The organism is Streptomyces guryensis, from assembly GCF_021261325.1.
Taxonomy (GTDB): domain Bacteria; phylum Actinomycetota; class Actinomycetes; order Streptomycetales; family Streptomycetaceae; genus Streptomyces; species Streptomyces guryensis.
On record NZ_JAJSBI010000044.1, the window covers coordinates 1 to 50,257 of the forward strand.

A 50,257-nucleotide genomic window follows, 5' to 3' on the forward strand; every position below is an offset into this window, starting at 1 on the left:
CAACGGCGCCTCTCGGGCCCGGTGGCACCACCCCCCAGGTCATCCCTTCGACAGGGGGGAACAGCCATGCCGGGCCCGGAGGCCAGCGGTCCCATTGCAGGACCGCAGAAAACATAACGGGGGAGAGAGAACGCGCCCGTGCCACGCAGGAAACCACTCATAGCTTCCGCTGTCCTCGCAGTCCTGCTTGGCAGCCTCGGCACCAGCCCCGCCCACGCGGATACGAGCACCGCTCTGTACGTCGACGATGCGTCTGCCATGTGCAGCGACACCGGCCCTGGTTCCCAGGCGGAACCCTTCTGCCGGTCGGAGCCAGCGCGGTGCTGGTCAACCTCACCGGCACCGGGCCGACCACCGGCACCCACCTCACCGCCTACGGCGACGGCAGTCTGCCGAACGTCTCCGACCTCAACCTGACCACCGGCGAGACCCGTCCCGTCCTGGCCGTGGTCCCGCTCGATTCCAACGGCTACATCCACATCCACAATGCCAACGGCTCGGTCAGCGTCATCGCCGACCTCGAGGGCTACTTCGGCTGACCCCCCTCCGGCCCGCCGCCCTCCCGCCGAGGGCGGCGGCCCGCCCCATGGTGCTGAAGGAGCCTGCGATGTGCCTGTTGCGTGACATGCAAATGAGTGCACGAACACGGCATGGGCTGGATCACCGCGGCCCCGGGACTGGTCTCGGCGGTCCGCTCGGCGAAGCAGTTCCTGACCTACGTCTCCTCCGGCCCCTTCCAGTACGCGGTCGCCGAGGCGCTGGCGCTCCCCGACAGCTACTTCACCGCCTTCCGCGAGGACATGCCGGCCAAGCGGGACCTGCTGGCTGCGGGGCTCGCCGAGGCGGGCTTCGAAGTGTTCCGGTCCGCGGGCACCCACTTCATCACCACCGGCATCCGCCCCCTCGGCGAGAAGGACGGCTTCGCCTTCTGCCGCGCGCTGCCCGAGCGGGCGGGTGTCGTCGCCATCCCCAACGCCGTCTTCTACGACCACCGCGAGGCGGGCGCGCCCTTCGTCCGCTTCGCGCTCTGCAAGCGGGACGAGGTTCTCACCGAGGCCACCCGCCGCCTGCGACGCCTCGCGTCATCGGGCCTCAAGGAAACGAACCAGCCTTCGCCGTAACGGCACGGGCCGCCCGACCCACCGTCCCCGACCGAGACGATCTCTGCAGGCGCCGCCCGGCCCACAGCCAGGCAGCCCCCTCAGCGAGATCTTCGTGCGCCTGTTAGGCCAGGTGCACCTCCAGTGCCGCCCGCACGCCGGACTCGACGGCACCCTCGATCCACGACGGCTTGACCGAGGTGTGGTCCCCGGCGAAACGCAGCGGGCCTTCGGGGGCGCGGATGTGCCCGAGGAGTTCGGTGTGCTGGCCGGGGAGCAGAACGGACGCCTCACCGTACGCGTACGGATCGCGCAGCCAGCTCTGGGTGCGGCCTGCACCGGTGTAGAACACCTCCACCCGCTGTCCGTAGACCTGCTGCAGGCCGCGCAGGGCGTACGGGTAACGGGCCTCGTCGTCGAAGGAGTCCCAGCGGGAGGCGTCGTCGGCCCAACAGTAGGAGGCCAGCACGACGCCTCCCTTGCTGCCGGGAACAGGGTGCGACGGGTTGATCATGAAGCGGTTGGAGTTGTCGGAGACCGACCCGCCACCGATGATGTGAGCAGCCTCGGGCTGGTCGCGGCCCACCCAGCGGTTGGCGGCGTAGTGGGCACGTTGTGCCGAGCTGATGTGACCGCGCGGCACAGAGGGGTGCGCCCCGAGCAGGCTGCCGTCGGCGGGCGCCTTGCCGCGCAGATAGTCCTGGTGCAAACCAGGCCGTACGGTGTCGAGTTCGCGTTTCCAGTCGGCCTCGGTGAACTCCCACCAGCGGCGGCTGAACTCCAGCAGTACCTTGGTCGCGCTGTCGTAGTGCAGCTCGGCGACGGCACGGCGCTTGCCGTATGCCATCAGCGGGCTGATCTGCACCTGTCGCAGCCCGGAGAACGGCACGGTGACGATCGCCAGGTCACCGGTGAACTGCTCGCGCACCACCGTGCCGTCGCGGCCCTCCGACACGGTGTCGATCCACACGTGCGGGCCGTCCCGGCGCACATGCGAGGTGTCGTCGGCACCGGGCTCATGCTGTCGTTCGGCGTCCCAGTACTCGATGTGCGTGGCGCGCCGGTCGCGGCGCAGCACGTCGGACACCTGCCGCAGCAGCGCGTCCGGCAGTGTCGCCGTGCCGCCGACCAGCTCCCAGAAGGCGGTGCCCGGGCTGATCAGGGACTGGCTGATGAAGCTGTGGATGAAGGACAGCGGTAGCCGCGAGGTCAGGTTCTCCAGCGTGCCGACCAGGTCGATGGTGCGCTCGTCGAAACCGGCCTGCTCGGTCAGGAACCGGTACATGGACCAGTCGCCGTAGCGTTGGACGACCCGTGCCCAGCCCCGCACCCGCTCCGGCAGGGGTTTGTCGACGCGCTTGCCGTCGGGCCCGACCGTGCTGAACTCGTCGCGTACGGGATCGAGGGCATCGCCGAGGATCTTCGAGGAGGGGGTGTCCCAGTACTTGCGGGGTACTCCGAAGGACTGGTTGACGCGGCGGGGGGATCCGGCGTACTCGGAGCGGCGTACGCGGATGCCGTTGACGTGCAGCCATGCGTGGTTGACGGGTTTGCCGGATCCGTCGACGTCGACGAGGTGGAACGGGCGCTTCTCGAGACCGAGTTGCTCGATCAGGTGCATGACCAGCGGGTGGCTGCCGGGGATACGCATGGCGCCGGCCTCCGCGTACTGCCGCGGATCCGCGAACGGCTGCGCGGCGTGCTCGTGGCCACCGGTGCGGAAGGTCTTGATACGTCCGCCGACCCGGTTGCCGTTGGCCTCCAGCAGCGTCACCTGGTATCCGGCGCGCTTGAGCAGCCAGGCGGCGACGAGGCCGGCCGGACCGGCACCCACGACCAGGACCTTCTTGGCGGCTCTGGTCCGGGCGCGGGGCAGCCCGGAACCGAGGATCTTCTCGTACGTAGGCACGAGGGGCCTGTCGTGGGCGTCGACCACCAGCAGCGCGCGGGCGACGGCAAGACAGGTGTCCCAGTCGGCGGTGGAGCGGGAGGGGGCCCGCTCCGGGACAGCGGGGGCGGCAGGGGTGGCCGGTGCCGCGGCGGCCGGCTCGGCGGTGCCCAGTCCGAGGACGGTGACGCCGGCGGCTGTGCCGGTGGCGGTGGTGAAACGCCGCCGGGACAACGGCAGTTGGCTGGCTGCGGTGCGGAGTTCATGCATACGTCCTGGATAGGGCGCGCCAGAGTGCCGCGTACGGGAGATGATCAACGCTCACCCGAACGTGCGAGCGCGGGGAGGCTCGACACCCCGCCCGCAGCGCACGCGTGCGGAACGGATGCTTCCGCGCACGCCGCACACGTCCGGCGGCCGAAGGCCCGCGGTTGGCGCGCACTGTCCCTGCTGCCTGCTCAAGCCCGACCACGCCCTACAACGGGGGTGCCAACGGCACGGCCGTTGCCGGGAGCCCTTCGTCAGCGGGCGTCCGCCTCGGGCTCCGGGCGCGGGAGTTCGTCGAGGTCGAGGGTGAAGGTGCGGCCGTCGGCCAGGGGGATGGGGAGCTTGCCCGTGCCGTACTTGTGGGTGTGTGCCGCGATGTAACCGGTGGCGGTCGGCTGGGTATGGAGAACGACTTCCTCGGCGTAGGGGTCCACGACCAGGTAGATCGGAATTCCGTAGCGGCCGTACTTCGCGGTGCAGTCGTCGTAGTCCTTGCGTGCGGAAGAGGTCGAGACGACCTCGGAGATCAGCAGGACGTCCTCGAAGCTGTAGCGCTTGCCTTCCCGGCGGGCGTCCTCCCGAAGGATCGCCAGATCGGGGGCGGAGTTCTCGTCGGCGGGGAAGTCGAGGTAGACGTCCGAGGCAGTCTTCGCGTGGCGCCCGAGGGACACGACCGTGTCGTATTGCATCGACTTGATCGTGCTTGAGTGCTCGAAGCTCTGCGGAGTCATGATCACCTTTCCGTCAGCTCCGAACAGGACCGTGTACCCCCTGGGGAACTCGGTGTGCACGATCGCATCGACGCTCATCGACGGCTCCTTCCCGTGTGTGGTCAGGATACGGCGGACAGCGCCGTGTCACCGAGCCCGGCGGTACGGCCGCGAGATGCCTTCGGGCCGTGCATCACGGGACACGAACAGCAGACGGCTCACCGGCTGTGCTGGATATGCCCCTGGTGGGCTTGTGCGCGACACGCGAATGAGTGCACGAACGAGGCGTCGCCTGGATCACCGCGGCCCCGGGACTGGTCTCGGCGGTCCGCTCGGCGAAGCAGTTCCTGACCTACGCCTCCTCCGGCCCTTCCAGTACGCCGTCGCCGAGGCACTGCGCTTGCCCGACTCGTACTTCGACGAGTTCCGAGCCGACATGCGCGCCAAGCGGGACCTGCTGGCGGGCGGCCTGGACCAGGCGGGCTTCAAGGTATTCCGCCCGGCCGGCACCTACTTCATCACCACCGACATCCGCCCCCTCGGCGAGAACGACGGCTTCGCCTTCTGCCGCGCCCTCCCCGAGCGGGCCGGCGTCGTCGCCATCGCGAACGCCGTGTTCTACGACCACCGCGAGGCCGGCGCCCCGTTCGTCCGGTTCGCGTTCTGCAAGCGGACAGTGGTGCTGCAGGAGGCGGTGCAGCGGGTCAAGGCCGCAGCGGGCTGATCCGAGGCGCGTCACGCCGCCACGCCGAGCGCCGCGAAACCGTACCCGGCCGGACGCCCAGCGCTCGCGCATGGCCGGTTCGCCCTGCAATGTGCCGGTGTGACCCACGCCAGTACCCTCGCTCGTACCTCGGTCGCCGAGCCCGGCGCCCAGGGCCGTGTCCATGTGTCCCGGGTGGCCCCCATGGCCACCGCGCTCGGCCTGTTCCTGGCCGTCCGGCTGCTCGGCGTCGCCACGCTCGCCCTGGTGGCCCGGGCGACGACCGGGCGGGACGCGCTCGGGCTGCTCGGGCGGTCCTGGGACTCCGTGTGGTACCTGGAGATCGCCGCCCACGGGTACGGCCGCATCCAGCACCCCCGGACGGGCGCCGTCTTCAGCGACACGGCGTTCTTCCCGCTCTACCCGGCGCTGGTACGGGCCGTGAACGCCGTGAGCCCGCTGGGCGGGGGCGCGTCCGGGCTGCTGGTGTCCTGGACCGCGGCCGCCGTCGCCGCCTGCGGGATCTACGCGGTCGGTGCCCGGCTGCACGGGCGGGCCGTCGCGATCGCGCTGGTGGTGCTGTGGGCGCTGCTGCCGCACTCCGTGGTGCTGTCCATGGGGTACACCGAGCCCGTGCTGACCGCGTTCGCCGCCTGGTCGCTGTACGCGGTGCTCGCCGGGCGGTGGCTGTGGGCGGGCTCGCTGGCCGCGCTGGCGGGGCTGGCCCGGCCCAACGGGTGCGCGGTCGCGGCGGCCGTGCTCGCGGCGGCGGTCTGCGAGGTGTGGCGGCGGCGCGGAAGGGTTTCCCACAGGCTGTGGACGGGCGCTGCCCTCGCACCGGCCGGCTGGACCGCGTACGTCCTGTGGGTCGGGCACCGCGAGGGGAACCTGCTCGACGGGTACTTCGCCGTGCAGCGGCACTGGGGGTCCCGGTTCGACTTCGGGCACGGCTCGCTGCGGTTCGTACGGCACCTGCTGCTGCAGGGGGACCGGTTCGTCTTCCCGATGACGATGGTGATCGTGGCGGCGGGCGTCCTGCTGTTCGCCCTCCTCCTCGCCGACCGCGCCCCGCTCCCGCTCCTCGTCCACAGCGGCGTACTGCTGCTGATCGCCCTCGGCGGCTCCGGCTTCTTCGAGTCGAAGCCCCGCTTCCTGCTGCCCGCCTTCCCGCTCCTGCTGCCCCTCGCCCGGGCCCTCGTCCGCACGGCGAGAGCCCGGCCCTGGCACGCGACCGTGGTGGTCGGCGCCCTGGCCGGGCTCTCGTTCGTCTACGGGGCGTATCTGGTCGTGATCGCCCACATGCCCCTGTAGGGCGATGACGCTGTGGAAGCGGGCGGAGGACTACTCCTCGTCGTCCCCGGGCTTCTCGTCCGCCTCGTTGATCTCCTCTTCGAGGCCGAGCTGCTCGATGAGCCACTTGTCGAACTCGATGGCGGCCCGTACCCAGCTGACGGTGGAGGACACGAAGTGCTCCAGGCTGACGCCGGTGCCGATCAGCATCTGCGCCTCACCGATCAGACGGACCGTGCCGTCGTCGTGGGTGTGGCTGTAGACCTTGGGCCACAAGGTCCGCCGGTTCCAGTCGTCGATGGACTCCAGCAGCAGCTGCTTCTCGTCGATCTGGTGGGGCCGGTCGTAGAACGTCCGGACGGAGAAGACCTGCTGGTCCCCTTCACCGCGGAACATGAAGTACGTACGGAACTGCTCCCACGGCGCCGCGAGGTCACCCTCGTCGTCGACGACGTACTTGAGCTCCATCTGGTCGAGGAGCTGCTTCACGAGGTCCTGATCCGGGACGACGGGGCCCGCCGGTCCGCCGGGCTGCGGCTCGGGCTGGCCCCCGAAGTTCGGAATCGAGGACGGGTCGATGGACATACTTGGACACTCCTGCGGTCGTCTGGCTCGTCCGGCCATCGCTGAGACCAGACGTACATGCCCACCCTCTCTCTCTTGGACCGTGAGCGGCAAGCTGCCCTACCCGGGGCTGCCGCCGCGTGGCCGATCAGCGACGTGAGTACCGGAATCCCGGCCGCAGCCCCTTGTCCCGCCGAAGCTCCAGGAAGTGGCGCCGGGCTCCCTCCCGGCAGTCGATTCCGTCGGTGGCCTGCCGTTGCCGAGCCGCGGGGGACCACATGTGCGCTGTGCCCCACTGGTGCGTTCCCTCGCAGAAGCAGCGAACAGCAGCCTTACGGAGGAGGGCCGCCCTGGCCTCCCAGCGGCTGGTTGCTTGTGCGACAGCGGCGGTGAGGTTCACATGCACTCGGCAGCTTGAGCCGCTCCGGCGCCCACCGGTATCCGTCCGTCGCAGCGCGATGGTGAGTGCCTCGTCTGCCGCTGCCCGCGCTGCGCCTGGCCGGCGCCTTCACACTGTTCACGGTGTGGGTGCCGGCCGGCCCCGGGGAGCCCCCGCGGGGCTCCCCGGGCCACGCTCAGAGGGTCTTTCCGGTGGCCGGTCCCACGATCAGCCCCTCCCCGAACGCGTCCACCCGGACCGTGTCGCCGTCCTTGACCTCGCCGGAGAGGATCTCCTTGGCCAGGCGGTCGCCGATGGCGGTCTGGACGAGGCGGCGCAGGGGGCGGGCGCCGTAGGCCGGGTCGTTGCCCTCGTCGGCGAGCCAGGCCAGCGCCTCGTCGGTGATCTCCAGGGTGAGGCGGCGCTCCGCGAGGCGCTTCGCCAGCCGGTCGATCTGGAGCCGGGCGATGCGGCCGAGCTCGTCCTTGGACAGGGCCGAGAAGACCACGAGGTCGTCGAGGCGGTTGAGGAACTCCGGCTTGAAGGACGTCCGGACGACCTCCAGAACCTGCTCCTTCTTCTCCTCCTCGCCGGTCAGCGGATCGACCAGGAACTGGCTGCCCAGGTTCGAGGTCAGCACGAGGATCGTGTTGCGGAAGTCGACCGTGCGGCCCTGGCCGTCCGTCAGACGGCCGTCGTCCAGCACCTGGAGGAGGACGTCGAAGACCTCGGGGTGGGCCTTCTCGACCTCGTCCAGCAGGACGACGGAGTACGGACGCCTGCGCACCGCTTCGGTGAGCTGGCCGCCCTCCTCGTAGCCGATGTAGCCGGGCGGGGCGCCGACCAGGCGGGCCACGCTGTGCTTCTCGCCGTACTCCGACATGTCGATGCGGACCATGGCCCGCTCGTCGTCGAAGAGGAAGTCGGCGAGGGCTTTCGCCAGTTCGGTCTTGCCGACGCCCGTCGGGCCGAGGAAGAGGAAGGAGCCGGTCGGGCGGTCCGGGTCGGCGATGCCGGCGCGGGTGCGGCGGACGGCGTCCGAGACCGCCTGCACGGCCTCCTGCTGGCCGATCAGCCGGCGGCCCAGCTCCTCCTCCATGCGCAGGAGTTTCTGGGTCTCGCCCTCCAGGAGGCGGCCGGCGGGGATGCCGGTCCAGGCGGCGACGACGTCCGCGATGTCGTCGGAGCCCACCTCGTCCTTGACCATCGTGTCCCTGGAGACCTCCTCCTCGGCCTCCGAGGCGGCCTCCAAGTCCCTTTCCAGGGCGGGGATCTCGCCGTACAGCAGCTTGGAGGCGGTGTCGAAGTCGCCGTCGCGCTGGGCCCGTTCGGCCGTGCCCCGCAACTCGTCCAGCTTCTCCTTGAGTTCACCGACGCGGTTGAGGGACTGCTTCTCCTTCTCCCAGCGGGCGGTCAGGCCCCGCAGTTCCTCCTCCTTGTCGGCGAGGTCGCGGCGCAGCCGCTCCAGGCGCTCGCGGGAGGCCGGGTCGGTCTCCTTGACCAGGGCGAGCTCCTCCATCTTCAACCGGTCGACGGCGCGCTGGAGTTCGTCGATCTCGACGGGAGAGGAGTCGATCTCCATACGCAGGCGGGAGGCCGCCTCGTCGACCAGGTCGATGGCCTTGTCGGGGAGGAAGCGGGAGGTGATGTAGCGGTCGGAGAGGGTGGCGGAGGCGACCAGGGCGCTGTCGGCGATCTGGACCTTGTGGTGGGCCTCGTAGCGGCCCTTGAGTCCGCGCAGGATCGCGATGGTGTCCTCGACCGTGGGCTCGGAGACCAAGACCTGCTGGAAGCGGCGCTCCAGTGCCGGGTCCTTCTCGACGCGCTCGCGGTACTCGTCGAGGGTCGTGGCGCCGACCATGCGCAGCTCGCCGCGGGCCAGCATCGGCTTCAGCATGTTGCCGGCGTCCATGGCGGAGTCGCCGCCGGCGCCCGCGCCGACGACGGTGTGCAGCTCGTCGATGAACGTGATGATCTGGCCGTCCGAGTCCTTGATCTCGGCCAGGACGGTCTTCAGCCGCTCCTCGAACTCGCCGCGGTACTTCGCGCCCGCGACCATCGCGCCGAGGTCCAGCGCGACCAGCCGCTTGTTCTTGAGGGACTCCGGTACGTCGCCCTTGACGATCCGCTGGGCGAGTCCCTCGACGACGGCGGTCTTGCCGACGCCGGGCTCGCCGATGAGGACCGGGTTGTTCTTCGTACGGCGCGACAGCACCTGTACGACACGGCGGATCTCCTGGTCGCGGCCGATGACCGGGTCGAGCCGGCCCTCGCGTGCCGCGGCCGTGAAGTCCGTGCCGAACTTCTCCAGGGCCTTGTACTGGCCCTCCGGATCGGCTGTGGTCACCCGGCGTCCTCCCCTCGCCTGCTGGAAGGCCGCCTGCAGCTTCTTCGCACCGGCCCCCTGCCCGGACAGTACGTCACCCGCGGCGCCGCCCTTCGCGGCGATGCCGATGAGCAGGTGCTCGGTGGAGAGGTACTCGTCGCCGAGGTCCCTGGCGCGCTCGGTGGCGTCGGCGATCACGGAGAGCAGCTCGCGGCCCGGCTGCGGGGGCGCGACGGTCGAGCCGGTCACGCTGGGCAGGCCGGCGAGGATCTTCTCCGCGCCGGCGCGGACGGCCGCCTGGTCGGCGTCGACGGCGGCCAGCAGGTCGGTGATGTTCTCGTTGTCCTGGCCCTGCAGCAGGGCCAGGAGCAGGTGCGCCGGAGTGAGGTCGGCGTGCCCGTCGGTCAGGGCCCGCTGCTCGGCCGCCCTGAGGGCGTCCCGGCTCCGGTTGGTCAGCTCGGCGTCCACTGTCGCGTTCTCCTCCTGATGTCAGCCGTCCGCCACAAGTCCCAGTCAGCCCCAGTACTGACTCAGTCAGCGTACACAAAGTTGAGTCTATTCCACTCAAGGCGGCGGCCGGGAGAGTCCGGGGGCTAAGTTCCGGAGCCATGGCGACCTATTCGCAGGACCCCGGCGCACCCGACGCCGCGTACCTCGACTTCTGGCGGGAACGGCACCTGTGCACGCTGACGACCCCACGCCCGGACGGCAGCCCGCACGTGGTGCCCGTCGGGGTCACATACGATCCCGGCGCCGGTCTTGCTCGGGTGATCACGAACAGGACGAGCACCAAGGTGCTGAACGTGCTGGCCGCCGGCGACGAGGGCGCCCGGGTCGCGGTGTGCCAGGTGGACGGCCGCCGCTGGGCGACCCTGGAGGGCCGGGCCGTGGTACGGACCGAGCCGGAGCGGGTCGCTGAGGCCGTGCGGCGGTACGCGGAGCGCTACCGGCGCACGCCCGGGCCGAACCCGTCACGTGTGGTGATCGAGATCGAACTGACGAGGGCGATGGGCCTCGCATGACGGCCGTCACGGCCGTGACGGCCGTGACGGAGGGGGCTGTTTTCGGCCAGCGCACTGCGATGGCCGAATATGCCGATACCCGGAAATATCCCGTAAAACTGCAGCGGCGTCACCGTGTTCAGGTCACGGTGACGCCGCTGCGGGGGGAAGCACCTGAGCGAACTGTTACGACGGGGGATTCGCGTCAGGCACTGCGGGGGGTGGCTGCGATGGTCCGAACATCGGGGGTTTCCGGTTCCACCAGCCGGTGGTCTCGTTGGTCGAGGTTCACAAAGATCATTCCGTACCGAATGGCACATCGCACTGGCTGCGGCGCCCCCCGAGGCCGCCGCAGACACCGGTACGCCCGTACGTCCTCGTCCTCGTCGCGCGTGACCACGACCGGCTCGCCGAACACGGTCACCATCAGCGAGTCACCGGAGTGGGGGATCGCGGTGACAAGGTCGATGAAGTGCCAGCCGGAGCGGTAGGCCGTGGCCATTTCGCGTCGGAAGGAGCGGTCGTCCGGTGGGATGGTCACGTCGTCAGCTCCCAGCGCTGTCTTGGGTGCTGGACTCGACGACCGCCGGCCAATGGGAGTCCGCGAGCGTGACGGACTGGGCGGCCGCAGGCCAATGGGAGTCCGCTCGAGTGCTCTCCCCCACATGGGAGGTACCGCCCAGCACTCCGAGTCCCACGACGGCGGAGAGGGCGGCAACAAGCACCGAGCGAAGCATTCTGTTCCGCATAGTCGGCTTCGTCCTCACTTGAAAGTCTCCTCTTCCCCCGTCGGATAAGACGATGGCTCATTCGAACACGTCATGGCCACAGGATCGATGCATCATGTTCCTGCATGTTCAGGACCCTGGGGGGTGGAGATTTCATGGCAAATCGGGCTAAGGCGGCGCATCCCCATGCGGTGACCGAAATCTGCGAGGAGGGTGGCCGCCTTTATGCGAACGCCCTGCGCATGGGACGGATCGCCCGAGCGGAGGCGGAGTCCGCCCCCTGTCTGATGGAGTTCGCCCTTCTCCACCCCGACCCGGACGATGCGGACTGGCTGCGGCCCGTGCCGCCGTTCGCCGCGCTGGCCGAGCGGCTGCACCCCATCGAGCGCGAGATCACAGAGCGCCGCCGGTTGTCCATGGAGCTCGCGGACGCATTCGAGCCGTTCATGGCGCTCAGCGCCCAGGCCACGGTGACCGACGACTCGATCACCGTGCTGGAGGGGGGAAAGCGGATCAATGCGGCGCTCAACCTGGCCACCGCCCAGTGCCAGAGCGAGATGCTCACCATCCAGCCGAGCGACGACCGCTTCTCCGAGCGCAGCCTCATGCAGGGACTGGAACGAGACAAGCCGCTGATCGAACGCGGCGTGCGAATCCGGACGCTGTACCAGCACACGGCCCGCTACAGCCAGGAGAAGCTGGCCTACGTGGCCCAGCTCTCCAACGGCAAAGTGGAGTACCGCACCATCGACGAGGTGGTGGAACGCCTCATCATCTGCGACGAGACCGTCGCCTTCATCCCCGCCCGCGACGACCAGCAGGTCGCCCTGGAGCTCCGCCATCCCGGCCTGATCCGCTACCTGGTCAGAGTCTTCGAGTTCATGTGGGGCCGGTCCGTCCCGCTGAACGCGGGCGCCCCCTACGAGCCCGCGGCCGGCGGCATCACCGACATCCAGCACTCCATAGCCAAGCTGCTCGTGGAAGGCCACGTGGACGAGGCGATCGCGCGCCGCCTGGGTATGAACGTCCGCACCTGCCGCGCCCACATAGCCAAGCTGGCCACGGCCCTGGGCAGCGGCAGCCGGGCCCAACTCGGCTTCCTGATAGCGCAGTCGGGAATCCTGGACCCCGAGAAGTGACCCGAGCGAAGGGGAGTGCGGTGATGCCGGCGAGGCATCCGGAACACCCGCGTCCACATCGCCGAACTGGCGGCCGCACTGGGCAGCGAGAGCCGGGCGCAGCTCGGCCACCTCATCGGGCAGTCGGGGATTCTTGACCCGGAAGGGTGACCGAGGGAGTGACGTCCGCCGGCTGGCGGGGCCCGTCGAGGCCCACCTGGGCGATGCGGACGCCGAGTTGGGTGCGGCTTGCCGCGCCGAGGGTCTCGGACAGCCGCGCGATATGGGCACGGCAGGTGCGCACGCTTATGCCGAGCCGCTCCGCGATCACCGCGTCCTGGTGGCCCTCCGCGAGGAGCGCCGCGATGGACTGCTCACGGTGCGAGATGCCCTCGATGCCGGTGTCGGGCAGCGGCGCGGTCAGCGGGATCGCCAGGCGCCACAGCCGTTCGAAGACCGTGACCAGGTACTCGACCAGCGCCGGGTGGCGCAGCTCCAGCGCCAGGGTGCGGTCCGCGTTCGCGGGGATGAACGCCACCGTACGGTCGAAGAGGATCAGCCGGTCGATCACCTCGTCGAGGGTCCGGGCCTCGACCGAACCTCCCATCAGCTCAAGGTAGTTGAGCAGCCCCTGCCCGTGCCGGGCCACATGGGTGTACAGGTCGCGCATCCGCACGCCCCGCCCGCGCAGCGCCAGCGCCCGGTGCAGACCCTCGGTCAGCTCGTGCTCGGGGCGGATGCCGCCGGGCTGGACCGTGAGGACCTCCGTGGTGCAGGCCTCCGTCGCCTGGTCCATGGCGGCCTGGATGCGGGAGAGCCCGTCGAGGACGCGGATCGCGGCGCCCTCCGCGCCGGGGCCCGCCTGCGTGGCGGGGCCGAGTCCGGCGTACCGCTCGACGGCGGAGACCGCAGCGCCGACCCGCCGCTGGCTCGCGCTGACCTCGTCGTAGACCCCGCGCAGCAGTCTGGTCATGACCTCCTGCGGGGACGTCGGGACCAGCCAGTCCATGTCGTCCGGGTCAGGGTGCAGCAGGGCCAGCTCCAGCAGGCACGGCACCGGTTCGGCGTCCCGGCGCGCCACCCGGCCCCGCCGTACGGCCCGGGAGTACACGCGGTCCCCGGCGTCGCACAGCCGGTCGGCACCGTGCGGATGCTCATCCGTCCCGTGCCCGGCCATCGCCCATCCCACCCCCGGTTCCAGCGTCTGTCGCAGCGCAACTATGCGCGGCCCGGACCAGCTCCGCAACACGGCTCGGCGCGAACTGAGCGCCCGAAAACACCTGTACGTCCGGCTATTTCCCGCGCCCCGCAAGAGGCGCGGGGCCGTCTCCATTTGCGGCTCCGCGGCGTGGGCGCGAGCAACCACGACCGAGCCGCAGAAACCGGCGACACATCCCGGCACAGCTGGCGAAGCGCCACGCAAGCTACCGGAAACGAGCCAGTGATCACCCCGTTACACACCGCCTCTAACGTCCCCTCATGGCGGACATATTTGACGCGTACGCGTTGGCCGACGCGTGGGACGAGATGTTTGAGCGGCCGGGTGAGGTCAGAACCGCCTACGAGCCGGTACTGGCAGCACTACAGCCCATCGAGCCGAGCGAACTCCGGTTCCGGGCCGACCAGATGGCGCGCGCCTTCACCGACCGCGGCGTGACCTACGCCTTCGCGGGCGAGGAGCGCCCCTGGCCGCTGGACCTGGTGCCCCGCATCCTCGACGCCCTCGAATGGGATCTCATACAACGCGGGGTGAGCCAGCGGGTCAGGGCCCTGGAGGCCTACCTCGCCGACGCCTACGGACCCTGCCGCGCCTTCGAGGACGGCGTGGTGCCCTGGCGGCTGCTGCTCAACTCCCCGCACTTCCACCGGGCGGCGCAGGGGGTCGAGCCGCCGGGCGGCGTCCGTATCCACGTCGCGGGCATCGACCTCGTACGCGACGAGGCCGGGGACTTCCGGGTGCTGGAGGACAACGTGCGGGTGCCCAGCGGGGTCTCGTACGTCATCGAGAACCGCCGGGCCATGACCCGGATCTTCCCGTCCCTGTTCGCGGAACAGCACGTCGTGCCCGTCGACGGCTACGCGCAGAGACTGCTCGCCGCCCTCCGCGCAGCCGCACCCGACGGCGCTCAGGACCCGCGGGTCGTCGTCCTCACCCCGGGCCCCAGCAACGCCGCCTACTTCGAACACGCCCTGCTCGCCCGGCTGATGGGCGTGCAGCTGGTCGAGGGGCACGACCTGGTCTGCCGGGGCAACCGCGTCTGGATGCGCACCACGCGCGGCGAGGTGCCCGTCCATGTCGTATACCGGCGCCTGGACGACGACTTCCTGGACCCGCTCCACTTCCGGCCCGACTCGGTGATCGGCTGCCCCGGCGTCATGGGCGCCGCCATGGCGGGCAACGTCACACTCGCGAACGCCGTGGGCAACGGGATCGCCGACGACAAGCTGCTCTACACCTACGTCCCGGACCTGATCCGCTACTACCTCTCCGAAGAACCGATTCTCCCGAACGTCGAGTCCTACCGGCCCGACGAACCGGGACAGTTGGAGGCGGTCCTCGACCAGATCGACCAACTGGTCATCAAGCCCGTCGACGGCGCCGGAGGCCAGGGGATCGTGATCGGCCCCAAGGCCGACCAGGACACCCTGGAACGCACTCGCAAAGCCGTCACCGCCGACCCGCGCGGCTTCATCGCCCAGCGGCCCGTCGCCCTGTCCACCTCCCCCACCCTCGCCGGCGAGCGCCTGGCACCCCGTCACATCGACCTCAGGCCGTTCGCCGTGAACGACGGCAACGATGTCTGGGTGCTGCCCGGCGGGCTGACCCGTGTCGCCCTCCAGGAGGGCAACCTGATCGTCAACTCCAGCCAGGGCGGCGGCTCCAAGGACACCTGGGTGCTCGCGGAGGGCCCCGCCGAGCAGCCGGCGCCCGAACCGGCCGGCGCGCTGCCCTCCGTCGCCCCGCGCCGGCTCGGACCCGACGGCGCCCGCGCCGTCGTGCAGGAAGGGGCGCAGCAGCAGTGAACGACGTGATCCTCTCCCGTATCGCCGAATCCCTGACCTGGACCGGGCGTTACGTCGAGCGCGCCGACGCCACGGGCCGCATCCTCGACGCGTATCTGCACCGACTGCTGGAGGACCCCTGGCGCGACGAGGACACCGCCTGCCGGTCGTTGTACGCGATCCTCGGCATGGACGCGGGCGACGACGGCCCCTGCGACATGCAGCAGGTCCTGGACCAGCTGGCGTTCGACGCCCGCTCGACGGGCTCCATCGAGGGGGCGCTCGGCGCCGCCCGGCTGAACGCGCGCAGCGCCCGTGAGGCCATCTCCTCCGAGATGTGGGAGTGCCTCAACTCCACCTGGCACGCGCTGGCCGACCAGCGGATGGCGGCCCGCCGTACCGGCCCGTACGCCTATCTGGAGCTGGTGCGCCGCCGGGCCGCGCTCTTCTTCGGGCTCGCCGACTCGACCATGAGCCGGGACGACAGCTGGCGTTTCGTGGTGCTGGGACGCAGCCTGGAGCGGGTGGACATGACGGTACGGCTGCTGTCGGTGCGCGTGCTGGACGCCGTGCACGCACCCGACTGGCCGACACTGCTGAGCGCTTCGGGCGCGGATGAGGCGTATGCCCGGGTGTACGGCGGTTTCGGCGACACCCCGCGCGTGGCTGAATTCCTGCTCCTGGACCGGGACTTCCCGCGCTCGGCCCTGCATGCGCTGACCACGGCGGAAGAGTGCCTCACCGCTCTCGGCCGCCCCCGCCAGGACCCCGCGCGCCGCCCTATCGGCAGGCTCCGCACCCGTCTCGAATACCTGGACACGCACGCCCTGGAGAACCAGCTGCCCGCCCTGCTGGGCGACCTGCAGCACGCCTGCATGGCGTCCGCGGACGCGGTGGCCGAGCGGTTCTTCCCGTACCAGGGGCCCATCGAGTGGGCCCAGGAAGGAGCGTGAGATGACCGCCGAACGCGTACGCCGCCTCCGTATCAAGCACACCACCCGGGTCTCCTACGCCCAGCCCGCGGCCTCCTCGCACAACGAGGTCCGCATGACCCCGCTGACGCTGCCGGGCCAGACGACCCTGGACGCCCGGGTCACCGTCAACCCCACCACCCCCACCTGGTCGTACTGGGACTACTGGGGCACCCAGGTCACCGGCTTCGACCTGATGGACCCGCACGGCGACCTCACCATCACGGCCTCCAGCCTGGTCGAGACGTCCCCGCCGGAGGCGCTGCCGCCCGCGCCCGCCTGGGCGGAGCTGGCCGAACGCACCACGAACTCCCGCCTGTTGGAGTTCGCGAGCCCGACCGGCCGTACGGCGGTCCCGGCGAGGCTGGTCAAGAAGGCGCGGAAGGCGGCGGCCGGCCTCGACCCGCACGAGACGGCGGTCGCGGTCTCCGCCCTGGTCGCCGACCGGGTCTCCTACCTCCCCGGCGCCACCAGCGTGAACACCTCGCCCGCGGAGGCCTGGGAGCAGGGCGCGGGTGTCTGTCAGGACATCACCCACCTCACCATCGCCCTGCTGCGGGGCGTGGGGCTGCCGGCCCGCTACGTCTCCGGCTACCTCCACCCGGAGCGGGAGGCGGAACTCCACCGGCCCGTCGCCGGGCAGAGCCACGCCTGGATCGAGTACTGGGCGGGCGACTGGTGCGGGTACGACCCCACCAACCGCACCCGCGCCGACGAGTCCCATGTCGTGGTGGCCCGTGGCCGCGACTACGACGACGTCACCCCGCACAAGGGCATCTACCGGGGTGTGGCGGGCGGTCCGCCGGAGGTGGCGGTGGTGTTCACGCGGGTGGGGTGAACTCTCCGCGGAGGTCCATGTGTCCGGAGGGCCGGAGGGCGGCTGCCGCCCTCCGGCCCTCCCGCCGTCACTTGAGACCGATCGCCGAGCACTCCGACGCGAACTTCGACGTGCAGATCTGGGAGACCTTGTAGATGCCGTCCGCGACGACCGTCGACTTGATGTTCTTCCTCGTCAGGGCGGTCACGGTGACGAGCTGCGCGGGGATGCCCTTGTTGGTGGGGCTGTCGACGGTGTCCTGGGTGAGGGCGTCGAACTCGATCTCCTTGCCCTGCACCTTGGCCACCGCCATCTGCGCGGCCGCCGCGGCCTCCTGCGGGTACGACTTGTACACGCTCATGTACTGCTCGCCCGAGACGATCCGCTGCACGGCCTCCAGCTGCGCGTCCTGGCCGGTGAGCGGCGGCAGCTTGGTGACGCCGGCGTTCTCCAGGGCCGTGACGATACCGCCGGCCATGCCGTCGTTGGCGGAGTAGACGCCGGCGATGTTGTTCTTGCCGATCGCCTCGATGGCCGCCTTCATGTTGGCCTGGGCGTTCTTCGGGTCCCAGTCCTTGGTGTCGTACGACTTGGCGATGGTCACCTTGCCGTTGAGCTCGGACAGGGCGCCCGCCTTGAACTGCTTGGCGTTCGGGTCGGTGGGCGAGCCGTTCATCATGACGATCTTGTCGGAGGTGTCGGCGTTGCTGCCCAGCGCCTCCAGCAGGGTGCGGCCCTGGACCTCGCCGACGAGCTCGTTGTCGAAGGAGATGTACGCGTCGATCGGGCCCTCGGCCAGCCGGTCGTAGGCGATGACCGGGATACCGGCGTCCTTCGCCTTCTGCACCTCACCGGCGATCGCGTGCGAGTCCACGGCGTCCAGCAGGATGATGTCGGCCTTGTCGTCGATCATCTTCTGCATCTGGGCCGCCTGCTTGGCCGCGTTCTGGCCGGCGTTCTGGTAGTCCACCCTGCCCTGCTGCTTGGTGAGCGAGGCGACCTGCTTCTTGATGATGGGGTAGTCGAAGTCCTCGTACCGCGTGTTGGCCGTCTCCGGCAGCAGCAGGCCGACGGTGACGTCGTTGCCCTTCGTGGGGCTCGCCGAGCTGCTGTCCCCCGACACGTTCAGCACGCCGCAGGAGGAGAGCGACAGAGTCATCGTGGACGCTGCGACGGCGATGGCGGTACGACGCGTGGGACGCATGGAGGAGCTCACTTCTGGTGTCTTCCGGTGTCTTCCGGACGCGGGCGCAACATGCGACCCAGGTGACTGAAAAGCCAACGCGGAGCGGCCCCCAGGCGTCAAGCGCAACTACTTAACGAGTGCGCAACGCAACACTCCGCCGACCATGTAAAGGCACGGCGGAAACGCCTCCAAAGGTTCTTTACGGACTCTCCATGCAACCGCAGGCAATCGGCAGGCAAAGATCCGTACAACCAACCCGATTCCTCGCTTGTCGTGATCACGGCGGGTTCAACCACGGCGGCTGGTGGGAGGACCGCCTCGCTCCGGCGGGCAAGGCGTCCTACTGCGTCGTCGCCGTGGACGCCGGCACGGGTGCCGAGTCGGCGCCCTCCACGGAGATCACCGTCGACCGGCTCCCTCTCCTGGGCACCGCCGTACAACGGGCCGTGCACGGCCACCGTGTACGCCGTGGATCCCTACGGGCGAGGAAGCGAGCGGAGCTCCTCGCTGGGGTTCTTCGTCGGCCGGTGACATCGGCCACGGACATCGGCCGCCGACACGGAAGGGGCCCGGAGGTTCAGCCTCCGGGCCCCTGTCACATCCGCACGTCAGTCCTGCTGCCGCTTCGGCCGCCACACCACCAGCGCGCTGGTCTGCTGCACCTCCTGGTACGGGACCAGATCGCGGCGGTACGACGCATGCACCGCCGCCTCGCGCTGCTGCATCGCCGCCGCGGCGCCCTCGACCGCCGCCTGGAGTTCGGCGCAGCGCTGCTGGAGCGCGGCGACCTGGTTCTCCAGTTCGATGATCCGCTTGATGCCGGCCAGGTTGATGCCCTCGTCCTGCGACAACTGCTGGACGGTGCGCAGCAGTTCGATGTCGCGGGCCGAGTAGCGGCGGCCGCGGCCGGGGGTGCGGTCGGGCGAGACCAGGCCGAGGCGGTCGTACTGGCGCAGGGTCTGCGGGTGCAGGCCGGAGAGCTGGGCCGCCACCGAAATGACGTAGACCGGGGTTTCCTCGGTCAGTTCGTACGGGTTGCGTCGACGGCCGTCCATCTCTGTCATGCTCCCTTCGCGGCCTGGAACAGCTCCGCCCGCGGGTCCTCGCCCGCGGTCGCCTCGCGGTACGCCTCCAGTGCGTCACGAGCCTTCCCCGTCAGGTCCGCCGGGACACTCACCTCGACGGTGACCAGGAGGTCGCCGCGGGTTCCGTCCTTGCGGACCGCGCCCTTGCCGCGGGCCCGCATGGTGCGGCCGTTGGGCGTGCCCGGGGGCAGTTTCAGGGTGACGGGAGGGCCGCCCAGGGTGGGGACCTTGACCTCGCCGCCGAGCGCCGCCTCGGTGAAGGTCACGGGGACGGTGACGGTGAGATTGTCGCCCTTGCGGCCGAACACGGGGTGCGCGTCGACGTGCACCGTGACGTACAGGTCGCCCGCCGGGCCGCCCCGCTCGCCCGGTGCGCCCTTGCCGCGCAGCCGGATGCGCTGGCCGTCCGACACCCCGGCCGGGATGCGGACCTGCATCGTGCGCGAGGACTTGGCGCGGCCGCTGCCCTTGCAGACCTCGCAGGGGTTCTCCGCGATCAGACCGCGGCCCTTGCAGTCCGGGCAGGGGTCGGTGAGCGAGAAGCCGCCGCCGGAGCCCCGCGCGACCTGGCCGGTGCCGACGCACGTCGGGCACACCCGCGGGTTGCCGTTGGCGTCGCCGGTTCCCGAGCAGGCCTTGCAGGGTGACTGCGAGGACATGCGCAGCGGGACCGTCGCCCCCTCGATCGCCTCGGTGAAGCTGAGGCTGACCTCGGTGTCGATGTCCTGGCCGCGCCTGGGCTGCACCCGGGTCGTACCGGAGCTGCCGCGGTTGAACAGGCCCCCGAAGACGTCACCGATTCCGCCGCCGAAGCCTCCGGAACCCCCGCCGCCCTGGGCGCCGCCTCCGAAGAGGTCGCCCAGGTCGAAGTTGAAGGAGCCGCCTGCGCCGCCCGGCCCGGGGCGGAAGCCGCCGTTGCCGAAGAGGGCGCGGGCCTCGTCGTACTCCTTGCGCTTCTTGGGGTCGCCGAGTATGTCGTTCGCCTCGGAGATCTCCTTGAAGCGCTCCTCGGCCTTGGCGTTGCCCTTGTTGGCGTCCGGGTGGTTCTCGCGGGCGAGCTTCCGGTACGCCTTCTTGATCTCGGCCTCGGTGGCGTCCTTGGGGACGCCGAGGACCTTGTAGTAGTCCTTCTCGATGAAGTCCTTGGTGCTCATCCCCGACGCCCCTCCTCTCTCATCGGTACGGCGGTCGGTACTGCGATCGGTTCAAGCTCAGCCCTCGTCCGGGCCACCGCTCTCCTTGTCGTCGGCCGTCTCCGCCTCGTCGGACTTGACGGTCTGCGCCCCCGGCTGGGGTTCGGCGACGGCCACCCGCGCGGGGCGGATGGTGCGCTCGCCGAAGCGATACCCGGGCTGCAGAATCGCCACGCACGTCGTCTCGGTGACGTCCGGCGCGTACGAGTGCATCAGGGCCTCGTGGATCGTCGGGTCGAAGGGCTCGCCCTCCTTGCCGAACTGCTGCAGTCCCATCTTCGCCGCGACGGTCTCCAGCGACTCCGCGACGGACTTGAATCCGCCGACGAGTTCGCCGTGGTCGCGCGCGCGGCCGATGTCGTCGAGGACGGGCAGGAGCTCGGTCAGGAGGTTCGCGATGGCGATCTCCTTGACCGTGATCCGGTCCCGCTCGACCCGGCGGCGGTAGTTCTGGAACTCGGCCTGGAGCCGCTGGAGGTCCGCGGTGCGCTCCTCGAGCGCCTTGCGCACCTGGTCCAGCTGGGCCGTCAGGCCTGCGATCTGTGCTGCGTCCCCGGCCGGGGCCGCCCCCTCCCCCGAGGAGGGGGAGGCGGCCTGCGGCTCGGCGTCTTCGGGGGTGGCGCCGGAGGGGACGTCGGGCTTCTCGTCGAAGCCCGGGGTCTCCTCCGTCACGCGGCACCGTCCTTGCGCTCGTCGTCCACGATCTCGGCGTCCACGACGTCGTCGTCGGCCTTCGGGGCCTCGGCGCCGGCGCCGCCGGCGGCCTGCGAGGCCTGGGCGTCGGCGTACATGGCCTGGCCCAGCTTCTGCGAGACGGCCGCGACCTTCTCGGTGGCGGTGCGGATCTCGGCGGTGTCCTCGCCCTTGAGCGCGGTCTTCAGCTCCTCGACGGACGCCTCGACCTCGGTCTTGATCTCGCCGGGGACCTTGTCCTCGTTGTCCTTGAGGAACTTCTCCGTCTGGTAGACGAGCTGCTCGCCCTGGTTGCGGGTCTCGGCGGCCTCGCGGCGGGCGTGGTCCTCCTCCGCGTACTTCTCGGCCTCCTGGCGCATCCGGTCGACCTCGTCCTTCGGCAGCGAGGAGCCGCCGGTGACGGTCATCTTCTGCTCCTTGCCCGTGCCCAGGTCCTTCGCGGTCACGTGCATGATGCCGTTGGCGTCGATGTCGAAGGCGACCTCGATCTGCGGGACACCGCGCGGGGCCGGCGGCAGACCGGTCAGCTCGAACATACCGAGCTTCTTGTTGTACGCCGCGATCTCGCGCTCGCCCTGGTAGACCTGGATCTGCACGGACGGCTGGTTGTCCTCGGCGGTGGTGAAGATCTCGGACCGCTTGGTCGGGATCGTCGTGTTCCGCTCGATGAGCTTCGTCATGATGCCGCCCTTGGTCTCGATACCGAGGGACAGCGGGGTCACGTCGAGGAGCAGGACGTCCTTGACCTCACCCTTGAGGACACCGGCCTGCAGGGCGGCGCCGATGGCGACGACCTCGTCCGGGTTGACGCCCTTGTTGGCGTCCTTGCCGCCGGTCAGCTCGCGGACGAGCTCGGCGACGGCGGGCATACGGGTGGAACCGCCGACGAGGACGACGTGGTCGATCTCGTTGATGGAGATGCCGGCGTCCTTGATGACGTTGTGGAACGGCGTCTTGCAGCGCTCCAGCAGGTCGGCCGTCAGCTGCTGGAACTGGGCCCGGGTGAGCTTCTCGTCCAGGTGCAGCGGGCCCTCGGCGGACGCGGTGATGTAGGGCAGGTTGATCGAGGTCTCGGTTGACGACGACAGCTCGATCTTGGCCTTCTCGGCAGCCTCACGCAGACGCTGCAGGGCCATCTTGTCCTTGCCGAGGTCCACGCCGTGACCGGACGCGAACTGCTTGACCAGGTAGTCGACGACGCGCTGGTCCCAGTCGTCACCGCCGAGGTGGTTGTCGCCGTTCGTGGCCTTCACCTCGACGACGCCGTCACCGATCTCCAGGAGGGACACGTCGAAGGTGCCGCCGCCGAGGTCGAAGACGAGGATCGTCTGGTCGTCCTTGTCGAGGCCGTACGCGAGCGCGGCCGCGGTGGGCTCGTTGACGATACGAAGGACGTTCAGACCGGCGATCTCGCCGGCCTCCTTCGTCGCCTGGCGCTCGGAGTCGTTGAAGTAGGCCGGGACGGTGATGACCGCGTCCGTGACCTTCTCGCCCAGGTAGGACTCGGCGTCGCGCTTCAGCTTCTGCAGGATGAAGGCGCTCATCTGCTGCGGGTTGAACTGCTTCCCGTCGAGCTCGATCTTCCAGTCCGTGCCCATGTGGCGCTTCACGGAGCGGATGGTCCGGTCAACGTTCGTGACCGCCTGGCGCTTGGCGACCTCGCCGACCAGCACCTCACCGTTCTTCGCGAAGGCGACGACGGACGGCGTGGTCCTGGCACCCTCGGCGTTGGTGATGACGGTGGGCTCGCCGCCCTCCAGAACGCTGACGACGGAGTTAGTCGTGCCCAGGTCGATGCCGACCGCACGTGCCATGGTGAATTCCTCCAGCTGACTTGAGTGGAACGGACTCAAGTGTGCACGACGCCCGCCGATGGGTCAACAGACCTGAGTCGGACCGACTCAACTCTTATCCGTTCCTTACACGCAACTGGCCGCTGACCTGCGTCGACTGCGTGGGCACGGCCCGCCGGAGACCGTACACAGGCACCCGAAGGAGTAGGAGTACGACGACCAGCGCCACCGCCCCCACCCAGTACACCCCGGAGTGGGCGGTCCAACCGATGTGCATGAGCACCCCGACGAGCACCCCGGCGAAGGCCCCGATACCGGGCAGCACGGTCGCGCCCTGCGGCGTGAGCCCCAACCGCCGCAGCCGGTGGGCGACATGGTCGGGCCCGCCGCGCAGCAACGGCCGCCCGGCCAGCCGCCGCGACAGGACCACCAGGAGTACGTCGGCACTCGCCAGGGCGGTGAGCGAGAACAGCACTCCGGCACTGGGGGCGAGCCCGTACCCGGCCCGGGTGAACACGGCCGAAGCCGCGAGCAGGAACCCCGAGAACAGCGACCCGCACGCGCCGAGCCCCACGCGCGCGGGAGGCCAGTTGTGCATGAGGAACCCGGTCAGCGCGGCGGCCAGCACGCTCAGCAGCACCGCCAGCCCGTCCATCAGCTCGGCCGCCGCGCAGGCGCCCACCCCGAAGGCGGTGAGGACGCCCACGGTCCCCGCGAGCGCGTCCGCGTGGTCGAGCGCCTTGAACCCGATGGCGACGAAGACGATCCACCCGACGGCGAGCAGCCCGGCCGGCACCCCGGTCTCCTGGTACGGCACGACGCTGGCCGCCGCGACGGCCGTACCGGCGACGAGGACCCGCGCCTTGACCCGCCCCACGTCCGCGACGAGCCCGAGCGCCGCGACGGCACCGCCCGCGACGAGCAGCCTCCCCACCCCGGCGCCGAGGGGCGCGACGCCGGTCCGGTCCATGGCCACCGCCACCGCGCAGGTGGCGAGCACCACGGCCGTACCGCCGAGCAGCGGCACGGGCCGCTGCCGCTGCCGTCTCCGCTCGACGATCCCGAGGCGCAGCGCGGGCACCCGGAGCAGCGCCGTGAGCACGGCGGCGAGCAGCAGGGCGGTGGTGGCGGCGGCGATCCCGTATAGCACGGGTCTAAGTTAGGCGCAAATGTACCAATTTGGCATGAATAACACGATCGCATCGTCACAGACCCTTGAGGCAACCCTCAGCGACGCAGATCACCGCACGCCCGGCTACAGTGCGACGGATGATGGGGGTAGTCTCAGTCGGACCACATAAGTTACCGCTTAGTAATGACCCTCGCAGGCCCGAGGAGCCCCCAAATGCAACTCGCCGCGATCATCGTGTCGCTGGTCCTGACCGTGGTCGGCGTCGCTCTGCTCGCACGCGCCATCGGTCAGTTCGTCCGGTACTTCAAACTGGGCCAGCCGTTGCCCGCCGGCAGCCGGACCGACAACCCGTACGCGCGCAGCGTGACCCTTGTCAGGGAGTTCCTGGGCCACACGCGGATGAACCGCTGGGGCGTCGTGGGCTTCGCCCACTGGTTCGTGGCCGTCGGCTTCCTGACGCTGCCGCCGACCCTGGCGCAGGCCTTCGGCCAGCTCTTCCAGGCCGACTGGACACTGCCGGTCGTCGGCAACTGGCTGCCCCTGGAGATGTACACCGAGTTCATCGGTGTGATGACGGTGCTCGGCATCGTCGTACTCATCGCGATCCGGCTGTCGAACCTGCCCTCCCGCCCCGGCCGCAAGTCCCGCTTCGCGGGCTCCAAGTCGGGTCAGGCGTACTTCGTCGAGTACGTCATCCTCACCATCGGCCTCGCGATCTACGTGCTGCGCGGCCTGGAGGGTGCGATCCACCACGTCGAGGGCTACGAGGCGTCGTACTTCGCGTCGTACCCGCTGGTCCTGGCCTTCAAGGGGCTCGGCGTCAGCACGCTGCAGAACCTGGTGTACCTGGTCGCGATGATCAAGATCAGCACCTCGTTCATCTGGATGATCGTGGTCTCGCTGAACACCAACATGGGTGTGGCCTGGCACCGCTTCCTGGCCTTCCCGAACATCTGGTTCAAGCGCAACGCGACCGGTGAGACCGCGCTCGGCGCCCTGCAGCCGATGACGTCGGGCGGAAAGCCCATCGACTTCACCGACCCCGGTGACGACGACGTCTTCGGCGTCTCCCAGGTCGAGCAGTTCTCCTGGAAGGGCCTGCTCGACTTCTCCACCTGCACCGAGTGCGGCCGCTGCCAGTCGCAGTGCCCGGCCTGGAACACGGGCAAGCCCCTGTCCCCCAAGCTCCTGATCATGTCCCTGCGGGACCACGCCCACGCGAAGGCCCCGTACCTGCTCGCGGGTGGCGGCAAGAGCATGGAGGGCGAGGAGAAGGCCTCCGAGGAGCAGCTCGCCGAGGTGCCCGCGGCAGCGTTGGCGGAGGCCGAGCGTCCGCTGATCGGCACCGCCGAGGAGAACGGCGTCATCGACCCGGACGTCCTGTGGTCCTGCACCACCTGCGGCGCCTGCGTCGAGCAGTGCCCGGTCGACATCGAGCACATCGACCACATCGTCGACATGCGCCGCTACCAGGTGATGATCGAGTCCGCGTTCCCGTCCGAGGCGGGCACGATGCTCAAGAACCTGGAGAAGAAGGGCAACCCCTGGGGCCTGGCGAAGAAGCAGCGCCTGGAGTGGCTCAAGGAGGTCGAGTTCGAGGTCCCGGTCGTCGGCCAGGACATCGAGGACCTCACCGAGGTGGAATACCTCTACTGGGTCGGCTGCGCGGGCTCCCTGGAGGACCGCGCCAAGAAGACCACGAAGGCCTTCGCCGAACTCCTCCACATCGCGGGCGTCAAGTTCGCGATCATGGGCGGCGACGAGAAGTGCACCGGTGACTCCGCCCGCCGTCTCGGCAACGAGCCCCTGTTCCAGGAGCTCGGCATGGAGAACGTCATGGCGCTGAACATGGCGTTCGGCGAGGAGCTCGACGACGACGGCAAGGTGGTCCCGGAGTCCGCCAAGCCGAAGTCCGCGAAGAAGATCGTCGCCACCTGCCCGCACTGCCTGAACACCATCGGCAACGAGTACCCGCAGCTCGGCGGCGACTACGAGGTCATCCACCACACCCAGCTGCTCCAGCACCTCGTCGACGAGGGCAAGCTGGTCCCGGTCACCCCGGTCGAGGGCATCATCACGTACCACGACCCCTGCTACCTGGGCCGCCACAACAAGATCTACACGCCCCCACGCGAGATCATCGCCAACGTCCCGGGCCTGCGGAACGAGGAGATGCACCGCCACAAGGAGCGCGGCTTCTGCTGCGGCGCCGGTGGTGCGCGGATGTGGATGGAGGAGCGGATCGGCAAGCGCATCAACAACGAGCGCGTCGACGAAGCCCTCTCCCTCAACCCCGACATCGTGTCGACGGCCTGCCCGTTCTGCCTCGTCATGCTCACGGACTCCGTGAACGGCAAGAAGAACGACGGCAAGGCCAAGGAGTCCATCCAGGTGGTGGACGTGGCCCAGCTGCTCCTCGAATCCGTCAGGACTCCGGTCGACCCGGCCGGCGAGGAGGAGACGGAGACGGCGCCTGAGCCGGAGCCCGTGAAGTAGCCCGTACGCGCAGCGCGGGCCCCCTGTCCGGAGAAGGACAGGGGGCGCCGTGGTATCTGCCGCGCTCCAAAGGGGCGCGGGGAACCGCGCGACCAGCCACGACGGCGCCGCAGACGATCGACGGCCTGTCACGGCCCTTTCAGCGGAGCGTTACGCGCCCTTGGGCCCCGCCGACTGCACCACGTCGAAGGACCACAGGGGGCGGGCACTGGGGGGCGGTTGAATGTCGTGGTGAGCCACTACTGGACACCCGCGCATCAAGCGGTCGAGCAGGAGGATGCTGAGGCCCTGGCCCGGTTGCTGGCCGCCGGCTCCGATCCCGACGAGGTCTTCGGCAACATGACGCTGCTGACGCACGCAATCGACATCGAGGGTGATGGCTCCCTGCAGAGCGGGCAGCCGTTGACTGTGCACACCACGGCCGTGCTGCTGGCCTTCGGGGCTGATCCTGAGCTCGCAGACCCGGACGGCCGCACCCCCATGGACATGGCCAGTCGCTACGGCCACGACCTGGCGGTGAAACTGCTGCACGCTCACATCAGCAGACGAGCCGCCGAAAACAGCTGAGGGTGCAGGCGATGCCGGTGAAGGCGAGGAAGTGATCGGCCTTGCGCTCATAGCGGCGATGGAGGCCGGGCACTGGGAGAGGATCACTCCGGTGACACCGCTCTTCCGGACGGAGGACGACATCTGCACCTCTGACAAAGACTGAGCTTCTTCGGAGTTGCCGCTCCAGGGTGAGTACGGCTCTGGCGATTGAGGTCATGCGGTTTGGACGGCGTCGGGACCTGCGAAAGATCCGCCAGGACTTCAGGCGCGCGACACCGCGCTCGACCGGCGCCCCTGCCGCGGACAGAGCCCGGTTGACGGTCTTCTCGGTGAGGGCTGAGTTCATGCAGGGGTCTGCGTTCGATGCCAGTACTCACCCAGGGGTCGCCCGCCCTGGTAGGCGAGATCGGCCAGGATGGGGACGCCCTGGCGCTCGCAGATGCGGATGATCCGGTGGGTGCGGGCAGGGTCAGGTCGTGAGCTCGGCCTCCTCCGGCAGCGCGCGCCTGAGGGCGACGTGAGCGGCGCATGAGGGTGCGGGCGCGTTCGCTGACGGGTGCTGACTCGATGTCATCCCAGGTGGTGAGCGGGTGGTCGAGGCCGGCGCCTGTCTCGCTCGCTCCCTTGGTGACGTATTTGGCCACATACGCGGCGTGCGATTTTTCGATGGCCGGACCGATGTGGCAGGCCGCGTCCATCTCCTGGACTAGGCGCCCTTGGGTTCAGCCTGCTGCACGACCTCGAACGACCACAAGGTCGAACCCGACGCAGCGGGCTTCCGCTTCTCGCCGCTCTCCTCACCACCGCCCTGATGCGCTGCTTTCATGGGGCCCTCGAGCCAAGCCTGAAAAGACGCCTCGTCACGCCACCGCGTGTACACGAGGTAGTTGTCGGTGCCTTCGACCGGGCGGAGAAGTTCGAACCACTCGAACCCGTCGGAACTCTCCACGGCGTGAGCTCGGGAGGCGAACCGCTTCTCAAGCGTCTCCCGCTGCTCGGCGGGGACAGTCAGTACGTTGATCTTCACTACGCTCATGCCCCCATCCTGCCGCAGAGGTGATCAGGAGCACGTGAGCGGCTCAGGGGTACATCAGCGCACCTGTTGCGGCCGCAGCAGCTCGAACCACTCGAAGCCGTCCGAGTTCTCCACGGCGTGGCCCCGCGAGGCGAACCGCTTCTCCAGGACCTCACGCTGCTCGGCCGGCGCGGTCAGTGCATTGATCTTGACTACGCTCATGGCCCCATCCCGGCCGATCTCGCCCACCACGGCGACGACCCGGGTCGGTACCTGGCATCACACGCAGGTTCCTGTCGTGGCTCAGTCCCTGGGCCGGTGATGTGTGACCTGTTCTCGCGCGGTGCGCCAGCGCAGACGCGCTTGCTCAAGAATGCTGTCCCACTGGCGGCGGATCTCGTGATCCGACGGTCGGCTCCCCGCGCGGATCCGGGTGAGCTCGTCGTGCACCTCCCGTCCCAGCGCTGCGGAGGCCACGATCACCAGCATGGCCGCGAACAGTGCTGAGATCATCGCGAAGACGGCGCCGACTGCTCCGTACCGGGCGGAGTAGGAGTTGAACAGTCTCGGCAGGTATACGTTCGCGCCCACCGTGTAGGCAGCCGTCAGTACCGCCGCGATGATCCCGAAGGGGAGCAGCCTCGACGGGCCGATCCGTTTGGCGGACAGGATGCGGCCACTACAGGTGAGGAAGACCGCCGTCACCGGCGCCTCGGACAACGCCGCCGCCAGGCCGAGCCGGCCCTCGCCCAGCACCGCCTGGATCCAGCCCACGACCGCGGCATAGGCGCCGAGGCTCACGATCCACAGCAGGTCGTTGCGGGTGTTGCGCACGCTGAGGGGTTTGAGTTCCCAGGTTTGTTCGAACAGGCGCTGAACTGCTCGGGCGAAGCTCAGCGCCGAGATCGTCAGGAAGACGATGCCGAGCAGGCCCACGCTCGCGCTTGCGCCCTCCGGCGGATCGAGGAGCACCTGCACGGCTTCGGCGCCGGTGCCGGTGAGGTGGTAGCGGTCGATGATGCGCTCTGCCGCGTCGTAGTGCACGAAGCCGCTCAGGACGGCGCCGGTGAGGATCGCGAGGGGAACGAGCGCGGTCAGGGCGCTGGAGGCGAGCGCGATCGAGCGGTCGAAGCCCACGATCTTCTGGAAGCGGTTGATGACCCGCAGGGCGAAAGCCGGACGCAGCCAGAACGTCAGCGTTCTGACAAGGCGCTCGCGCGTGATGGCGCGTCCGGCGACACACGGCATGCCGTGCCTAGTAACGCAGAGCCCTGGCGACTTCGGCGCGGACGGGGCCGGACAGCTTGCGGTTGCTGCGAGCGGTGGCCTTGCCGTCCTTCCCCGCCGCGACCTCGTTGAGCGTCACCACGGTGGTGTCCAGGAGGTTCCCTGCCTGGTCACGGTAGTCGACCTGGACCAAGAACGACTTCGCGGAGCCCGCGCTGTTGTGCACACTCACGGCTACGGTGCTTCGTCCGTCGGCATCCGCGACCGGGGCGCCCAGGCGGACGTCGCCCTTGGCGTCGATCGCGTTCTTCACCTCGTCCAGGCGCCGTTTGACCTCAGCCGAGGCCGAAGCCAGCGCGGAAGCACCCTGCGAGGCCAGGGACGGCAGGGCAGAGGAGACCGCTGAGGCCGCCGAGGAGGCGACTGAGGCCGCCTTGCTGCGGCTGGTCGACGGCGTCCCCGAATTGTCGGAACAACCGGTCATTCCGGCCCCGGCGCAGGCCATCAGCAGCACGACCGCACAGCACCGGGTGGCCCCCTTCGTCAGACGTGCTGCCATGTCTTCTCCCCAGTCGGACCGACGGTTACCGACTCCCAGTCAAGGACGCCCGGCCGGTGACCGCACGCCGCACAGGGGTGCGCCAGCACACTTCACCCGTATGGCGCGACACCGCCCGCCAGGTCGGGTCGGGTCGGGCCAGGTCAGGTCAGGTCAGGTCAGGTCACAGCAGCCCAAGTCCGTCGCCCGTCCGTCGCCCCCCAAGGGCGGCACGTATCACCCCGGGTGAGCACCTCCGGTCTGCCGCAGCTCGCGCCGACGAGCACACCCAGTCGTACATCAGCGCACCTGTTGCGGCCGCAGCAGCTCGAACCACTCGAAGCCGTCCGAGTTGTCCACGGCGTGGCCCCGCGAGGCGAACCACTTCTCCAGCACCTCGCGCTGCTCAGCAGGAGCGGCCAGTACATTGATCTTGACTACGCTCATGGGTCCAGCCGTGCGTGGCGAGGTCTGCGGCGGTCGCCCTCTCGCCGGACGCGGCATCCGGCCGGTCGCCCACGCCGTCGCGTTGGCCATCGGTGTGCCGCCGGTTCCGTGCCGCCTCGCACGCCGGTGCCGAGCAGGTTTGCCCGGCACCGGCGTGCCCGCCGCGGACAGCGGCAAAGTGGTCGCTGGGCTGTGACCAGGGGGAGAAGGGTCCGGTGGCTTCCCGTGGGCTGTGGCTCAGTTCATGGTGAGGGCGGCGGAGTCGTTGCGGCCGTCCGGATCGAAGTCGGGCCGGTGGGAGTCGGCCGGATCCGGGCCCCAGACCAGCTGGACGCTGCCCGCGGCATGGGTGACCGCGTCGTCGACCCGCAGGGTCAGGGCGAAGTCGGTGACCTGTCCCTTGGGCACGATGAAGCCCGGCAGTGTGCAGACGTAGGGCCCCTTGGCCTCGGCGGTCGGATTGTTTTCCTGCCACGGAGCGCAGTTGGCCGAATGGCCGACCGCGGTGGTGCCGGGCGGGAGCGTCACCCAGGCGGTGGGTACTCCCTCACCGCCGCTGCGGTCGTACAGGGTCGCCGGACCGTTGGCGGCCAGGTGGAAGCCGAGGGTCGCGCTCGTGCCGGCACCCGCTTGAGCACTCGCGCCGGAGACTGCGAAGTCGGCCGTGTTGCGGGCCTTGAGGGAAGCGATCCCGTAGTCGGTGGCGTTGCCGGTCTGCGGCAGCGAGACGGATCCCGCCGGGGCCGACGAGTGCCGGCCTGCCTTGATCACCCTCAGTTTGAGCGCGGGCGCGGACTTTTTGCCCCACGTCCACCTGATGCCCTGGCCGTCCGGCCAGCCGGGCTGGCCGAGCGGCGCGGTGAGGACGTCGAGGTAGGTGAACAGGGCGGTGGAGTTCACCCGCAGACGCACCGGGGCGGACAGGGCGGCGGTCTCTGCGATGTTGATGGCGCCCTTGGGGTAGCACTTGGCGAAGTGGACGGCGCCGTTGGACCCGTACTGGCAGTTGGAGTAGTGGTCGGCGAAGTCCAGGCCCGGTGAGGCTGCCAGGACGGTCTGCACGCCGCGGGCGGGACGGTCGCCGACGTTGGTGAACTGGACCGGTTCCGTGAGGGTGCTGCCGACCTTCAGACCGGTGTGATCGGCGAGGCGGTTCAGGCCGAAGGACGGCCCTCCCACGGTGACCGATCCCGTGCCACCCACGATCTGCGCGTGCGCGGACCGGCCGGTGATCTTGTACGTTCCCGTGGCGCCCAGCCGGCTGCCTCTGAGTGCGGTGAGGGTCAGCTGGGTCATGGACCCGAGTCCGGTCTTCGGATCGGAGCCGGACTCGAACATCTCCGAGCACGTGGCGACCAGGCCGTGGGCGGTGCAGTTGCTCGAGAACGCCACCTTGGCGATCTTCGACAGACCTCGGGCATCCACGGTCAGCGTGGCATCGTCGGCCATGAGGTTCTTGGTCTTGGTGTGGAAGTCGAAGTACACGCCTGCCGTGGCGGGAGCGGCCGGCAGGGCAGCCGGAGTCGGCGCGTCCATAGTGATCACCGGCTGGCTGGAAACAGCAGCGGCCGGGCCCGCGACAAGCAACGATGCGGCCAGACCCGCAGCCGAAGCAAACACGGCGGTTAAACCGGTGAGGGAGTTACGTCTCATCAACGTCCTTATGTTTGAAGAGGTTTGCGTGGATTCACTGAACGGACCCGGTGAGACAAGCCAGTCATGTCCCCGGCGGTGACGAACGGCACGACCTTAGATCGCCGGTATGACAACCGCCCGTCCTTTCGGGGCATCGGCGCTGCGGTCCGTGCAGCGGAGGAAGGCAGCATCGCTCAGGAGCATCGTGACCGCGTGGCTGTCCCCCTGCGTGGGCCTTGGTGGTACTTCGGGGCACCCGTCGCGGCGCGAGGGCGGTTCGTCACAACAGGCGCTCGGCCGTGCCCAGGACGACGAGTTCGGTACCGTCCAGCACCTCCGAGAACGCCTGCGGCGCGCCGCGCATGTGGTGGTAGTCCCACTGCGCGCGGCGGATTGCCTGATCCGGGTGGCCGAGCCCGCGCAGCACGTCCCAGTGCAGGGCCTGGGCCCAGACGTACCCCGGGTCGCCGTCGACGTCCTTGTCCTCCTCGTCGATCGGGGTGTCCGCGAGCGCGGAGGTCAGGCGGTGGCTGTCCACGGGCCCCGCAGCGAAGTCCAGAAACGCAGCGGGGTCCGCGCCCACGGGGGCGTCGTCGGCGAGTTCATCGTCCCGGTCCGGCCAGGAGTCGTAGCGGTGGGCGCGAACTCCGTCAATATCGTGCCGTACGTGCTCGCGGCCTCACCTCCTGGGACGCGGTGACCCTACGCAGCGGTGATGTCGTGAGGCCAATGAAATAAGCCCACTTCAGTCCTGCCGCTGCAGGCCATGAGCACTCTCCGGCCTTCTCGGCCGGCCCGCGGACGGGCTCCCCCACGAGCACTCATGGAGCCGTCCCGAGGCCGCATGCCCCGGGCACCACCCGGGTGCCGGCCGTAGGCGACTTCGACGGGGACGGACGGGCGGACCTCGCCCTGCCCTCGTACCGGGGCGAGACGAGGGACAGCGCCGCCGTCCGTCCCGGCGTGCGGGAGGGGCTGGTGGGCGCGGAGCCGACGGTCACCTTCTCCAGATCGGTTTTCCTGGCCGACTGACGCGAAAACAACCTCAGGAGTTTACTGAAATCACGTACAACCCTTACGCCCCATCGCGGGTCTCCTGATCGCCGCCCGACCGTGAACGCGAGGACAGCTCCCGGCGAAAACGGTTCGGCGCGCACCCCATCTGACTGTGGATGCCCGCCAGGCATCCCCGCATGCCGCAGGAGAAAACCCGCATGCACAAGCCTCTGCGAATCGCCCTCGCGTCGGCCACCGCCGTCGCTCTGACGGGCGGTCTGCTCACGTTCTCGGCCGTGAACGCCACGGCCGCGGACTCCACCCATGTCCCGCAGGCCGACTTCAACGGCGACGGGATCGGCGACGTGGCCTTCTCGGCCGCCGGCGCCTACGTCAGCGGTCACAAGGACGCCGGCCAGGTGGTCGTCCTCTACGGCACCGCCACCGGCGTCTCCTCCGCCAAGCGCTCCACGATCAGCCAGAACACCACCGGCAACCCCGGCACCGCCGAGACCGGTGACGCCTTCGGCTCGGAGACCGCGTACGCCGACTTCAACGGCGACGGCTACGACGACCTCGCGGTCGGCTCGCCCGGCGAGGACATCGGCAGCGACGTCGACGGCGGCGGCCTCGTGATCCTGTGGGGCTCGGCCTCGGGCCTCACCGGCAAGGGCACCGGCATCGCCGACCCGGCCCCCTCCAGCCACGACTACTGGGGCAAGAACCTCGCCGCCGGCGACTTCGACGGCGACGGCAAGGCCGATCTGGCCGTCGGCAGCTCCGCCTCCACCATCCACGTCTTCAAGGGCGGCTTCAACTCCGCCGGCACCGCGGGCGGCCGCTACACCATCAAGCCCCCCATCCAGTCGGGCGGCAGCGCGAACGGCCCGCTCAACCTGACCGCCGGCGACATCAACGGCGACAAGCGCACCGACCTGGTCGTCGACGGCTACGAGACCCAGACCGACTACGGCTGGAACCGCAACTACTACATCCCCGGCACCGCGAGCGGCCTGAGCGTCGCCTCCGCCAAGGCCCTCAAGCCCGGCGTGATCACCGCGATCGGTGACATCAACGCCGACGGCTACGGCGACATCGTCAGCGGCGCCTACTGGGACACCACCACCGGCGACGGCACGACGATCCCGGACTCCGGCAAGGGCGGCAAGGTCTGGGTCACCTACGGCTCCGGCGGCGGCCCCGGCAACTCCACCGGCATCACCCAGGACACGGGCAACGTCCCGGGAGGCGCCGAGAACAAGGACTGGTTCGGCTCCGAGCTCGACCTCGGCGACATCAACGGCGACGGCTTCCTCGACCTCGCGATCGGCGTGCCCGGCGAGGATCTCGGCAGCGCCGCCAACACCGGCGCCGTCACCGTCCTCTACGGCACCTCGACCGGCCTGAACACCACTTCCGGCGCCCAGGGCTTCGCCCAGAGCACCCCGGGAGTGCCCGGCAGCGACGAGGCCGACGACGAGTTCGGCCTCGACGTCAAGCTCGACGACGTCACCGGCGACGGCAAGGCCGACCTGGTCGTGGGCTCGTACGAGAACGACGGCAACGGCGCGGTCACCTACCTGCCCTCCAACGGCACCGTGATCACCGCGACCGGCTCCCGCACCATCTCGCCGAGCACCTCGGGCGTCTCGACGACGGGAACGCCGTCCTTCGGCGCCAACTTCGCCGACTGACCCACCCGGTACCGGAGCCGGGCCCTCACCCTCGGGCCCGGCTCCTCCCACCCGGCGAGGCCCGGTCCCGGAGCGCTTCCCCAGGGCCCTAGGGGTCCCCTTACCGTCCCCTTAAGGGATGTCACAGCTCGGCAGCAAAGCCGGGCCCGAACCGCCGGGCCGGACACGTCACTCTCCGGGACCAGGTACGTTCGAAGACGTGGCTGGATTCAGGATCGGACGCGGCGCCCGGAACAACGGCGCTCCGCAAACGCGACCGCAACAACCCCCGTACGGACAGCAGGCGCCGCAGGGCCGCCCGTCGTACGGCCATCCCCCGGCGCCGCAGCCCCACCCCGGGCAGCAGCAGTACGGGAACGGCGGCGGCCAGTGGCCGCAGGGCAACGGCGGCGGGTACGGCGAGCCGGAGTACTTCGGCGACGGCGGCGGCTACGCGCCGCAGGGCGACCCGGACCCGTACGCGGCCAACACCCCCGGCCACACCCAGGCGTTCACGGTCGGCGAGGACCCTTACAACCAGGGGGGCACCTACCGCGCGGGCTCGGCCCCGGCGGCCCCCGCGGGCCCCCGCCTGCACTGGAAGGACCTCCTGAGGGGCATCGTCCTCTCCCCCACCCAGACCTTCCTCCGGATGCGCGACTACACGATGTGGGGCCCGGCCCTCATCGTGACGTTCCTCTACGGCCTCCTCGCGGTCTTCGGCTTCGACGGCGCACGCTCGGACGCGATCAACGCCACCCTGGCGAACGCGGTGCCCATCGTCCTGACGACGGCCGTCGCGCTGGTCCTGTCGTCGTTCATCCTGGGCGTGGTCACCCACACCCTGGCCCGCCAGCTCGGCGGCGACGGCGCCTGGCAGCCCACGGTCGGCCTCTCCATGCTGATCATGTCCCTGACGGACGCGCCCCGCCTGGTCTTCGCGATGTTCTTCGGCGGCAACGCGACCTTCGTCCAGGCCCTGGGCTGGGCGACCTGGGTCGCGGCGGGCGCGCTGCTGACGATGATGGTCGGCCGCTCCCACGACCTGCCCTGGCCGAAGGCCCTGGGCGCCTCGGCGATCCAGCTGATCGCCCTGCTGTCGATCGTGAAGCTGGGCACGTTCTGACGGGACCCGCACTCCCCCTGGTACGACACAAAGGGCTCCCGGCGCACTGCCGGGAGCCCTTTCGGTACGTGGCTGTCAGGTGGCTACCGGACGTCCACGAAGTCGCCGGCCGCGTTGACCGCCGGGGTCGTCGCCGTGCCCGCGAAGCTGTAGCGGAAGTAGCCGTCGGTGGAGGCGGTGACGGTCGTCCTGAGGTCGCCCGTCGAGTTGGACTTGATCGTCTTCACCGTGGTGTAGGTGGTGCTGCCCTTCTTGCGGAACTGCAGCTTCACCGGCTGGTTCGCGTAGCCGTGGTAGAGGTTGTCCTCCCAGTTGGCCCGGGAGAGCTTGCCGGTGACCGTGATGGTCTTGCCCTTCTTCACCGGCTCCGGCGACGCGTTGACCGTCAGCTTCGAGGCGCGCTGCACCTTGAACGTGGTGGCGGCGTCCCGGTGGATGTAGTCGAAGTCGTTGGCGGAGACCAGCGTGCGGAGATTCCAGGTGGCCGCCGCGTTGTTGTCGACGAAACCGGTCGCCGCCTGTGGGTCGAAGGTCAGCGTGCCCGAGCAGGTCGACGTGGTGTCGCTCACCTTGACGCAGGTGATGTCGCCGTCGTCGTACCAGATCTGCGCGAAGTTCGGGTTGGGACCGAAGGCGCTGATGTACGTGGTCTCCTTGATGCCCGAATCGTCCGACGCGGTCACGGAGACCTTGGCGGACACCGCCTTGGTCGTACCGACCACGACCGGTCTGCCGCCGTTTACGACGACCTTGTCGATCGTGATGTTGCCCGAGCCGCCGTCCTCCGCCTGGGCGGCGGTGGCACCGACGACGCCGGTCACCAGCGCGAGGCTGGTGCCGAGCAGGGCAAGGCGCGCTGTTGTGCGCATGAAGTGTTCCCCCACTGAATCCTTGATTGGTCAGAGGGATCGTAATGCGTTGGCCAAGGGTTCACCACGAAGTTGTTTCAACGAGCGGGGGCCGATCAGTCGCGCTCGGGCCAGGTCGGGCCCTGGTCGGTCCAGATGACGCCCTTGTTGCGGCACAGGCAGAAGGGGTGGCCGAACGGGTCGGTGTAGACCTGCCAGCCGTAGCCGTTGGGGCCGATGAAGTCCTGCCTCAGCGTCGCGCCGAGGCCGAGGACGCGGCGCTGCTCGGACTCGATCTCGTCCACTTCGAAGTCGAGGTGGAACTGCTTGGGGTGCTCGCTGTCGGGCCACTGCGGAGCGCGGTAGTCGTCCACCCGGATGAATGCCAGCTCGATCTCGCCGAACCGGATGCCGGCCCAGTGCTCGGAGCTGCCTTCCTTGATCGGACGGCCCGTCACCTCGGAGTAGAAAGCCGCCAGCTTCATCGTGTCCGGGCAGTCGATGATGAAATCGGTGAGTCGCAGCATCCCGAGATCTTGGCACAAGCTCGCACCCGACTTCGAGAAAGGCCCGGAGCAGCTCCGCTGAGGCCTTTGCTGAGGCCTTCGCTGAGCAGCAGGTCAGAGCGCTTCCTTCGACGGCGTGACCGGCTCCCCCGACTTGCGTACTACGGGCAAAACGCTCCACGGGAAGTTGATCCAGTCATCGGTCCGCTTCCACACGTACTCGCACTTCACCAGCGACTGCGACTTCTCGTAGACGACGGCGGACCGGACCTCGGCGACGGTGTCGAGACAGAAGTCGCGTACGAGCTTGAGCGTCTTCCCCGTGTCGGCGACGTCATCGGTGATGAGCACCTTCTTGTCGGAGAAGTCGATGACGTTGGGAACGGGAGCGAGCATGACGGGCATCTCGAGGGTGGTCCCCACCCCGGTATAGAACTCGACGTTCACCAGGTGGATGTTCTTGCAGTCGAGGGCGTAGGCGAGCCCGCCCGCGACGAACACACCCCCGCGCGCGATGCTGAGCACGACGTCCGGCTCGAACCCGTCGTCGGCGATGGTCTGCGCGAGCTCGCGCACGGCGTGCCCGAACGCCTCGTAGGTCAGGTTCTCCCGCGCACCTTCCACTTCACTCACACCTGGGTCCGGTGGAAGTTGAGGTAGGACCGCGAGGCGGTGGGACCGCGCTGCCCCTGGTAGCGGGAGCCGTACCGCTCGCTCCCGTACGGGAACTCGGCCGGCGAGCTCAGCCGGAACAGGCACAGCTGGCCGATCTTCATCCCGGGCCACAGCTTGATGGGCAGGGTGGCGAGGTTGGAGAGTTCGAGCGTCACATGCCCGGAGAAGCCGGGGTCGATGAACCCGGCGGTGGAGTGGGTGACCAGCCCGAGCCGCCCGAGCGAGCTCTTCCCCTCGAGCCGCGAGGCAAGATCGTCGGGAAGCGTGATGACCTCGTACGTACTGGCGAGGACGAACTCCCCGGGATGCAGGATGAACGGCTCGTCACCCTCGGGCTCCACGAGCCTCGTCAGATCCACCTGCTCGACGGCGGGATCGATGTGCGGGTACCGGTGATTCTCGAACACCCGGAAGAACCGGTCCAGCCTCACGTCGACACTCGAAGGCTGCACCATGGATTTGTCGTAGGGGTCGATCACCACCCGCCCGGCGTCGATCTCGGCCCGGATGTCCTTGTCTGAGAGAAGCACGCCCTGAGGATACGCAAGGCGCGCGGACCGGCCACAATCGCGCCGCCCCACGCGCCCGCTACTGCTCGGCCCTCGCCCTGTCCCTAATGCCTCTGCTCCTGCTTCTGCCTCTCAAGGCCGACCGGCACCACACTGCGGAGCCGGGTACACCGCGGACACCGGACGAGCCGACCGGGGCCGAGCCGCTCGGCCTGCTGCATCGGGAACGAAGCGGTGCTGAACACGTGCCCATCGGCACAACGGACGACGGTGCGCTCGATCAAGTCCAAGAGTCCCTTCCCCAAGAGCCGCGTCCGGCTACTGCTCGCCTGACGACAAATGCCACATTACGGGATCAAAGGAACGCCTCTCCAGGGGGCTCTCCGACCTCCCCCGGACCCTCACCCACTCCTCCACCGTACGCCCCAACTCCGGCCCCCCGCAGCCTCATCGCCCGCCGCAACGCAGGCAGGCCCCACGGCTTCAGCGCCGGGGGCCGGGGATGAGGTAAGGTGACGATGCGTTCGGACACCGGCTCCAACCGGCGTCTTACGCGGGTGTAGTTTAATGGTAGAACATCAGCTTCCCAAGCTGAGAGCGCGAGTTCGATTCTCGTCACCCGCTCTATGATTAAGGCCCAGGTCAGAGACCCGGGCCTTTTTGCTGTCCGCTGTGATCAGTCGCCGCGTGCCAGATTCGTGCCAGAACGCTGATCGTCCGGCTTGTCCGGCGGATCATCTGGCACGGCAGCAGCTTCCTGGCGTGCCTTGCGTACGGTCGCGTCGAGACCGGCTGCAACTTCCTGCTGTCGGTCGTCGTCGGAGTGCTGATAGATCAGCGCCGCCTTCTCCGAGGACTGGCCGGCACGGACCATCGTGTCCTTGAGGGTGGCACCCGAGCGCGTCGAGAGCGTGTGCCCGGTGTGGCGAAGGTCGTAGAAGCGGAAGCCCTCGGGCATGCCGACGACGGTTCGGGCCTTACGCCACTTCCGGCCGAAGGTGCTGCGGCGGAAGGGGGCGCCCTTCTCGCCGAGGAAGACGAGGCCGTCAGGTCCCTTGCCCGCGTACAGCTCCATGTGGATGCGGAGCTCCGGACGCAGGAACTCCGGCAGGTGCACAGTGCGGGTACCAGCCTCGGACTTGGTGTCGCCAGGGGCACGGCGACCGTTCGTCCGCTCCGGCTCGGCGCGCCTCACCGTGATCTTCAGCGCCTGGACGTCGATGTCCCGGCGACGCAGGCCCGCGAGCTCTTCGGGGCGGAGAGGGCCGTAGGCGCCCAGATAGATCATGAGGCGCCAGCGGGGGCCGATGTTGTCGGCGAGACCGTCGACCTGAGCCACTGTGGCGATGCGCCGCTCGGCTGCCTTCTCCTTTCCGGCGCCCTTGATCCGGCACGGGTTGCGCTTGATCAGGTCGTCGTCGACGGCGGTTTCCATGATGCTTTTCAGCAGGCGGTAAGCCTTGGCGGTGGCGGTCTTGGCTCCGGTCGTGCGAAGCCGCTCGGCACGCCATTCGCGGACGCTGGGCGCGGTGATCTCGTCAAGATCGGACTCACCGAAGGTCGGCAGGATGTGGTTGTCGAGGAGGTAGTGGTACAGGTCCGCGCTCAGGACCTCCAGGTCCCGCTCCTCGACCCACTTCTCCGCGTAGACACGGAAGTTGACCGAGCCTGCGTCGGGGTCGCGCCACTCACCGCGCCTGATCTCGGTCTGCTTCTCGGCGAGCCAGTCGTCGGCGTCCGCTGTTGTGGCGAAGGTTTCCGGTGCAGGGCGCATCACGCCATCCGGGCCCGGATAGCGCGCCTGATAGCGGCCGGACGGGAGCCGTCTGATCGCGCCGAAGCGGCGACGCCTGCCCTTGCTGTTGGCCATCAGGCGGCCCTCCTGTAGCTCGGGCGAGGCCGCCTCAGCGGCTCGACAGTGCGGGAGCTGATGAAGTCCTCGACCGCGCTCTCGGGGATACGGACATGCCGGCCGACCTTCACGTACCGGATGCGCCGTTCCTCGATCAGCCGCCGGGGGAATCGGGTGGTCGTACCGAGCAGCTCGGCGACCTGGTCGACGGACAGGTACCGGTCCTTCATGCGGTGGGCTCTCCTTCCGTTCCGGGGGCGGGTTCGAGGGATGCGGCAAGCCAGGCTTCGGCGGAGGACAGACCCGTTCCGGCGAACACCCAATGCGCGAGGACGTACGTCGTGTCACTGCCGCGCTCGGGATGTGCGGCGGCTGCTTGCGCTCGGCGCCATTCGGCGCGGGCGTCGCGGAGGGCGCCGAGGGTGGTGGAGTAGCGGCGGGATTTGGTGGAGAAGTGACCGCGGAAGCCGAGCATGTGGGCCCAGGCGCGCAGGCGGAGATGTTCGAGGCTCTTGCGTGCGCCGAGGGTCCAGGCGGTTCGGACCAGGCGGCGGGCGTGGTCGCTGATGTCGAGTTGGGCGAGTTCGGCGGCGAACTTCAGGGGGCGGTCGAGAGCTCCCGTGGCCGTTTCGGCGCCCTTGGTGGCGTACTTGGCGATGTACGCGGCGACCGCGCGCTCGGTCAGCTCCTGGCCGTCGTTGAAGTCGGCGGATCGGATGGTGCGGATGTCGAGTTGGCGGCCGAAGACGAAGGAGTGCGTACGGCCGTCGATGACCGGGCCGTCCACGCGGACCTTGCGTGCAGCGGCTCGAATGGCCTCAGTGAGCAGTGCGGCGGTCGCCCAGGGCGGAGGCGGGGTGTCTCCGCCAGTGGGACCGTCGATGCGGATGACCGCGTGGAAGTGGACGGCGCCGCGCTTCTGGTACTCGGCGACCTTGGCGAACGACACGCGTGCGTGGTCACGGAAACGGCGCTGCGAGAGCCCCGCGCGCTTGGCGACCTCCCGGCGCAGGTAGGTCGAGAAGCGTCGCCAGAGCGCACCCGCATGGGCGTTCCAGAGCACGGCCGCTTCGTAGTCGTAGGTGTCGGGGTCGAGCGGGGTGCCGAGTGCTTCATCGTCCTGGGCGTGGTGGACACCGCAGCGGCAAGTGCGGCCGCTGGAAGGACGGTTGTGGACCGGTCCGAAGCTCGGGGCGGTGAACGTGGCGAAGACACGGGGGTGGGCGGCGACGTGTTCCGGGAGGCCCTTGCCTCCACGCAGGCCCGAGGTGATCAGGTGGAAGGTGTCGCGGCGGTAGACCTCCGCGCAGGCCGGACAGCGGGTGGTGCGGCGGTTGTTGCAGCGGACGAGGAGTTGGCCGGCCGGGAGGCTGGCCGAGTCGAGGTGTTGGAGGACGGCGCCGATCTCGCCGGTGGTGGTGTCGACGTCGTACTCGGTGCGGTGGCCGTCGAGGCGGATCGGGTGGGTGCAGCCGCCGAGGGTGGAGAGCTGGCGGAGGATACCCGGGAGCGTGCCCTGTGCGGCCAGGTTCGCGACTTCCGGAAGTGGGGCCGGAGTGGTGCGGGTGAAGATGGCGGTTCTCCTTCTGGCTGGCTCGGTCGGGAGGAATGGCCTCGGGGCGGCGTCTGCTTGGTCGTGTGCCGCCGCCCCGGTGGCCGGGGGCAGGGTTAGTGCCGGTTGTGGTCGCGGAGCATGGAGCGCAGGACGACGGCCGTCACGGCTACGGAGATGGCCGTGACGGCGACGGCGACCAGGAGCGCGGTCAGGACGACTCCGCCGACGAGCACGACCGCGACCGTGTTCTTGTCGATCGAGACCGACGGGAGCGAGCGCGCTATGGGCGCCGGGTCGGTCGGGGCGTGGGTGTGCGCGGGCGGCGGGGTCGGGTTGTCGGGGTACTTGGGCAGGAACACGGCGAACCCTTTCTCATCTACTCGTCTAGTCATGTGAGCCATTTATGACGCTCACGCCGGAGCGCGTGCCGGACTCGATGGCGGGCGCCATGAAGGTGTGGGAGAGCCAGAAGCCGAAGAGGGCGATCAGGACGACGACCCAGGTACGGACGCCGAGGAACTTGACCGCTCCCCAGGCGAAGAAGCCGAGGACGAACACGAGCGGGAGGCTGACAGTCACGGCGGGGAGGTCCCTTTCAGCAGACGGGGCAGCGGTGGGTGCGGGCAGCCAGTTCGGCGGCGGCGCGGCTGTCGTAGTCGGCGGAGAAGTTACAGCGCGGGGCGGTGCAGGCGGCGGTGTGCTTCTCGCGGCCCCGGCCGTCGTACGACGTAGCGACCTGAACAGGGCCGATGCGGGTGACGTTGCGGAAGCGACGGTTGGCGGTCACGGATGATCTCCTTTTCGTTGATCGCTCACCCGAGGGGTGCGAGGGCGTGTAGACAGGTGGCATGTCACAAGGGGCGCGGCGGCTGGCCGCCTTCGGTTCGGCCGCGTTGGTACTTGGGCTTGCGGCTGTTGGGGGAAGGTGGTGGGTGGGCGAGTCCTGGACCACCGTGATCACCATGTGCTGCCTTGAGGTACTGATCATTTCGGCCGTTGTCGGAACCCGGCGAGCGTTGCGGAAGCGGTAAAGCCTCCCGACGGGGCCCGCCTTCAGAGCTGGGCGGCGATGGCTTCGGCCATGGGAGCCGGAACGCCGAGGCGGGCACGAAGGGTTGGCGTGTCGATCGGTGTACCGGTGCGGGTGTGGTGTTCGGCAGCGACCTTGCGGGCATGGTCGACCAGCGCAGTCGGGACCGCGACGGCGGGACGTTCGGGCGCCTTCTCGACAGCGGGTTGGGCGAGCGACTCGGAGGCGGATTCCGGCGCTTCCCCCTGACCCTTGACCACGTGCCCGTCGTTATCCAGTGCCGTCGTAGGGGCGGAGTGGGCGAGGAGCGTGCCGCCGAGGAAGGCGACGGCGGGCCAGCCCGCGACGAGGATGCGCAGCCAGGCCGGCACCTGGGTCATGTCGAGGAGTCCGGCGGTGGCGACGTTGGCGCCAAGGGACGCGGTCAGGGCGATGACGAACCAGCACCAAGAGGACGCTTTAGCGCCCCCGGAGCGCAGTCGGCGCCAGGCGGCGACGAGCAGCAGGTCGACGCTGATGGGGTAGGCCCACGCCTTCCATCCGTCCTGTCCGGCCGCCGCAGCGATGTCGTGCAGGTGGGCGAAGGACAGCGCCGCGGCGATGAGCGCCTGGACGAGTACCGCGTCGACGCGGGCCAGCAGGGCGCGCATGACGCGCCTCCTTCCGGGATTCAGGCATGGCGGGGGTAGGGACGTGGCGTGAGGCGGTCACGCCGATCGGGAGGGGAATGGGTCAGTCGGTCACCGGGCGCGGCTTGACGACCGGGGCCGGGGCTTCGACCGGTCGTACGGGCACGTCGGGACAGAAGGGCTTGAGCGCGGCCAGGTCGGGAGCCAGGTGCGCGGAGTCGCGGCAGATCTCCGCGGCGTCGCCGAGGGAGAGGTACGGCGTGCGGATGCGGGACCAGCCGCCGGAAGTGTCACCGGCGACAGCCAGGCCGGGCCGTTCGGGGGCGATGGCGCAGGCGGCCATGACCGCCTCGGGGGCGATATCGCCGAGGGCCATCTTGGCGGAGGCTTCGTCATTGACGCGGTGGCAGACCCGGCCGGTGAGCTGGGCGCGGAGCATGGTGGCGCCCTTGCCGAGTTCGGCGCCGAAGCGCTGCCCGCAGACTTCCAGGTAGATGCCGGCGGCGCGGCCGAGTTGGGCGAGGCGGATGAGCTGGGTGACCATCTCGTCGCGCCGTTCCTCGTCCTTGCGGGTGGCGACGAGGAAGAGTTCGGCGACCTCGTCGACGAACAGCACGATCGGCGTGGGTCGTTGGTGCTCGGGCAGACCCCAGATGTCGGAGGTGATCTCCTCGTCCGGAGTGTCCGGGGCGATGCCCTGCCGGGCCTTGATCAGGTCGTAGCGGTCCTCCATTTCCTTGACGAGCATGGGCAGCAGCTCGGCCGCCTGCTCCGGGTCGGTGGCGAGTGCGGAGAGCCGGGCTGCGAACGGCGCCAGCTCCACGCCCCGCTTGCAGTCGATGCCGACCAGGGCGACCGGCTGCCGGGCCAGGCCGGTGATCACGTGGCGCAGGTACATGGACTTGCCGGACAGCGTGGCGCCGAGGGTGAGTTGGTGCGGGATGGTGCGGTAGTCGCGCACGAAGGGCATGGCGTCCTCCCGCAGCGCGACCGGCACTTTGAGGAAGCCGTCCGCGACCTTGCGCGGCATCCGGACCTTGCGCAGGACGTCGTACCCGACGAGACGCAATTCGACGACACCGGGCTTGACGGTCGAGACGTACACGGCGTGCACGCCCCAGGCATGCCGCAGCCGTTCGGCCGAGGCCGCGACATCGGCGGGTTCCTGCCCCGGCGCGAGCCGCAGCCGAAGCCGCAGCCCGGTCGAGGTGGGCCGGATGACGCCCCGACGCGGCGGGACGGGCCGGACCTCCCGGTTGGTGGTGGCCTTGACTGCGAGGACCCTCAGCCGTGAGGGCGCCACGGTCAGCCCGCACGCCTCCATGACCGAGCCGTACGAGCCGAGCAGTCGGGCGGTGGATATCGGCAGGCCGATGGTGGACCAGTACACGCCCGGGTGCTTGGCCCGGGCGTAGGCGGCCCCGCCGCCGAGTGCGGCGACAGGACCACCCACCTCCAGAAGCGTCGTCAGGTCGGACATCAGGCGGCGGCCTCGGTGTCAGCCTGAGCGGCGACCGGGAAGACCGCCGGGGTGACCGCGGCGGCACGGAAGGCGATGCCGTGCCGCTTCTGCCCGTTGAACACGGACTCCCACGGCCGGGCGACCAGCCCCGGCAGCGAGACCGGCGCACCGAGCGCCAGCCCCTCGGACACACCGCTCTCAGGAACCGTGACCTTGATCAGCGAGGACTCGCCCTCTTCGATGTGGACGACGCCGATCGTCATCAGCGCCTCACCGCTGACGGCATCCTTCGCGATCTCGCCCGTCTGTCGGTCACGGACCTTCGGCTCGGGAGCCTCGGTCAGCAGGATCGTCGCGGCCGAAGTCTCAACACGGATGGTACGCAAGGAACTTCCCCTATCTACTCGTCTATACATGTAGCGGTCTGCGAACCCGATGCCGGGGGCGCGTGGACCACCATGCATCACAACTTGCCCACTCGTCTATACGAGTATGCCTGTTGAAGCGTACGAGTTCGGGAAACGTCCCGCGCACCAGGCCAGTGTCAGACCCCTGCGGCATGCTCTGCCCATGCTGATTGCGACCAACAGTCGGGGCCACGTACTGAAGCGCCCTTCGAAGCCGGCGATAGGCACGATGCTCGCCAACCTGCACCGCGGCGACCACATGATCCTTGAGCGGCAGGACGAGAACCGCGAGGGAGACTGGTACGTCCAGGCCTGGTTCCGCGACAACAACACGTACCAACTGGAGTACCGCGACGGCGTTCCCGCGGAGCATTACCAGACGCAGACGGTGTCGCAGGAGAAGGTGCTGCAAGCGCTCCTCGGCTGGGTGGCCGACCAGCCCGCCTGGCGGGAGGGCTTCATGTGGACCAGCATCGGCCACTGGTTCACGCCAGAGCCCGAAGATGAGAGCGATCCGACCGCCTAGTACTGCGTCGCCGTCCATGCGATCAGGTCGCCGGGAGCTGGTACGACAGCACGTACGCGTCAGCCGCCATGACCGTGTCGCACACCTCGACGGCCCGTCCCTCGGTGTCAAAGGCGGTACGGATCAGGTGGATGACCGGCACGCCGGAGGCCAACCGGAGCGTCTTCACCTCAGCAGGCGAGGGCATCCGGGCCCGGATCTCCTCCTCGAAGTGGTCGAGGCGGTGACCCAGCTCTTCGAGGCGGGCGTAGATGCCTCCGGGCCCGGGGTTCGGCTCGGCGATCTGCGTACCGCGCGCGATATCGAGCGGCAAGAAGGACGTAGCGAACTCGACTGGCCGCCCGTCCAGCAGATACCGCCGCCGCCGGGCCAGCACCCGCCGCACGGACCCGAGCCGGGCGGAGACGTCCGGACTGGCCTTCTCTTCCTTGACCTCCAGACTGTCGACCTGGGGGTGACTGCCGGCGGCGTCGGCCTCGACGATGAAGGCGGACTTGCCCTGCTCCCGATGCCGTCGCGCAAACCGGTCGGAGGCGAGACGTCGTACGGGGGGCCGTGGTCGGACGAAGACGCCCTTGCCGTGCTCGGCGTGCACGAGCCCTTCCCCCTGGAGGATGGAGAAGGAGTTTCGGACCGTCATTCGGGATACCCCGTAATGCTCGACAAGGTCGGCTTCCGAGGGCAGCTTGTCGCCCTCGTGGAATCGCCCACGGTCGATGGCCTCACGCAACTGGTCGGCGATCTGCCGGAAGACCGCACGATCACTCGTGGGGTCCAGGTCGCCGAGCAGGCCGGAAGGAAGAGAAGGGCTCACGCGCGTACTCCTTTAGGTATCTAGACGTGTGGGCGAGTCTTGTTGCTACGGTGGAGAGCCTAGCCAGCCGAGAGGGCCGAGGAACGTGAGCATGGACCGTCCGCACTCCGTGAGCGTCGCCGGAGTGATCGTCGACGCCCAGAACCGCGCCCTCTTGATCCAACGACGCGACAACGGCAAGTGGGAACCCCCGGGTGGCGTCCTCGAACGCGAGGAAACCATCCCCGAGGCCCTGCAACGGGAAGTCCTCGAAGAAACCGGCATCAAGATCGCGCTTCCCGCGACCCTGACCGGCGTCTACAAGAACATGACGGGCCTGATCGTCTCGCTGGTCTTCCGCTGCCAGGCCGCCGACGGCACACCCACCACCGGCGACGAGACCCGCGCCCTGCGCTGGGCCACCCGTGAAGAAGTCTCCGACCTCGCCGACGAGGCGTACGCGATTCGCGTCCTGGACGCACTCGACGCGGCGTCCCCGCCGGCCATCCGCGCCCACGACGGCGTGAAACTCGTCTAGCCCGAACCCGCTGCACATGGCGGCCTACCAGCATGAAGGAACTTGTATGCACGAGTATACGAGTAAGCCCCGAGTCTGGGGGCTCACTTGCCCAGGATTCCCGGAAGAAGTTGGCAGGGCCCGCCGCTGGACGCGCGACATCCTGCGCGGCTCGCCCCTGGCCGAGGATGCCGAGCTGATCGTGAGCGAGCTGAGCGCGAACGCGATCCTCCACACGGCTAGCGGGGGTGAGTCGGGCAGCTTCCATCTGGTGCTTGCGGTCTCACCGCAGGTCATCGCTCTGTCGGTCACCGACGACGGAGGCACCGGCACGGCCCCGAAGGTCGAGCACCAAGACCAAGAGGCCGAGCACGGCCGGGGATTGGGCATGGTCACCGCCATCGCCCACCAGGTCGTGGTCCACGACAGCGACGGCGGCCACACAGTCACGGCGGAGCTATACAGGGAAGCCCGTCGGGGAGGTCACCCGTGCTGATTCCGACGACCGCGCAACATTTAACGGCCCAACAGCGCTGCGACACCTACCACTGCTGGGCAGTCGCTTATCCCCTGCACGAAACACGCGCCATTCCGCTCGGGTCCCATGGTGCGGCCAGCCCTCGTCTGGCACTGCGCTGGATGCGCGAACGTGCAAGCCACGTCACAGACCAGCTCGACGCCGCATACGCCCAACCAGGCCGCTACTGGCTCACAGACGAAGCCGAACACGAACGGGCCCTCGCCTACCTGGCCACGGGCACGGCCTACCAACTCACGCTGTACGACGAGACCACCCGCTACGTGCTCACGGCCTGTCCTTCGGGAGGCACCGCGTGAACGGAATCCTCCGCGGCTACTGGTGCGAGTGCTGGACCCAGAACCTCAACACGGACCAACAGCCGACACTGCACGCTTCCTTCGACGCCCACTCAGCCACCCAGGCAGACCGGTGGATAGCTATCACTCTGCGCACCATCACCCCAGCACTCGACAACGCAGCCTCAGAGCAAGCGTGGGAATGGCTCTACGAAGGCCGCATCGACACCCGGCGGGCCCTGCTCCGAGCCGAACCCTGCGCCGTCACCGTGGCCCAAGCCGACACTCGCATCACCTGGACGGTCCGCCCAGTCACGTTCGTACCGCTCGCACACCGCCGGGGCACCGAACTCCCAGCCTGCGCACACGACTTCAAGCCCCATGCGACCGACTGAGTTACAACTTTCTCTACTGGTTCAAGGCGGCTCGCTCCGCTCCCCGCGCGCGGCCCGGCCCCCGGCCGGGCCTGCGCTCCTGTCTCCGCCCCGCTCCAGCCCGGCCGGCGCCCGTGCCGCGCTCAAAGCATGCAGCCACCTGATGCCAGAGAAGGGGTACGTCGTGGCTGGGGCGGTCGGCTCCACGGCTTTACGGAGCCACTTTGGCGCGAGCCTCGCAGATCATGGCCCCAACGTCGTGCTTTACCGGGCAGGTCCACAGACTGCCCGACGCGCCGGAAGCTTACGGGGCCATGATCACTCGCGCCAAAGCAGCGCCACCCCAAAGCCGCTCCGCCGACCGTGCTGTACCGGTAACCTCTCTCTTCACCTGAGGTAGGGGAGTTATGGCTAATCAAGATCATGAAGAAGACTGGGCGGACGTGGATGGGCCCGAGGAAGGTGAAGAGCCGGAGGTGCCACTCTCGGCAACCGCGGAGTCAGCTTCTGAAACACGAATGATTCGGGCTCTCGCTGAACATAACATCGGCCTTATAAGCACCCAGACCGGATCGTTCAAGTTTAGCGCTCACTCTAAGTGGGCTTTCCCCGGCCAAAGGGAAGTCCATCTACTCAGGGGCCACCATGAAACCCTCCTTGCGCAACTAGATAAGCGGGTCGAGCATTCTGCCCAATGGGCTGGAATCATCATTCCCGATGACGGATTCCTTGAGGTGCTCGTCGGGCCGAATCAGACTCAACTTCCCACGAGCATCGTAATTCGACGACTTTCCCGACTTGTTGCAGATACCCTCGAAGAGGAATGCCCTCGGCACCACGATAGAATTAACTGTGAGTCGATCGATTTTGCACGCACATCGGCCGGAGAACGTCACCCAAAGATTCATCTAACCGGAGACGAAGTATGCCTTGAAATCTCTGGCCCTTCTCCAGCATGCCACGTTCTCGCCAATCACGGATTCAGGGAAACACCTCGATACATCCTGTCTGTCCGAGTGTTCCATGACCGGCCGATGAAGCCGTCTCAGATCGAAGCATCCGCAGAACCTCTGCTCGATTCACTTCTGTATGAATTGGACGTGCGGAACCAATTGAACATGCGCCCTGCGAAATGGCCTAGCCAGGCCGATCGAAGGCGCCCCTTGAACGCAGACCTGCCCGAAAGGATTGTCCGCTTTCCCGAAATCAAAGTCGAGTCGGAGGTATCCGTCCTCTTTCGTTTCGCAGGGAGCGCCACAGGAAATCCTCCGCTAGCTTTCCTCTCGTATTATCAGGTCCTTGAGAATTTTTTCCCGGTTGCAGGACGCAGAAGCGCTCTTCGGAAAATCGAGTTGGAGCTAACCGATCCTCGATTCGACCGCCGGTCGGACAAGTGCCTGATGCGCCTATTGGATGTCGGCGAGAATGCCGCAGCAGCATCCGAGGCCTCTCACTTGAAGATTCTCCTTGAGGAGTTCGTGAGAAAAGACGTCCTCGAAAGCTTCTTCTCGGAGAACCCCTGGGGCAAGCACTTCACCAAGCAGGGGCCAATCAAGGGAATCACTGAAAATATCAACCCTGAAAACAAACAGACTCCGCTCGCCCATCAGGTCGCCGAGCGTGTCTACAGAATTCGGAACCGAATCGTCCATGCAAAGGACGACCCCAAATATCAGAACACGCCTGCTCTCCTTCCGCAAAGCGACGAAGCAGAGGCGCTCTGGCCAGATATTGATCTCGTTCGGCTCCTTGCTTGCGAGGTCATTTTGAGCGCACAGGTCCGCAGTTGATCGCGCCAAAGCAAGCTCTGCCGAAATGACCTCGTAGGAAGCAGTCCGGTCTGACTCACGGCCCCGCGCAGCACCCTCTCATGCGATGGGGCCGTGCCAGTCCCGTGCCAGATCCTGCGGGGAACCACGGGGAACCACGGGCACTCATGCGGCCGCCAACAGGGCTCTGGACGCACCGCGCTGCAGGTAAACGAGCTACTCAGGTTGAACTCGTAGAGTCCGGCTGCGTGGTCACCAGGGTTCGATGATCAGGCCGGTCCCGGTGAGGCAGCCGTCGATCAGGTGGGGTCTGAACTGGATCTTCTTGAGCTTGCGTTTG

The 50,257-nt window shown here is 68.8% G+C and carries 51 protein-coding genes, 1 tRNA gene and 5 pseudogenes; 21 read left to right on the forward strand and 36 right to left on the reverse strand.

Translation table 11 applies throughout. The annotated features are described in order from the left end of the window. The first annotated feature begins 320 nt into the window (after nucleotides 1-320). Together LJ657_RS45335 and LJ657_RS45340 are read left to right on the forward strand one after the other, a co-directional pair. Nucleotides 321-539 (forward strand): hypothetical protein, encoded by a 219-nt coding sequence (locus tag LJ657_RS45335; RefSeq protein ID WP_232655579.1) that lies wholly within the window; start codon nucleotides 321-323, stop codon nucleotides 537-539. Nucleotides 540-650: 111 nt separating this feature from the next. Beyond that, nucleotides 651-1,121 (forward strand): annotated as a pseudogene (locus LJ657_RS45340) (aminotransferase class I/II-fold pyridoxal phosphate-dependent enzyme); the annotation flags it as partial. Between the two features lie 103 nt (nucleotides 1,122-1,224). On the opposite strand, the gene lgoX reads toward LJ657_RS45340, so the two are convergent. Together lgoX and LJ657_RS45350 are read right to left on the reverse strand one after the other, a co-directional pair. Next, nucleotides 1,225-3,258, reverse strand: coding sequence for an L-glutamate oxidase LgoX (gene lgoX / locus LJ657_RS45345; protein ID WP_232655580.1), 2,034 nt, complete (start codon nucleotides 3,256-3,258; stop codon nucleotides 1,225-1,227). Between the two features lie 251 nt (nucleotides 3,259-3,509). Then, a complete protein-coding gene (locus tag LJ657_RS45350) occupies nucleotides 3,510-4,064 on the reverse strand; it encodes a Uma2 family endonuclease (protein WP_232655581.1) in 555 nt (184 codons plus the stop codon). Nucleotides 4,065-4,252: 188 nt separating this feature from the next. Between LJ657_RS45350 and LJ657_RS45355 the strand changes: the two are divergent. Continuing rightward, nucleotides 4,253-4,689, forward strand: a pseudogene (locus LJ657_RS45355) (aminotransferase class I/II-fold pyridoxal phosphate-dependent enzyme); the annotation flags it as partial. Between the two features lie 99 nt (nucleotides 4,690-4,788). Then, nucleotides 4,789-5,979, forward strand: a complete 1,191-nt coding sequence (locus LJ657_RS45360; RefSeq protein ID WP_372488068.1) for a putative hexosyltransferase — start codon at nucleotides 4,789-4,791, stop codon at nucleotides 5,977-5,979. 30 nt (nucleotides 5,980-6,009) lie between these two features. Here LJ657_RS45360 and LJ657_RS45365 read toward each other — a convergent pair whose 3' ends face one another. Together LJ657_RS45365 and clpB are read right to left on the reverse strand one after the other, a co-directional pair. Further along, on the reverse strand, nucleotides 6,010-6,543 hold the full coding sequence (locus tag LJ657_RS45365) for a YbjN domain-containing protein (protein ID WP_232655582.1): 534 nt from the start codon (nucleotides 6,541-6,543) through the stop codon (nucleotides 6,010-6,012). A gap of 554 nt (nucleotides 6,544-7,097) precedes the next feature. Beyond that, nucleotides 7,098-9,695 (reverse strand): ATP-dependent chaperone ClpB, encoded by a 2,598-nt coding sequence (clpB, locus tag LJ657_RS45370; RefSeq protein ID WP_232655583.1) that lies wholly within the window; start codon nucleotides 9,693-9,695, stop codon nucleotides 7,098-7,100. Between the two features lie 140 nt (nucleotides 9,696-9,835). Between clpB and LJ657_RS45375 the strand changes: the two genes are divergently transcribed. After that, complete coding sequence (locus LJ657_RS45375; RefSeq protein WP_232655584.1) at nucleotides 9,836-10,249, forward strand: pyridoxamine 5'-phosphate oxidase family protein; 414 nt, start codon at nucleotides 9,836-9,838, stop codon at nucleotides 10,247-10,249. A 184-nt stretch (nucleotides 10,250-10,433) separates the two neighbouring features. On the opposite strand, the gene LJ657_RS45380 is transcribed toward LJ657_RS45375, so the two are convergent. Beyond that, entirely contained in the window at nucleotides 10,434-10,730 is a 297-nt protein-coding gene (locus LJ657_RS45380) for a Rieske (2Fe-2S) protein (RefSeq protein WP_232655621.1), read from the reverse strand. Nucleotides 10,731-11,111: 381 nt separating this feature from the next. Here LJ657_RS45380 and LJ657_RS45385 point away from each other — a divergent pair, with 381 nt between their 5' ends. Further along, nucleotides 11,112-12,095 carry a helix-turn-helix domain-containing protein gene (locus LJ657_RS45385; protein WP_232655585.1) on the forward strand — a complete coding sequence of 328 codons (984 nt, stop codon included), beginning with the start codon at nucleotides 11,112-11,114 and terminating at the stop codon, nucleotides 12,093-12,095. A 112-nt stretch (nucleotides 12,096-12,207) separates the two neighbouring features. On the opposite strand, the gene LJ657_RS45395 is transcribed toward LJ657_RS45385, so the two are convergent. Next, nucleotides 12,208-13,251, reverse strand: a complete 1,044-nt coding sequence (locus LJ657_RS45395) for a helix-turn-helix transcriptional regulator (RefSeq protein WP_232655586.1) — start codon at nucleotides 13,249-13,251, stop codon at nucleotides 12,208-12,210. 302 nt (nucleotides 13,252-13,553) lie between these two features. On the opposite strand from LJ657_RS45395, the gene LJ657_RS45400 reads away from it, so the two are divergent. Genes LJ657_RS45400 through LJ657_RS45410 form a run of 3 tightly spaced genes read left to right on the forward strand, consistent with a single transcriptional unit; the run spans nucleotide 13,554 to nucleotide 16,886 of the window. Then, nucleotides 13,554-15,098, forward strand: coding sequence for a circularly permuted type 2 ATP-grasp protein (locus LJ657_RS45400; RefSeq protein ID WP_232655587.1), 1,545 nt, complete (start codon nucleotides 13,554-13,556; stop codon nucleotides 15,096-15,098). Further along, nucleotides 15,095-16,030, forward strand: coding sequence for an alpha-E domain-containing protein (locus LJ657_RS45405; protein WP_232655588.1), 936 nt, complete (start codon nucleotides 15,095-15,097; stop codon nucleotides 16,028-16,030). The genes LJ657_RS45400 and LJ657_RS45405 overlap by 4 nt, the downstream gene beginning before the upstream one ends. A gap of 1 nt (nucleotide 16,031) precedes the next feature. Beyond that, a complete protein-coding gene (locus LJ657_RS45410; protein WP_232655589.1) occupies nucleotides 16,032-16,886 on the forward strand; it encodes a transglutaminase family protein in 855 nt (284 codons plus the stop codon). 67 nt (nucleotides 16,887-16,953) lie between these two features. On the opposite strand, the gene LJ657_RS45415 is transcribed toward LJ657_RS45410, so the two are convergent. From LJ657_RS45415 to LJ657_RS45440, 6 genes are all read right to left on the reverse strand, one after another. Beyond that, a complete protein-coding gene (locus tag LJ657_RS45415; RefSeq protein ID WP_232655590.1) occupies nucleotides 16,954-18,069 on the reverse strand; it encodes a sugar ABC transporter substrate-binding protein in 1,116 nt (371 codons plus the stop codon). 590 nt (nucleotides 18,070-18,659) lie between these two features. Further along, nucleotides 18,660-19,106 (reverse strand): heat shock protein transcriptional repressor HspR, encoded by a 447-nt coding sequence (locus LJ657_RS45420; protein WP_232655622.1) that lies wholly within the window; start codon nucleotides 19,104-19,106, stop codon nucleotides 18,660-18,662. Between the two features lie 5 nt (nucleotides 19,107-19,111). Beyond that, nucleotides 19,112-20,290: a molecular chaperone DnaJ gene (gene dnaJ, locus LJ657_RS45425; RefSeq protein WP_232655591.1), complete on the reverse strand. Its 1,179-nt coding sequence runs from the start codon at nucleotides 20,288-20,290 to the stop codon at nucleotides 19,112-19,114. Nucleotides 20,291-20,347: 57 nt separating this feature from the next. Next, entirely contained in the window at nucleotides 20,348-21,001 is a 654-nt protein-coding gene (gene grpE, locus LJ657_RS45430; protein ID WP_232655592.1) for a nucleotide exchange factor GrpE, read from the reverse strand. Beyond that, the gene (gene dnaK / locus LJ657_RS45435) at nucleotides 20,998-22,836 is read right to left on the reverse strand and encodes a molecular chaperone DnaK (RefSeq protein ID WP_232655593.1); all 1,839 of its coding nucleotides are present in this window, start codon (nucleotides 22,834-22,836) and stop codon (nucleotides 20,998-21,000) included. Before dnaK ends, grpE begins: the two co-directional genes overlap by 4 nt. A 94-nt stretch (nucleotides 22,837-22,930) precedes the next feature. Beyond that, on the reverse strand, nucleotides 22,931-23,965 hold the full coding sequence (locus LJ657_RS45440; protein ID WP_232655594.1) for an MraY family glycosyltransferase: 1,035 nt from the start codon (nucleotides 23,963-23,965) through the stop codon (nucleotides 22,931-22,933). Nucleotides 23,966-24,160: 195 nt separating this feature from the next. On the opposite strand from LJ657_RS45440, the gene LJ657_RS45445 reads away from it, so the two are divergent. Both LJ657_RS45445 and LJ657_RS45450 read left to right on the forward strand, forming a co-directional pair. Further along, a complete protein-coding gene (locus LJ657_RS45445; RefSeq protein WP_232655595.1) occupies nucleotides 24,161-26,443 on the forward strand; it encodes a (Fe-S)-binding protein in 2,283 nt (760 codons plus the stop codon). A 231-nt stretch (nucleotides 26,444-26,674) separates the two neighbouring features. After that, nucleotides 26,675-27,010 carry an ankyrin repeat domain-containing protein gene (locus tag LJ657_RS45450; RefSeq protein ID WP_232655596.1) on the forward strand — a complete coding sequence of 112 codons (336 nt, stop codon included), beginning with the start codon at nucleotides 26,675-26,677 and terminating at the stop codon, nucleotides 27,008-27,010. Here the strand turns inward: LJ657_RS45450 and LJ657_RS45455 are convergent. From LJ657_RS45455 to LJ657_RS45495, 9 genes and pseudogenes are all read right to left on the reverse strand, one after another. Continuing rightward, nucleotides 26,982-27,074, reverse strand: a pseudogene (locus LJ657_RS45455) (IS5/IS1182 family transposase); the annotation flags it as partial. The gene LJ657_RS45450 and the pseudogene LJ657_RS45455 overlap by 29 nt on opposite strands. Nucleotides 27,075-27,167: 93 nt before the next feature. After that, nucleotides 27,168-27,480 (reverse strand): annotated as a pseudogene (locus tag LJ657_RS45460) (transposase family protein); the annotation flags it as partial. A gap of 218 nt (nucleotides 27,481-27,698) precedes the next feature. Continuing rightward, a complete protein-coding gene (locus tag LJ657_RS45465; protein WP_232655597.1) occupies nucleotides 27,699-28,028 on the reverse strand; it encodes an antibiotic biosynthesis monooxygenase family protein in 330 nt (109 codons plus the stop codon). A 54-nt stretch (nucleotides 28,029-28,082) separates the two neighbouring features. Next, nucleotides 28,083-28,229: an antibiotic biosynthesis monooxygenase family protein gene (locus tag LJ657_RS45470; protein WP_372488069.1), complete on the reverse strand. Its 147-nt coding sequence runs from the start codon at nucleotides 28,227-28,229 to the stop codon at nucleotides 28,083-28,085. An 81-nt stretch (nucleotides 28,230-28,310) separates the two neighbouring features. Continuing rightward, complete coding sequence (locus LJ657_RS45475) at nucleotides 28,311-29,255, reverse strand: YhjD/YihY/BrkB family envelope integrity protein (RefSeq protein ID WP_232655598.1); 945 nt, start codon at nucleotides 29,253-29,255, stop codon at nucleotides 28,311-28,313. A gap of 7 nt (nucleotides 29,256-29,262) precedes the next feature. Beyond that, nucleotides 29,263-29,793 (reverse strand): hypothetical protein, encoded by a 531-nt coding sequence (locus LJ657_RS45480; protein WP_232655599.1) that lies wholly within the window; start codon nucleotides 29,791-29,793, stop codon nucleotides 29,263-29,265. A 294-nt stretch (nucleotides 29,794-30,087) separates the two neighbouring features. Beyond that, nucleotides 30,088-30,219 (reverse strand): annotated as a pseudogene (locus LJ657_RS45485) (antibiotic biosynthesis monooxygenase family protein); the annotation flags it as partial. A 237-nt stretch (nucleotides 30,220-30,456) separates the two neighbouring features. After that, a complete protein-coding gene (locus LJ657_RS45490) occupies nucleotides 30,457-31,755 on the reverse strand; it encodes a hypothetical protein (protein WP_232655600.1) in 1,299 nt (432 codons plus the stop codon). A gap of 379 nt (nucleotides 31,756-32,134) precedes the next feature. Further along, nucleotides 32,135-32,437 (reverse strand): hypothetical protein, encoded by a 303-nt coding sequence (locus tag LJ657_RS45495; protein ID WP_232655601.1) that lies wholly within the window; start codon nucleotides 32,435-32,437, stop codon nucleotides 32,135-32,137. Between the two features lie 281 nt (nucleotides 32,438-32,718). Here LJ657_RS45495 and LJ657_RS45500 point away from each other — a divergent pair, with 281 nt between their 5' ends. From LJ657_RS45500 to LJ657_RS45510, 3 genes are all read left to right on the forward strand, one after another. Continuing rightward, nucleotides 32,719-32,886, forward strand: a complete 168-nt coding sequence (locus LJ657_RS45500; RefSeq protein ID WP_232655602.1) for an FG-GAP repeat protein — start codon at nucleotides 32,719-32,721, stop codon at nucleotides 32,884-32,886. A gap of 182 nt (nucleotides 32,887-33,068) precedes the next feature. Further along, entirely contained in the window at nucleotides 33,069-34,544 is a 1,476-nt protein-coding gene (locus tag LJ657_RS45505; RefSeq protein WP_232655603.1) for an FG-GAP and VCBS repeat-containing protein, read from the forward strand. A 118-nt stretch (nucleotides 34,545-34,662) separates the two neighbouring features. Continuing rightward, on the forward strand, nucleotides 34,663-35,649 hold the full coding sequence (locus tag LJ657_RS45510) for a YIP1 family protein (RefSeq protein WP_232655604.1): 987 nt from the start codon (nucleotides 34,663-34,665) through the stop codon (nucleotides 35,647-35,649). A gap of 83 nt (nucleotides 35,650-35,732) precedes the next feature. Here LJ657_RS45510 and LJ657_RS45515 read toward each other — a convergent pair whose 3' ends face one another. From LJ657_RS45515 to LJ657_RS45535, 5 genes are all read right to left on the reverse strand, one after another. Continuing rightward, a complete protein-coding gene (locus tag LJ657_RS45515; RefSeq protein WP_232655605.1) occupies nucleotides 35,733-36,518 on the reverse strand; it encodes a calcium-binding protein in 786 nt (261 codons plus the stop codon). 95 nt (nucleotides 36,519-36,613) lie between these two features. After that, complete coding sequence (locus LJ657_RS45520) at nucleotides 36,614-37,024, reverse strand: VOC family protein (RefSeq protein WP_232655606.1); 411 nt, start codon at nucleotides 37,022-37,024, stop codon at nucleotides 36,614-36,616. 93 nt (nucleotides 37,025-37,117) lie between these two features. Further along, a complete protein-coding gene (locus tag LJ657_RS45525; RefSeq protein ID WP_232655623.1) occupies nucleotides 37,118-37,627 on the reverse strand; it encodes a phosphoribosyltransferase in 510 nt (169 codons plus the stop codon). 5 nt (nucleotides 37,628-37,632) lie between these two features. After that, a complete protein-coding gene (gene dcd, locus LJ657_RS45530) occupies nucleotides 37,633-38,208 on the reverse strand; it encodes a dCTP deaminase (RefSeq protein ID WP_232655607.1) in 576 nt (191 codons plus the stop codon). An 83-nt stretch (nucleotides 38,209-38,291) separates the two neighbouring features. Further along, the gene (locus LJ657_RS45535; protein WP_232655608.1) at nucleotides 38,292-38,477 is read right to left on the reverse strand and encodes a hypothetical protein; all 186 of its coding nucleotides are present in this window, start codon (nucleotides 38,475-38,477) and stop codon (nucleotides 38,292-38,294) included. A gap of 263 nt (nucleotides 38,478-38,740) precedes the next feature. Here LJ657_RS45535 and LJ657_RS45540 point away from each other — a divergent pair. Then, nucleotides 38,741-38,811: transfer RNA gene (locus tag LJ657_RS45540), tRNA-Gly, on the forward strand. A 52-nt stretch (nucleotides 38,812-38,863) separates the two neighbouring features. On the opposite strand, the gene LJ657_RS45545 is transcribed toward LJ657_RS45540, so the two are convergent. From LJ657_RS45545 to LJ657_RS45585, 9 genes are all read right to left on the reverse strand, one after another. Then, on the reverse strand, nucleotides 38,864-40,057 hold the full coding sequence (locus LJ657_RS45545; RefSeq protein ID WP_232655609.1) for a tyrosine-type recombinase/integrase: 1,194 nt from the start codon (nucleotides 40,055-40,057) through the stop codon (nucleotides 38,864-38,866). Next, on the reverse strand, nucleotides 40,057-40,269 hold the full coding sequence (locus LJ657_RS45550; RefSeq protein ID WP_232655610.1) for an excisionase family DNA-binding protein: 213 nt from the start codon (nucleotides 40,267-40,269) through the stop codon (nucleotides 40,057-40,059). Before LJ657_RS45550 ends, LJ657_RS45545 begins: the two co-directional genes overlap by 1 nt. Next, nucleotides 40,266-41,567: a replication initiator gene (locus LJ657_RS45555; protein ID WP_232655624.1), complete on the reverse strand. Its 1,302-nt coding sequence runs from the start codon at nucleotides 41,565-41,567 to the stop codon at nucleotides 40,266-40,268. Before LJ657_RS45555 ends, LJ657_RS45550 begins: the two co-directional genes overlap by 4 nt. Before the next feature lie 140 nt (nucleotides 41,568-41,707). Then, complete coding sequence (locus LJ657_RS45560) at nucleotides 41,708-41,953, reverse strand: SpdD protein (protein ID WP_232655625.1); 246 nt, start codon at nucleotides 41,951-41,953, stop codon at nucleotides 41,708-41,710. 25 nt (nucleotides 41,954-41,978) lie between these two features. Next, complete coding sequence (locus LJ657_RS45565) at nucleotides 41,979-42,173, reverse strand: hypothetical protein (RefSeq protein WP_232655611.1); 195 nt, start codon at nucleotides 42,171-42,173, stop codon at nucleotides 41,979-41,981. A gap of 16 nt (nucleotides 42,174-42,189) precedes the next feature. Beyond that, nucleotides 42,190-42,381, reverse strand: coding sequence for a mobile element transfer protein (locus LJ657_RS45570; RefSeq protein ID WP_232655612.1), 192 nt, complete (start codon nucleotides 42,379-42,381; stop codon nucleotides 42,190-42,192). Between the two features lie 266 nt (nucleotides 42,382-42,647). Beyond that, entirely contained in the window at nucleotides 42,648-43,274 is a 627-nt protein-coding gene (locus LJ657_RS45575; protein ID WP_232655613.1) for a DUF2637 domain-containing protein, read from the reverse strand. 82 nt (nucleotides 43,275-43,356) lie between these two features. After that, nucleotides 43,357-44,733, reverse strand: a complete 1,377-nt coding sequence (locus tag LJ657_RS45580; RefSeq protein ID WP_232655614.1) for an FtsK/SpoIIIE domain-containing protein — start codon at nucleotides 44,731-44,733, stop codon at nucleotides 43,357-43,359. Beyond that, nucleotides 44,733-45,101: an SCO3933 family regulatory protein gene (locus tag LJ657_RS45585; protein ID WP_115907212.1), complete on the reverse strand. Its 369-nt coding sequence runs from the start codon at nucleotides 45,099-45,101 to the stop codon at nucleotides 44,733-44,735. The genes LJ657_RS45580 and LJ657_RS45585 overlap by 1 nt, the downstream gene beginning before the upstream one ends. 184 nt (nucleotides 45,102-45,285) lie before the next feature. Here LJ657_RS45585 and LJ657_RS45590 point away from each other — a divergent pair, with 184 nt between their 5' ends. Further along, a complete protein-coding gene (locus tag LJ657_RS45590) occupies nucleotides 45,286-45,648 on the forward strand; it encodes a hypothetical protein (protein ID WP_232655615.1) in 363 nt (120 codons plus the stop codon). A 22-nt stretch (nucleotides 45,649-45,670) separates the two neighbouring features. Here LJ657_RS45590 and LJ657_RS45595 read toward each other — a convergent pair whose 3' ends face one another. After that, a complete protein-coding gene (locus tag LJ657_RS45595) occupies nucleotides 45,671-46,462 on the reverse strand; it encodes a GntR family transcriptional regulator (RefSeq protein ID WP_115907211.1) in 792 nt (263 codons plus the stop codon). A 109-nt stretch (nucleotides 46,463-46,571) separates the two neighbouring features. On the opposite strand from LJ657_RS45595, the gene LJ657_RS45600 reads away from it, so the two are divergent. The 5 genes from LJ657_RS45600 to LJ657_RS45620 all read left to right on the forward strand — a co-directional run bounded on the left by LJ657_RS45600 (nucleotide 46,572) and on the right by LJ657_RS45620 (nucleotide 49,938). Continuing rightward, on the forward strand, nucleotides 46,572-46,979 hold the full coding sequence (locus LJ657_RS45600; protein WP_232655626.1) for an NUDIX hydrolase: 408 nt from the start codon (nucleotides 46,572-46,574) through the stop codon (nucleotides 46,977-46,979). Between the two features lie 46 nt (nucleotides 46,980-47,025). Beyond that, a complete protein-coding gene (locus LJ657_RS45605; protein ID WP_232655616.1) occupies nucleotides 47,026-47,454 on the forward strand; it encodes an ATP-binding protein in 429 nt (142 codons plus the stop codon). 143 nt (nucleotides 47,455-47,597) lie between these two features. Further along, nucleotides 47,598-47,795, forward strand: a complete 198-nt coding sequence (locus tag LJ657_RS48830; protein ID WP_308117147.1) for a hypothetical protein — start codon at nucleotides 47,598-47,600, stop codon at nucleotides 47,793-47,795. After that, nucleotides 47,792-48,169, forward strand: coding sequence for a hypothetical protein (locus LJ657_RS45615; RefSeq protein WP_232655618.1), 378 nt, complete (start codon nucleotides 47,792-47,794; stop codon nucleotides 48,167-48,169). The genes LJ657_RS48830 and LJ657_RS45615 overlap by 4 nt, the downstream gene beginning before the upstream one ends. A 1,142-nt stretch (nucleotides 48,170-49,311) precedes the next feature. After that, the gene (locus LJ657_RS45620) at nucleotides 49,312-49,938 is read left to right on the forward strand and encodes a hypothetical protein (protein ID WP_232655619.1); all 627 of its coding nucleotides are present in this window, start codon (nucleotides 49,312-49,314) and stop codon (nucleotides 49,936-49,938) included. Nucleotides 49,939-50,257: the final 319 nt, after the last annotated feature.

Bases quoted from the DNA above. Each gene is read 5' to 3' on its own strand.
- lgoX (WP_232655580.1), bottom strand. From the start codon at position 3,258: ATGCATGAACTCCGCACCGCAGCCAGCCAACTGCCGTTGTCCCGGCGG.
- LJ657_RS45350 (WP_232655581.1), bottom strand. From the start codon at position 4,064: ATGAGCGTCGATGCGATCGTGCACACCGAGTTCCCCAGGGGGTACACG.
- LJ657_RS45365 (WP_232655582.1), bottom strand. From the start codon at position 6,543: ATGTCCATCGACCCGTCCTCGATTCCGAACTTCGGGGGCCAGCCCGAG.
- LJ657_RS45375 (WP_232655584.1), top strand. From the start codon at position 9,836: ATGGCGACCTATTCGCAGGACCCCGGCGCACCCGACGCCGCGTACCTC.
- LJ657_RS45380 (WP_232655621.1), bottom strand. From the start codon at position 10,730: ATGGCCACGGCCTACCGCTCCGGCTGGCACTTCATCGACCTTGTCACC.
- LJ657_RS45385 (WP_232655585.1), top strand. From the start codon at position 11,112: ATGGCAAATCGGGCTAAGGCGGCGCATCCCCATGCGGTGACCGAAATC.
- LJ657_RS45395 (WP_232655586.1), bottom strand. From the start codon at position 13,251: ATGGCCGGGCACGGGACGGATGAGCATCCGCACGGTGCCGACCGGCTG.
- LJ657_RS45400 (WP_232655587.1), top strand. From the start codon at position 13,554: ATGGCGGACATATTTGACGCGTACGCGTTGGCCGACGCGTGGGACGAG.
- LJ657_RS45410 (WP_232655589.1), top strand. From the start codon at position 16,032: ATGACCGCCGAACGCGTACGCCGCCTCCGTATCAAGCACACCACCCGG.
- LJ657_RS45415 (WP_232655590.1), bottom strand. From the start codon at position 18,069: ATGCGTCCCACGCGTCGTACCGCCATCGCCGTCGCAGCGTCCACGATG.
- LJ657_RS45420 (WP_232655622.1), bottom strand. From the start codon at position 19,106: ATGGACGGCCGTCGACGCAACCCGTACGAACTGACCGAGGAAACCCCG.
- dnaJ (WP_232655591.1), bottom strand. From the start codon at position 20,290: ATGAGCACCAAGGACTTCATCGAGAAGGACTACTACAAGGTCCTCGGC.
- dnaK (WP_232655593.1), bottom strand. From the start codon at position 22,836: ATGGCACGTGCGGTCGGCATCGACCTGGGCACGACTAACTCCGTCGTC.
- LJ657_RS45445 (WP_232655595.1), top strand. From the start codon at position 24,161: ATGCAACTCGCCGCGATCATCGTGTCGCTGGTCCTGACCGTGGTCGGC.
- LJ657_RS45465 (WP_232655597.1), bottom strand. From the start codon at position 28,028: ATGAGCGTAGTGAAGATCAACGTACTGACTGTCCCCGCCGAGCAGCGG.
- LJ657_RS45470 (WP_372488069.1), bottom strand. From the start codon at position 28,229: ATGAGCGTAGTCAAGATCAATGCACTGACCGCGCCGGCCGAGCAGCGT.
- LJ657_RS45475 (WP_232655598.1), bottom strand. From the start codon at position 29,255: ATGCCGTGTGTCGCCGGACGCGCCATCACGCGCGAGCGCCTTGTCAGA.
- LJ657_RS45480 (WP_232655599.1), bottom strand. From the start codon at position 29,793: ATGGCAGCACGTCTGACGAAGGGGGCCACCCGGTGCTGTGCGGTCGTG.
- LJ657_RS45490 (WP_232655600.1), bottom strand. From the start codon at position 31,755: ATGGACGCGCCGACTCCGGCTGCCCTGCCGGCCGCTCCCGCCACGGCA.
- LJ657_RS45505 (WP_232655603.1), top strand. From the start codon at position 33,069: ATGCACAAGCCTCTGCGAATCGCCCTCGCGTCGGCCACCGCCGTCGCT.
- LJ657_RS45510 (WP_232655604.1), top strand. From the start codon at position 34,663: ATGTCACAGCTCGGCAGCAAAGCCGGGCCCGAACCGCCGGGCCGGACA.
- LJ657_RS45515 (WP_232655605.1), bottom strand. From the start codon at position 36,518: ATGCGCACAACAGCGCGCCTTGCCCTGCTCGGCACCAGCCTCGCGCTG.
- LJ657_RS45520 (WP_232655606.1), bottom strand. From the start codon at position 37,024: ATGCTGCGACTCACCGATTTCATCATCGACTGCCCGGACACGATGAAG.
- LJ657_RS45545 (WP_232655609.1), bottom strand. From the start codon at position 40,057: ATGGCCAACAGCAAGGGCAGGCGTCGCCGCTTCGGCGCGATCAGACGG.
- LJ657_RS45550 (WP_232655610.1), bottom strand. From the start codon at position 40,269: ATGAAGGACCGGTACCTGTCCGTCGACCAGGTCGCCGAGCTGCTCGGT.
- LJ657_RS45575 (WP_232655613.1), bottom strand. From the start codon at position 43,274: ATGCGCGCCCTGCTGGCCCGCGTCGACGCGGTACTCGTCCAGGCGCTC.
- LJ657_RS45580 (WP_232655614.1), bottom strand. From the start codon at position 44,733: ATGTCCGACCTGACGACGCTTCTGGAGGTGGGTGGTCCTGTCGCCGCA.
- LJ657_RS45590 (WP_232655615.1), top strand. From the start codon at position 45,286: ATGCTGATTGCGACCAACAGTCGGGGCCACGTACTGAAGCGCCCTTCG.
- LJ657_RS45605 (WP_232655616.1), top strand. From the start codon at position 47,026: ATGCACGAGTATACGAGTAAGCCCCGAGTCTGGGGGCTCACTTGCCCA.
- LJ657_RS48830 (WP_308117147.1), top strand. From the start codon at position 47,598: ATGCGCGAACGTGCAAGCCACGTCACAGACCAGCTCGACGCCGCATAC.